Below are 57671 nucleotides of genomic sequence, written 5' to 3'. Positions count from 1 at the left end.
GCAACGGTCGCGATGCCGATGACCGTCACCATGGCAATGCGGATACCGCCGACGATATAGGGCATCGCCAGCGGCAGCTCGACTTCCCAGATCCGGCGCGCCGTGCCATAGCCCATGCCATCAGCAGCTTCGAGTATGTCACGCGGAATTGCCTGAAAGCCCATGCCGATATTGCGGATCAGGATCATTAGCGAGTAGGCGGCAAGACCGGTAATGGCGGGTGCTGCCCCAATCCCCATGATGGGGATGAGAAGCGCAAACAGCGCCAGGCTCGGCACGGCGAACAGGATACCGGTGAAGATGATGATAACCGCGAAGCTCCGCGGCCGCCTTGCCGCCCATATCCCGACGATCAGTGAGATCACCAGGGCGATGCCGACCGAGGAAAAAACGAGATACAGGTGCTCCAACAGCGCTTCGAATAGCCGGTCGAGGTGTTTAGGGACCCATTTCATCGTCGAGACCTCCGCGTCCGGGCGCTCGTTCGCCTGTCTACCATGATATCCCCAATCTGCGATCGGCGTCGTCGGCTCTCTGCGGCAGGACATCGTAGGCCGACGGAGCGACCGCCGAAAATCGCCTGAGGCCGAGCCGTTCCAAAGCCGCCGCTCCCTCAGGCGTTTCATGCAACGTCACGAGGCTCCGCTGTAACGCTGTGGCGATGTCCGCGGGCAACGTTTGCGCGGCAACCAACAGCGGCGCGGGAAGCGGATCAGTCGTCGCCAGAATACGAAGACCATCGATCGCGTCGCGTTCGTGCATCGACAACAATTGGAAGGCATAAGCGTCGATCGCGCCCGCATCGATCCTGCCATCCTTGAGGGCTGCGACGATGCCTGAGGGGTTGAGCAGTGGTCCAACCGTCGTGCCCTGCTTCATCGTGCCTGCAAATCGGCCTGCAAGGTAGGAGCGCGCAGCATGGTAGCCCGATTGGGAATCGCGGACGGTCCAGCCCCAACGTGCCGTAGCGAGATCCGCCACCGCGCTCACCGGCCCGGTGGAGGCGACGAGGATGTGGCTGGCATAGAGTGGTTGGTCCACAGACCATGCTTCGCTGGAGACGGGTGCAGCAAGGGCAGTCGGTCTCGCTGCCTCGGGCATGCGCGAAAACGGATAGCCGCACATGAACACCGCCCCCATGTCCGGCCTCGCCCATAATTCCGACAAGGGTGCTGGTGCGGCATGAGCGATGATCTCCAGCTCGACGCCGGAACGGACGCTGACCAGCGCGAACAGCGCGTCCCACAGGCCGCGAATGCGCGGGCTGAGATCATACATTCTCGAACAGGCGATTGGCTTGAACATGACCATGGCTATTTATGCGAACCGCAGGCGCTGGCCGATATCCATCTTCCTGGCTTTCGCCACCATGGCGGCGCCGAGCGCCACGTCGGTCGTGCTGAGGCCGCGATGCCAGAACAGGATCGTCTCCTCGTCGCTTTCGCGGCCGGGTTTCATGCCGCAGACGATCTGGCCGATTTCGGCATGCAGGTTCTCGGCCGTCACCTTGCCCTCGTCGACGTGACGGCGAAGCGCTCCGAAAGGCTTGCCGGGGCCGCATTGTCCCCAATCGTCGACGACGATCTTGTCCATGATATCGGTGAGATCGAATTCAAGCGCGCTCATCGTGCCATAGGGTACGACGAAGGCTCCCTTCTTCACCCATTCCGTCTTGAACAGCGGCGCCGGTTCCGGCAGGCGGCTGGCCTCGACCATGATATCGGCGCCCTTGAGGCAATCCTCCCAATTGTCGGTGACGACGATCTTCTTGCCGAGATCCGCCTCAAGACGCTTTGCGAAGGCAGCGCGACTTTCCGGGCGGCGCGAATGCACGCGGATTTCATCGAAGTCGAAGAGATGATCGAGAAGGCGGACATTCCAATAGGAGGTTCCGCGGGCACCGATATGGCCGAGAATCTTGCTATTCTTGCGGGCTAGGTGTTTTGCGCCAAGGGCAGTCACGGCGCCGGTGCGCATGTCGGTGATAGCAGTTGCGTCGATGATGGCCTTCGGCACGCCCGTGTTCGGGTCGAACAGGTTGAGGACCGCAAGCTCCGAGGGCAGATCGACCTTATAGTTATCGACGAAGTCGCCGACGACCTTGACGCCGGCATAGTTCAGCGCTTTGACATAGCCGCGAAGCACGTTGAAATGGCCCTTGTCGGAGCTCTCCGGCACAAGATGAACACGCGGCTCGATGACGGTTTCGCCCCTGCCCTGCGCATCCAGCGCTTTCGACACCGCATCGAGAATCTCGTCATTCGTCAGCGCCAGCGCCTTGGCATCGAGGGCGTTGAGATAATCGATCCAGATTTCCTGCATTTCCCGCTTCTCCACATTCCTGTCCGGCTGCTGAACGGACGGATTTTCGAACAAACACCGTAAGAAGATCGCCACACCAGATCGCGGCCGGATCGATACCCGGCCGCGGGCGTGACAATCATTTCGGCAGCAGGCCGTTTTCCTTGAGGAATTCGACCGCCACGTCCTTGGCTTCCTCGTGATCGGTCTCGACCTTGGCATTGAGGACGCGCATTTTCTCGTTATCGAGATGGGTGCCGACCGCTTCCAGCAGTTCGGCAACTTTCGGATTGGCCTTCAGCACGTCCTGGCGGACGACGGGGGCCACGTAGTAGGGCGGAAACAGACCCTTGTCGTCTGCCAGCGGCACGAGGTTCTTCGAGCCGATCTGCCAGTCGGTCGCGGCGCCATTGGCGACGTCAATGTCCTTTTGTTCCAGCGCATCATAACGAAGGCCAAGCTTGGCAAACTGCTTGAACTCCTTGAACTCGGCGTCATAGACACGCTTTAGGCCGGGCAGGCCATCGGCGCGGTCCGGAAATTCAGCGCCGCCGCCGAAGACCAGGGTCTTGGAAACCTTGGCGAGATCCGACAGGCTTTTCAGATTGTTGGCCTGCGCCGTTTCCTGCCGGACCACGATGACGTAGCCATTGTTGATGCCGCTCGGCTTCAGCCAGGTGAGGTTGAACTGCTTGGCGTAGAAGTCCTTGACCTGCGTGTAGACCTTCTCGGCGTCGGTCGACATCTCACCCTTGACGACAGAAGCGAGCGCCGTGCCGGTATATTCCGGATAGAGATCGATCTCGCCGGCCACCAATGCCTGGTGAGCAATCAGCGTGCCGCCGAGGTTGATCTTGCGCTCGACGGTGATGCCGGCATTTTCCAAAACGGCGGCGTACATTTCGGCGAGGATGAACTGCTCGGTGAAGTTCTTGCTGCCGACCTTGATGGTCTCTGCGGATGCAGGCTGAAACATGGCGGCTGCCATGATGCCGGCTGCAGAAATGCCTTTTGTCCAATTTTTCATAGTCATTCCCTCTTGTTGACTTTTCAATGAACGAACCGACGGCATTCCCCGGAATAACCGTCGGCATGACCGGTCGGCGCCCTGCCCTTCTTGCCGGGGCAGTGGCGAACCGGCTTATTGCGGGCCGAGCCCGATCAATGCGGCAATCGTCGCAAAATCCGGCCCTTGCGCGCGATCCTCTTCAAGCGGCGGGACGTGGCTGCGGACAAAGGCATAGGCTTCCGCCGATCCCTTGCCCAATTCGTCTGAGACGCCTCTGAGCTCGACGGCCTGTACCGAAGCAATCAGTTCGATGGCGGTGAGATAGCGCAGGCGCTCGACGATCGCCTGCGCCTTTGCCAAAACGCTCGGAGCCATCGATGCCTGGTCTTCGACGCCATCGGCAACAGGAATGGGCGAAAGCGAAACAGGCGTGGCCAGATGGCGGATTTCGGCTTCCATGGCCGAGACGGTTTTTTGCACCGTCGCAAAACCCGTACGGCTCTGACCCATCGGGGTCAGGAAACGTGGCAGGTCGGACATGCCAGGCGACATGATCTTCATGATCCGATAGGCAGTGCCTGCCGCACAATGCGCCATCGCCTGCCCCAGCCTTTCCCAGGCGAGCACAAAGGCGGTCATGTCAAAATTGCCGTGTGAAAGAATGACGCCCTCGGATGCGATCACGACAGGATTGTCACTGGAACTGACGAGCTCTATGTCAGTCGCCTGCCTTGCCTCATCGATCGCATGCCTCAACGCGCCCCAGACCTGCGGTGTGCAGCGGTAGCTCAATGGATCCTGCAGACGCCTTGCTGCATCGGCGGCAAGCAAGGAGCTGCCCGAAAGAAGCTCCATCAGCCGAGCTGCGACGCGGCGCTGCCCAAAGGCCGGTCTTGCAGCCAGAGCGCGGTCGTCGAAGGCACTGACATTAGCCCGGAACGCTTCGAAATTAACGGCAATCGCCTTCAGGGACCAATCGAAGAGCCGCTCGATATCCACGAGCGTCAAGCAGGCGAGGCCGATGGAGAGGCTGTTGGCAACAACAAGCGCATGGCCGTCCTTCGGCGCGAATTCGAGAGGCTTCAGGCCGGCCCTTTCAAGGGCGATGGCGGCCGGCAGCACTTCGCCGCCAAGCTCGATCTCACCGAAGCCCAGGAGGCCCCGGCTCATATGGGCAAGCGGCGCCAAATCCGCGGCACCGATCGAGCCCAGTGACGGGACGACAGGGTGAACACCGGCATTGATGGCGGCAATCAGACCGTGGAAGACTTTCAGCGAAACGCCGGAGCCGCCCGCCGCCATGCCGGCGGCCCTGACGGCCATCATCGCCCGCACGGATTCCCGGGCAAGCGGTTCTCCGACGCCGACGGAGCGGGCTTGCGGCACCCGCATCTGGAACGCTACCAGATCTTCCGTTGCAAGTCGTGTATCGACCCCCGCCCCAAGTCCCGTCGTCAGGCCATAGACCGGCAGATCACTTTCCGTATAGCGGTCGACCACGGCGCGCGCGGCCACAATCCGAGCATCGACCTCGGCGGATACCTCGATCCTTGCGTGCCGACGGGCAATTGCCGCGATGTCCTCGATCGTCGGCGGCGCCGCACTGAGGATGATCGATGGAGAATTGGTGGCGCTCACTGTTTCTCTCCGAGAATGGCGACGGGCCTGGAGGGACCCTTGGTGGACCGTGCTTCCAGCCGATATTGCGCGCCGGGGTAATATAACAGCGCACAGGTCACGACGGCCTCGCCTGACCAGGTTCTTCGAAAGACGCGCAGGCAAGGGTGATCATTCCTGAGGCCAAGATATTTGCGTATCGTCGTATCCGGCTTGACGGCCTGGACGATATGTTCGAACGCCGTTATCGGAGCCACCTTCGTCAGATATTCGTGCGGCGTCATGCTGCGGAAGTCGTTCGACAGATAGTCGGGCGCCACCAGCGGATTGACGTAGCGCTCCTCGACCTGAATCGGCTGGTCGTTTTCCATGTGCACGATCAGCGAATGCATCACTTCAGCGCCGAGGATGAGTTCAAGCGCATCGGCGACGTTGGCATCCGCCTTCATCAAGCCGGCCTTGACGACCGCTGCCTGATGCTTGTGGCCCCGTTCCAGTATTTCGTCGGCTATGTTGCGGATTTGAAGCAGATCGACGTCGAGGTGCTTGGGTGAAACGAAGGTTCCGATCCCGGCGGATCGCTTGAGAACACCCTCGAACATCAACTCCCGCAGCGCCCGGTTCGCCGTCATGCGGCTGACGCCGAATGCCGCCACCAATTCGCTTTCAGAGGATACCCGGTCTCCCGGCTGCAGCTTGCCCTCGGCGATCTCGGCCAGGATCTGCTCCTTGATCCTGATATAATGGCGCGCCTCGCCGGCGGCAGGCTTGAGCGCTTTCGTCATGACAACCTCGCCATGCCATTGTCGAGGATGGTCGCGCCGCGAGAAACAACGAGGCCTCGGAAGCGAATCTCGGCATCGTTGCGCCATATCTGCACGGTGATCGTTTCGCCGGGAAAGATCGGCGCGCTGAAACGCGCCGCGATGGCGCTCAAGCCGCTGGCCATGCTTGGATCGATGGCAGCGACAATGGCGTAGCCAGCATAACCGAAGCTGCAGAGCCCATGCAGGATAGGTCGGTCAAAGCCGCTTTTGCGGGCTGCCTGCGGGTCGACATGCAGCGGATTGAGATCGCCGTTCAGGCGATATAGCAGTGCGGCGTTGTCAGGGATGTAGACACTGAATTCAAGGTCCGGGCCTCTGTCCGGGACTTTCGACAAGGGTTCGGGTGCAGATCCCACTGAGCCGCATCCACCGTCGCCGCGGCACGCATTGGTCTGGACGATGGTCGCGACTGGCTCATCACTGTCCACGGTTGCAATCAGCCGTTCGAAGCTGACGAACATTCCTTTTTCCACGCCGCGGTCGACCACCGACAGGACGCGCGCGCGAGAGATGAGCGGCACATCGAGCGGGACCGGCCGGTGGATCGTCAGGCGATGTTCAGAATGCACCAGACGGGCCCAGTCGACGCCTGCCTGCTGCATCCATGGGCCTGGATGCGCCACGATATTGGCAAGGGTCGGCGCGGTCGCGAGATCGCGTTCATAGACGTACTTCAATGCCGCGTCGGGCGCGTCGGTGCCGTAGCCAACTGACAGGGCGTAAAGGATGGCATCCCTTGCGGTAACCACATGTGTCGCCTGCGGCACCGGAAAGTCGAGGATGGATTGAGCCGACAGCGTCACGATGCGGCTCCCCCTGAAGTCGCGGGTTTGCGAGCGCCACCAGACAGGCGGATGCCGCCGTCAACGGAAAGCAATTCGCCGGTGACGAAGTCGGCACCCTGAACAAGCCAGACGATGGCGCCGGCAACGTCTTCCGGTGTTGCGACCCGGCCGAGCGGCGCGGTTTCCGAAAATCGCTTGGCAATGGCTCCATAGGCATCCGGCCCGAGCGTGTCGCGCATCCAGCGCGTATCGATGATGCCGGGACAAACCGCGTTCACGCGGATATCGGGACCGCAGGTGCGCGCCAAGGCCAAAGTCAGCGCATTGAGCGCGCCCTTGGAAGCCGTATAGGCAAGCGAGCTGCCGCCGCCGGTAAAGGCAACGTTGGATGAGACATTGACGATCGCGCCGCCGCCGTTGTCCCGCATCGCAGGCACCGCCGCCCGGCACATCTGATAAGCGCCGATGACGTTGACGCCGAAAACGCTCTGAAAATCTTCGGCCGACAATGTCTCCAGATCGAAAGGATCGGATTTGACCGTCATTGCGGCATTGTTCACCAGGGCGTCGAGCCGCCCCCATCGATTGACGGTAATCGCCACCATCCGGCGGCAAGCCGCGTCATCGGCAACGTCGGCCTGGACGATCTCGACCTCCGCGCCCAGGCTGCGGCAGATATCGCCGGTCTCATCGGCCTCTTTCTTGCTGCGGCTGTAGTTGATGACCACCCGGGCGCCGCCCTCGGCGAATTGCTTCACGCATGCAGCCCCGACACCCGTTGCCGAGCCCGTGACGATGATGGTGGCTCCATCGATTTTCATCGGGCAAAGTCCTTCATGACATGGGTCGAAAACAGGCGCGCATCCATCTGCTTCAGTTGGTCCGACACCGCGATGCCCTTCGGCAGGCGGTCGAGAACATGAGCGGCAAGATCGATGCCGGGGGCAAACTCCGTCAGCGTCAAGCATCCGCCGATCACCCGAAAAACCGCCCGCTCGGTGACGACGAGCTGTGATTGTCCCTCCGGCGCAAAGGCCGGGTTCGAACTGATCTGGTCGACATCCTCGACGATCTTGCAAAGGCGGCCATCCTGGATGATGTCGAGCCTGCCGTCGGCAACCGCAATTTCAGCACCGCCAGCCGAAAATGCGCCGAGATAGACGACGTGCTTGGCCGTCTGCGAGATATTGGTGAACCCGCCGACCCCGACGATGGAATTATTGAAGCGGCTGACATTGACCGCCCCATGCCGATCCACCTCTGCCATGCCGAGGAAGGCGATATCCAGGCCGCCGCCGTCGTAAAAGTCAAACTGCGATGCCTGTGGGACGATGGCGGTCGGATTGACGGCAGCGCCGAAGGACAGCTCTTCGGCCGGCACGCCGCCGATGACGCCGGATTCGATCGTCACCGTATAATCGTCGAATCCCTCTTCGCTGGCGATACGGCCGATCCCGGCGGCAATGCCGATGCCGAGGTTGATCGTCGGGCGATTCAGCGGCGCCAGTTCCAGGAAGGCGCGTCGCTGAATAATCTTATCGACCGACAGCGGCGCCGGCAGCAAGCGGCTCGCCGCCACCCGGACGCGTCCGGTATAGGCGATATTGTCGGTCTCGGCGAAACTGATGCCGTGCTGGGCCGGATCATCGCAGACGACGACATAATCGACGAGCGCCGCCGGGATACGAACATCGTTCGGCTGCAGCGAGCCGCGTTCGGCAATCCGTTTGACCTGCACGACGACAATGCCACCGGAGTTTCGCCCCGCCTGCGCCATGGCGAGCACGTCGAGGGGGAAGGCCTCGTCCTCGAGGGTGATGTTCCCATCTTCGTCGGCCGTCGTTCCGCGCAAGAGCACACAGTCGAGCGGCATCGACGGATAAAGCAGCCATTCCTTGCCGCGCAACGACACACGCTCGACAAGCGGGCGCGGCGTCGTCGCATTCATGCGACCGCCGCCATGAAGCGGATCCATGAAAGAGCCGAGCCCGATATGGGTGACCACTCCAGGCTGACCGGCGGCAATCGCTCGATAGAGTTGCGCGATGACGCCCTGCGGCCAGCAATGCGCTTCGATCTTTTCCTCGATCGCAAGTTTTCCAAGGCGCGGCGTTCCGCGCCATCCCCCGGCAATCACGCAGGCGACCAGACCTTCATAACCGAAGTGCCCCATGCCGCGCGTCTGACGATCGCCCGTGCTGGCAGCAAACAGAAGCGTCAGGTTGCGGGGTTTTCCAGAGGCGAGGAAACGCTCCTCGACGGCGGCCGTGATGGCCTCGGGATGGCAGCATCCTCCAAAACCGGAAGCAGCGACAGTCATCCCGTCTTCGAGAAGATCCGCAGCTTGTTGTGAAGAGATGACCCGCATGACGATCTATGCTTCCGCCTTACCTGTATATACAGGCTAGTCGCTGATCGTTTGGAAGGCAACCGGAATCTTTGCAAGTATTTTGGGCATATCGCCTCGATCAGACGATATTCAGCAGCCCGATCAGGCAAAGCCCGAGAGCCCCGAGCGCCAACAGCGACAGCGCTGCGGCTGAAAGCACACGGCCGCCGGTATGGGCGAAGGATCTGACATCAACGGAGAGGCCCAACGCGGCCATGGCGGTGACGGTGAAGGCGGCGGAGACAGCCGCCATTCCGGGCAACAGCGGTGCCGGGATCGCGTCGAGGGAACGAAGCGTCGCCATGGCTGCAAAACCGAGGATGAACCATGGGAGAAGATGGCGGAGATTGACTGGCGAACCGCCAGGGCGGCGGCCATGAACTGCGCCGAGCACGAGGATGACGGGTCCGAGCATCATCACGCGGATCAGTTTGACGAGCGTGCCCACCTGGGTGCTGACCACTCCGGCAGAGGCCGTGGCCGCCAAGACCTGCGGGACGGCATAGGCTGTCAGTCCTGCGAAAACGCCGTATTGCATTGCGCTGAGACCAAAGAGCAGGTGAAGAAGCGGCAGCGTCAGCACAGCGCCGATACCAAGCACTGCGGTAAAGGCTATCGAGGCCGCGATATCGTCCGGTTTGGCGCCGATCACCGGCGCTGCGGCGGCAATCGCGGAATTGCCGCAGATCGAGTTGCCGCAAGCAACCAACGTCGCCAGGCTGGCCGACAGCCCGAAGAGCCGCCCGATAACAAAGCTGCCGACCAAAGACAGAGCAACCAGAACGGCAATTCCGCCGACAAGCGGCAGTCCAGCCTGCCTGATGGCAGCCGTGCTGAGCGAGGCGCCGAGCAACACGACCGCAATCTCCAGGAGCGTCTTGGCGGCAAATTGGATGCCGGGAATGAAGGTCGGCGACAGGCAGATCGATGAGCGCACGGCAATGCCGATCAGAATGGCTAGCACGAGGCTCTCGATCCAATGCGAGCCGAAAATCATCATCTGCAGTTGTTCAACGAGAGACGCCGAGAGCGTGACTGCTGCACACAGGACGAGTCCCGGCAGGACGGCAGGAAGCGACAGGGAACGTGAGGCGGAAACGATCATCGGCTAGACCTTGCGGAAGACTGCAATCTCCCACACTCAATTGTCGACTTCCATTGAATAGTTTAGTACATTTCATTCGGTAAAATCGAACGATCGAGTCAATGACGTTTGAACAGCTTTCCATTTTCGTAGCGGTTGCCGAACGCGAGCATCTGACCAAAGCCGCCTTTGCGATCGGGCTCACGCCATCGGCCGTCAGTTCGGCTATCCGCAATCTCGAGACCTCCTATGGTGTCGAGCTTTTCCATCGCGTCGGACGCCGCATAGAGCTGACATATGAAGGACGGGTGTTTCTGGGAGAGGCTAGAGCGACGCTGGCGCGCGCAAAGGCCGCAGCGCTCGTCCTGTCCGATCTCGGCGGCTTGCAAAAGGGTGAACTGGTCGTTTTTGCAAGCCAGACGATCGCAAGCTATTGGCTACCGGCGATGCTGATGCGTTTCAAGATCCGCTATCCGGGCATTGACCTGAAGCTGATGATTGGCAACACCACCACGGCGGCAAAAGCGGTTCTCGATGGATTGGCCGAAGTCGGCTTCGTCGAAGGGAGCGTTGATGAGCCGGCGCTGCACGTTCAGCCGCTTGCCGAGGACGAACTCCTTGTCGTCGTCGGTCCGCGCCATCCCTGGGCGCGTGGCAAACCAATTGCACCGGCAGATCTGGTTTCGGGCACAAAATGGGTCATGCGGGAAAAGGGGTCCGGAACCCGATCGGCTTTCGAGGCGGCTATTTCCAATCTCGGCATAGACCCCGCAGACCTGGCTGTCGCGCTACAACTGCCGTCGAACGAGGCAGTCATATCGGCAGCAAGAGAGGGCCTCTGCGCCACAGTCGTTTCGGGAGCCGTGGCAGCACCGCTCTTGACGCAAGGTCTGCTGGTAAAGGCGCGCTTCCCTCTGCCGTCCCGCCAATTTGCGATCCTGCGGCATAAACAAAGACACTCCAGTCGTGCCTCGCTGGCGCTGGAAACCATTTGCCGCGAGGACAAAGCTGCCGAAGTCCAGAATTGGGATGATTGGGCGCTCTAGCTGATCCAAGCCGCCGACGGTCTTTGTCGTTGCTGCTCAAAGGCGCGTCAGCGGTACTCTCCCACGCCCGCGGGAACGGCTTGGCCTGCTTCATGGCATTATGGTGGTCGCCACGCACGACGTCATGACATTTTCATCATGGGCATGGCTTCATGGATGCCCACTTGCTGCCATCGGTGCTCCTTGATCAGCGAGCGGGCTTATGGATGACATGCCAGCCAAATCCTGAAACAATGCTATCACGAGGCTCGCTAGATTGCGCGTCCGAAACTTGTCACCGCATCGTCTGATGCGTCCGACGTCACCGGCGCAACAGGTTTCGCGCGAAGCCGGCTTGCGTCGCGGGCGGGCGGAAGTCCGAACAGCCGCCCGTATTCCCGGCTGAATTGGGACGCGCTTTCATAGCCGACGGCGAAAGCGACACGGGCGGCGTCGCCCGGAGTCTCGAGCAACAGGCGGCGTGCCTCGTGGAGACGGAACCGCTTCTGATACTGGATGGGCGTCATGGTCGTTGCCGCCTTGAAATGGCGGTGGAACACCGAAGCACTCATTCCCGTCATCCGCGCCAGATCTTCGACCTTGAAAGATTCCGTGAAGTTTTCGCGAATCCAGGCGAGCGCCCGCCTGACCTGAGACTGGCGGCCGTCGATCTGTGCGATCTGCCGCAGCTTCGCTCCCTGCGGTCCCCGCAATAGGCGGAACAGGATTTCCCGCTCAATCATTGGTGCCATGACGGAAATTTCGTTTGGCCTATCGAGAAGTCGCATCATCCGTAGAAACGCTTCCTCGAGCTGAGGATCGGTCGGACTCACGCCGAGGCCACACAAGAATTCCGGATCGTGAACATCAGGCATCTCAATCAGAAGGTCGGCGATGTTACGGGCGTCAAAGCTGAACCCGACGCCGAGAAATGGCTTCTGGAGGCTCGCTTCGGATATTCTGCCAAAGACAGGAACCTCGACCGAGGCCACGAAGTAGCTGCCCGCTCCATAGTGCAATACGTTCTCGCCGCAAGTGATTGCCTTGGCGCCTTGTAACACCAAGCATATGACAAGCTCCGTCATGCCTGCCGTCGGCTCAGTCGTGCGTTCTGCTCTTAGCAAACCGACGCGTGGAATGGCGGTCGTCGTACGACCGCCACGCGAGTGCCTCTCGATCAGGGACCTTAGTTCTTCGCCCACATTGTCCATGCTGTTAAATTGCACCCTCCTCCAACGCGCGCAAGTCTTTCAGCAGGATTAGGCAAGAGTTCAATAGAATTTGGCACGCGGCCGGAAAGGCGCCTGCTCATATTGGACGGGCAACCAGAATGGAGAACCACCATGTTGAAGAATGCATTGATCACCGGCGCCAACAAGAGCATCGGCTTTGAAACCGCTCGACGGCTCGGGGGAATGGGTTATCGTGTTTGGCTTGGTGCCCGCGATGCGGGGCGCGGTGAGAGTGCGGCGGAAGCTTTGCGAGCTCAGGGTCACGATGTGCGCTTCCTTGAAATTGCCGTCGAGGACGACGCAAGTGTGAAGGCAGCCGCGGATCGTGTCAGACAGGAAGACGGCAAGCTCGACGCACTGGTCAACAATGCGGGCATACCCGGAGCATTCATCGACCCGGCGGATCAGACCGTAGACGACATCCGTCAGGTCTACGAGATCAACGTGTTCGGGCCGATTCGAATTACGCAAGCTTTCCTGCCTCTGCTCAAAGCAGCGGGTTCCGCCAATGTCGTCAACGTCAGCAGCGAGCTCGGTTCGCTTGGCGCCCTGACAGACCCGGAGAGCGAATTCTATGGTGTGAACAGCCTGGGCTACAACAGCTCGAAGACGGCCCTCAACGCAGTGACCGTATCGTTTTCCAAGGCCCTCGCGTCGTTCGGCATCAGGGTCAACAGCGCGGATCCCGGATACACGAAGACCGATTTTAACGGCAATACAGGCTATCGGACGGTCGAGCAGGCGGCTGAGATCATTGTCCAGCTTGCAGTCGCGAACGACGGCCAGACGGGTGCCTTCATCAATGACAAGGGCACGCTACCTTGGTGAGCCTGACTTAATGTTTAGGGCGGGCGGCGGTGCGCCCTTTTCCTAAAGACGGCCAATTTAATCGCTGGCTCCACGACTGTACGGCACGGCGCCCCGATCAGAGAGGTAAGCTGTCGGTCAAGGTGAACGAAGACGGTCGCTCGCCATACCCCTATGACAAATTCGGGTACAGGCGCTTCAAACTGACCATTGACATCGGCAGTGTTAAGGCAGAAGCCGCACTCGGCCGCGCATGCGCGGCCGTTTTGCGAGGATGCCAAAGATGACGACCAAGACTGGCGTAGCCGATGCCGGAAACCTGATCATAACAGGCGTCGTGCTGATGCTGATTGGCGATCTGCTTTTTGCGCTGAACGATGCAATGGGCAAATGGCTGGTCGCCAGCTTTGCCGTCGGCCAGGTGCTGGTGATCCGCTCGGTCGGCGCTTTCATCGTGCTCGGACCAATGATCCTCCGGCAAGGGCCGATGGCCTTGTTTCGCGTCGAGCAGAAAGGCCTGCAGTTCATCCGTGTTTTCATGGCGACCTGCGATGTCGCCCTATTCTATGCCGCCGTCGCCTATCTGCCGCTCGCAGACGTCATGACCTTCTATATGGCCGGACCGATCTATATCGCGGCGCTTTCGCATTTCTTTCTCGGGGAGAAGATCGGCTGGCGCCGCTGGCTTGCCGTTCTGATCGGCTTTGCCGGCGTCGTCATCGCGCTGCGTCCGTCCACGGCGATGCTGTCGCTTCCATCGCTCTTTGGCCTTGCGGGCAGCTTCGCCTTTGCACTGTCGCTGGTGATGAGCCGCTATCTGCGCTCGACCAGCGACACGACGCTGGTAACATGGCAGACGATCGCCGCGCTCATCACCGGCATCGTCTTGAGCATCGGTCATTGGCAGCCGGCAACGCTCATCGATTGGTCCGGCATGCTGCTGCTCGGCATCGTCGCCACCTGCGCACATCTGCTCATCACGCGCTCGCTGAAGCTCGCACCGGCATCGCTGCTCGCGCCGCTGCAATATACGCTGCTGCTCTGGGCGATCGTCCTCGGCTACCTCTTCTTCGACGATATTCCCGATGCACAGATCATCATCGGCGCCGTAATCATCGTCGTTGCAGGGCTCTTCATCTTCCACCGGAAGAATCTGAAAGAGACGGTTCCAGCTGCCGTCCCGCCCGACGGCCATTGAAAGCTAATTCCCATGGGTTTCCGGCTCCTCCCAACCGGAGACGCTCCGGCCGCCGAAATCGGCAGACTGGCGGAATTCTCCGGCGATGATTTCCTTGAGGTCGGGACCTGTCACATAGCGTTCCATCTGCCTGGACTGATCGTCCAGACGCTTGAGCGCCTGCAACTCCTCCTCGCGTCCCAGCCTGCCCTTCTGCACCGCTGATTTCATCACGGCGATCGTCTCGTCATAGACCTTGAGCGGGACCGGAAAAGGATGGCGATCCTTGCCGCCATGGGCGATCGAGAAGCGCGCCGGGTCGGAAAAGCGGCAGGGGGCGCCGTGAACGACTTCCGCCACCATGGCCAACGCCTTCACTGTGCGGGCGCCGACGCCTGGAACGAGCAGCAGCTCTTCGAAATCCGCCGGCCCGCGGTCGGCCGCGGCAGCCAGATTTCCATGCAGGCGCCGCATGTTGACGTCGCTCTCGCGGACATCATGATGGGCAGGCATGATCAGGTGCGGCAGCATCGGCTGTTCGGCAGGTTCGGGCGCCGGCTCTTCGGCACGCAGCAAGGCAGCGGCTTCGCGGATGATCCGGTCGGGCCCGAGGGTCGCGAGCAGATCAAGCTGACCACGCCGCGAGCGTTCGGCGCGCCGGTCGGCGAGGTTGACGATCTCGCCCTGGTTCCGTCCCTCGATGGCCGCATGCGGCGAATCCACGAAGCTCTCCAGCCCTTCGGACAGCCAGTGATAGCGCCGGGCCTGCCGCCTGTCGCCGTTCATGCCTTGCTGCACGACCACCCAATGGCCGTCATCGGCGACAATGAACCCGTGCAGATAAAGATCGAACCCATCCTGAAGGGCGGCGCTGTCGACCTTGGCGATGAGACGGCTCGTGGTCGCGAGCCCCTCGCCGTCGAGACCGACACGCTCGCCGATCGAGACGAGCTCCTGCGGGGTCTTGCGCGAATGCGCGCCGCGGCCGCCGCAGATATGCAGGCCGAGTTCGCCGGCCCGCGGCTTCAGCCCGCGCTTCAACGCGCCGAGAACGCTGGTGGTGATACCGGAGGAATGCCAATCCATGCCCATGACCGCGCCGAAGGACTGGAACCAGAATGGATGGGCGAGCCTGCGCAGGAATTCGTCGCGGCCATAATGATGGACGATCGCCTCGGTGATCAGCGTCCCGAGCCGCGTCATTCGGTCGCCGAGCCAATGCGGCACGCGTCCCCCGTGAAGAGGAAGATCGGCGCTGCCTGCTCGTTGTGACATTTTGCTGTGTCAATCCTGTGTGTCGGGCCGCCCATTGCGGCAGCCGCGTCTGCAATCGGGAACCCGGTTAAATTCCACGCGTTTGGTCTCAGTCGAGAGGCTGAGGCAAACATGACCGCATTTGAAACCATGTCCGATCAATCCTACCTGACCCGAACAAAAGCGCAACATCCGGGCGGCGAAAAACAGGAAAGCATGGCATGGCTCCTGCAAGGACATGCGGAAAGGGCCGCCTTCCTGATCAATGGTAACCGCTATTTCTCGGAAGTGGCGCGTGCGTTGCGGCAGGCGCGACGCACTGTGTGGATCATAGGGTGGGATTTCCATCCCGACATTCGGATCGCACCCGAAAAATCCGACGAAACCTTGGCTGACCTGCTGCATTCCGCAGTGGCGACGAATCCCGACCTCGAAATACGCATTCTCATTTGGGCGCTCGGGCCGATCTATTCGGACAAATCAATCCAGTTGCTTCGTAAGAAGGATTTTCCAAAAAATGCCAGGATTGATCTGCGCTTCGACTTTCCAGGCACCGTGCGCGGCTGCCATCATCAGAAGCTCGTCTGCATTGATGATGCTGTCGCCTTCATCGGCGGCATCGATTTGACGTCGCGGCGATGGGACACGAGGCGTCATCGCGTCATGGACAGGTGGCGGCGCGACCCCGGTGGCGAGCCCTACGATCCTCTGCATGACGTTCAGGCGATGCTCACTGGCGATGCCGCCCGGATGATCGGCGACGTCGCCAGGCGGCGCTGGGAAGACGCCACAGGCGAAAGCCACCTGCCGTTGACCGAAAGCGTTCCCTTCACCTGGCCCGCCAATCTCGCCGTTTCCATGCAGGAGATCCCAGTCACCTTGGCGCTGACGGAGCCGTCAACCGCTTTTCGCACCGGTATCAGCGACGGCATCGCCATGACATTGGACGTCATCGCCCGGGCGCGACGGCAGCTCTACATCGAGGCACAGTATCTCGCCTCCTTCCGCGTCGCCGACGCCATCGCCGCGCGGCTGCAGGAGGAGGACGGGCCCGAAGTCATCATCATCTGCACGCGGAGCTCTCACGGGTTGATCGAAAAGATCGTCATGGGCGGCAATCGCGACCGCGTCATCCGCCGCCTCAAACGCGCCGATCGCGCAGCCCGCCTGCGCGTCTACTATCCCGTCGTGCCCGGGCCAGTGCCGAAAAAGGACAAAGAGGCGGAGGTGCTCATCCACTCCAAGCTAATGATTGCCGATGATGAGCTGATCCGCATCGGCTCCTCCAATCTCAACAATCGCTCGGAAGGGCTGGATTGCGAATGCGACATGCTGTTCGAGGCCGGTAACGGCGAGCACCGCCGCGCGATCGCTGATCTGCGCAACCGGCTTCTGGCGGAATATCTCGGAACCACCCCGGAAAGGTTTGCCGCAGCCTTCATGCGAAGCGGCTCGGTGATCGAGGCGATCGACACGCTCAACAACGGGCCGCGGGGGTTGCGGGAATTCGCCGTCGAGCTGTCGGGCAGCATCTCACCGATTCCGGGCACCGGCCTCTTCGATCCGGCTCGGCCTTTCGCACCCCTAGACCGACTGGGCCTCGGCGCGCTGGTCCGCCTCCTCATCCGCCCCGCGTGATTTCCGCCGAAAGATCACCTCGCTGATAACGAGAAGCGTCGTGCCGAGCGCCAGCGGAATGAAGAAATAGGCGCAGCGGAATGCAATCAGCGCGCCGATCGAGGCCTCCTTCGGCACGACATAAGAAACGGTGGCCTCGAGCACGCCGAGACCGCCCGGAACATGCGTTGCAAGGATTGCCGAATTGGCAAGCACGTAAGCCGTTACCGACCTGAAGAAGGCCACATCGCCGAAGGTGGAAAGCATCTGGTGCAGACAGGCGGAGACGAACATGAAGTTGATCGTCCCAATTCCGACCTGCGCAACCGAGATCGAAAACCGCGGCAGCTGAAACGACCAGCGCCACAGCCTTAAGGTGCCGCGAATGAAAAACGCCAGGCCGGTATAGACGACCGGCACGACCAGTGCCAGGGAACCGAAAATACGGACGCTTGCAGGGTCGATGCGCAACAGGCGCCCGGCATCGCCAGGATTGATGATCATGGCAAGGCCGCCGAGCGTGATGAGCCCGAGCCCCACGGTGACACCGCAAAACAGGATGACTTTCGCCACGTCTTCCGCCGTCAGCCCCCAGCGCGAATAGTACCGATAGCGGAAGGCGCCGCTGCTTAACCCGGCAAACCCGATATTGTGGCCGAGCGAAAGGCTGACGAAAGAGGCGAGCAGGATGTTCCTGTAGGGCAAGGATTTGCCGAGCGAGCGGATCGCCAGGAGGTCGAAGCAACTGAGGCAGAGATAAGATGCCGCCGTAAACAGAAGTGCTGTGCAGAAGGTCGAGAATGGAATACTGCGAACCGATTGGACGATCTCATCCAGGCTGTACCGTTGAAAGATGCGATAGAGAAGGAAGACCGCAAGACACAGGGCGGCAACCAGCAGTCCATTCCAGATTATGCTTTTCCAGCTCATCGATTATCCATTCCGAAGCGCGATACGAGGATTGAAAGAGCTGAAGCGTCATTTGTGCGTCCGAAGATGCACGGCGCTCCAGGCTAGATTATCCGGAACGATCAAACGAGTTCTGTGTTCCCCCGAAGGACAAGTTCTATGTCCTGGGGGAACGAGCTTTCAGCGGGTCTATGCCGGATAAATCAATCAAACTCCTGACCTATAATGTGCACAGTTGTATCGGCGGCGACCGGAAGCTCGATCCCGGCCGCATCGCTTCTGTCATCGCCGAGGCTGAGGCTGATATCGTCGCTCTTCAGGAGGTCGACGTTCTCAGGCGCAGGACCGGCGGCGTCGACCAGGCCCATGCGATCGCCTCGCTTTTGAAGATGCAGGCTCATTTCCATCCGGCGCTGTCGATTGCCGAGGAGCAGTATGGCGATGCCATCATCACCTCGCTGCCGACAGGCGCGGTCAAGGCCGGACCATTGCCATCCATCGGGGAACAGCGCGGTGCCATTTCCGTCGAAATAATGGTCGGCGACAGAAAACTGCTGGTCGTCAACACCCATCTCGGCCTTCGTGGCCGCGAGCGCATCCGGCAGATGACGACGTTGCTGAATCCCGGCTGGCTGCACGGGACGGCGGATGAGCCTCTTCCGACCATCCTCTGCGGCGATTTCAATGCAATCCCGTCATCGGCGACTTACCGACTTGCCGCACGGTCATTGAAAGATGCCCAGGTCGCAGGCGGCGCCGCGCCGAGAGCGACCTTTCCGTCGCGCTACCCGCTGATGCGCCTCGACCACATCTTCGTCACTGACGATCTCATCGTCAAACAGGCGGCGGTCCTGGAAAACCGCCTCACAAGGATCGCCTCGGACCACCTGCCTCTGCTCGCGGAAATCGGCTTCGCCTGAACAGTCATCGAAGCCGACGACTTTCATCGGGCGAGCTTCCGGTTCATTGCCGCCGCCACCAACGGTAGCGCCGTCGTCGCCACGGCTCCCAAAGGCAAACGCATGATGCCCCTCGTGACGACGAAGGCCGCCGCCATTGCGCCTGCCAGCTTGAGCCAAGGCTGATTGCCGAGCTGCGCATGGGCGCTCGCATCGGCCCATCGGACGTTCTCCGTCACGACGGTCGCGGCCTGATGTTGGATCACGTGAAGGCGAGCGCGGAGGTTTTCGAGTTCTTCTCTCAGTTCTTGCAGACGGCCTTCCAGGACATGACCCTCGTAGATCGGGAGGGGCTCCTCGACGGTGTCTCCAACGGAAGCATAACCACCGCCGAGCGTCGCAATATATGCCCGATATTCGGCCTCGCTGGCGAAACCCTCAGGTCTGATAAGATCAGGGTTGATGCTCGCCTCTTCGAAGGAGGCCGGCGCGGTTTCCACGCCGTCGCGCATATCCTTGTTTGTGCCGGTGTCCCCAAGTTCGTCCTTGAACATGATGCGTCTCCAGTTGTTCCTGGCGATAGAACGCTCGACGGCTCAGAAGGATGCATCGGCCTCCGCTGCTGCCTTCATCTTCTCGACGCGCTGAAACGCTCCGGCCGAAAGTCCGCCAACAGCGGATGGCGGCGTCCGTTGACGATCTCGTCCGCCAGCAGTTCGCCGGCAATCAGGCCGAGGGTGGCGCCGCTATGGCTGAAGGCGACGAAATAACCCGAGATCGATGGCAGTTCGCCGAAGACGGGCTCGCCGTCGCCCGGGATGGGCTTCGGGCCGACCCCATAATCTTCGACCTCCAGCACCGGATTGCCTTCGAGAACGTTTGAAGCCTCGCGCAGCAATCCTTCCAGCGTCGATTGCCTGACATCATAACTGCCGTCGGGCTTCACGCTCACCTCTTCCTCGGACCAGGCGGAATCGACCGCGAAGCTGCCGTTGGGCGTCGGCCGGATGGCGACGCGAGGAGTGTTGAGCACAGCCTTCAGCGGATGGCGGATCGGCTTGGTCCGGACGAGAAGGGCGACAGGCGTTGCATCGCCAATATGCTGACCGGCCTCGGCCACGATTGCCGGTACCTCGCCGCCGGCAGCAAGCAGCACGGCATCTGCATCCCGGCGCATGCCGCCTGCTGTGATAACGCCACGGGCACGCCCGCTTTCGACATCGACCGTCGCGCGACCCGCGTCCGTGATGATCTCGCCGCCCAGCGTGCGGAATTCCTGCGCGAGCACGCCGATCAAGGACGGAAGATCGACCCAGCCCTCCCCGGGATTGAAGATCGCGCCTTGGCGCGTCACAGTACTGGCATCGACACCCGGCGTCACCCCGGCAATATTTTGCGGGGCGAGCCATTGCGCGTGATAGCCGAGATCGCGCTCATAGTCGAAGATTTCGGCAATCTCGTTGCCGGCATCGTCCGCATCCCAGGTCAGGCCGCCGTCGAAGCGCAGCCACGGCGCGTCGGAGTTCCGGACGGCCAGCGTGCGGTAGCGATCTATGCCGGCCAACCGCAGCCGGTGATAGGCATCGGTGCGTTTGCGCGCCGAGTTGAGCCAGGCGAGCGAACGGCCGGAGGCACCGTTGGCAAGCGGGCCGTCATTGATGAGCACGGTACGGACCCCGAGCCGTGCCAGATGCACAGCGGTTGAGACGCCAAAGATGCCGCCGCCGATGACGACGACGTTCGAAGGTTTGGAGGAAGCATTCATGTCGATAACCTTGTTGTCTGCTCTTGCTGGATCGGTTGAAATCCGGCACGCCCGGCGTGAGGACGACCGGGGCGCCATTCGTTGCCTCAGGCGCTTCAGAGAACTTCGGCAAGGAAGCGCTTCAGCCGCTCGCTTCGGGGATTGTCGAAGATCTGCTGCGGGCAGCCCGCCTCGACGATGCGGCCCTCATCCATGAAGACGACCTGATCGGCCACCCTGCGCGCAAATCCCATCTCATGCGTCACCACGGCCATCGTCATGCCCTGGCGGCCGAGGGCGGCCATCAGGTCGAGCACGCCCTTCACCAGTTCGGGATCGAGCGCACTCGTCACTTCGTCGAACAGCATGACCTCCGGATCCATGGCCAGCGCGCGGGCGATGGCGACGCGCTGCTGCTGCCCACCAGACAGACCTGCGGGCCGATGATCCCGACGCTCTGCGAGACCGACATCGGCCAGACGCACCTCTGCGATGCGCCGCGCCTCCTGCCTCGGCATCTTCTTGATCTTGGTCAGCGAAAGCATGACGTTCTCGAGTGCCGTGTGGTCGGGAAACAGGTTGAAGTGCTGGAACACCATGCCCACACGCCGGCGCAGCCTCTCCGGCTTCATCGCCAGGATGCTCTCGCCGTCGAGCAGGATGTCGCCGCCCTTGGGCTCGACAAGCCTGTTCATGCAGCGCAGCAGCGTCGATTTACCCGAGCCGGAAGGGCCGATAATGCAGGTGACGGTACCGGCGGCGATGTCGAGATCGACACCCTTCAGCACGTCGAGATCGCCATAGGCCATGGTGAGGTCGCGGATGTTCAGCGCGCCGCCTTTGAAGCGCGGCGTACTTTCCTCGACCGTGCCCGTGGGATGGGGGCCGGCAGCGGCCTGCAACTCGCTCACCTCGACCAGTCCGCTCGCAGCACCCGAACCGCGGCCTTGTTTTCCGAGCCGCAGTCTCGCATCGATATAGTTGACGAAGTGGGTCAGCGGCACGGTGATGACGAGATAGAAGACGCCCGCCAGCAGCAGCGGTGACAGATTGCCGGTGACGACGGCCTGATCCTGGCCGACCCGGAAGATCTCCCGCTCGGAAGCGAGCAATCCGAGGAAATAGACAAGGCTGGAATCCTTGACGTTTCCGATGAATTGATTGACCAGCGCCGGCAGAACCCGCCTGATGCCTTGTGGGATGACGATCAGGCGCATGCCCTGCCCATGGCTCATGCTGAGCGCCCGGCAGGCCTCCATCTGACCGCGCTCGACGCTTTGAATGCCGGACCGGAAGATTTCGCCCATATAGGCTCCGGCAATCAGACTGAGCGCCAGGATGCCGAGCGGAAATGGCGACGGACCGAAGATCTCGCGCCCGATCCGGGCAAAACCCTGGCCGATGATCAGAATCGTGACGATCGCCGGCAGCCCACGGAAGATATCGGTGTAGATGCGCGCCGGCAGCCGCAGCCAGCGGGATTGCGAGATGCCCATCACCGCGAGCGCCATACCGATGATGACGCCGAGCACGGTCGAGGCGGCGGCGAGGATCAGCGTGTTTTTCAGGCCGACGCTGATCATGCTCGGCAGAACTTCCGCCATGGCGTCCCAGTCGAGGAAGCTGCGGCGCAGATTTTCAAGCCAGTTCATTCCGATCCCCATGAATTTTGGCCAGGCAGACACCGCCGTCCGGCTGCCGAGCAGCAATGCCTTGGTAAGCCGCCCGCCATGAGCAGGCGGCTTACGGCGTCACTTCTTGGGAAGATACTGTTCCGGCATCGGTGAGCCGGGGAACCACTTTTCGTAAAGGGTCTTCCAGGTGCCATCCTGCATAGCGTCGTGAAGCGCGCCGTTCAGCGCCGTGCGGAAGGCATCATTTCCTTTTCGGATGACGAAGCCAGCAGGCGCATCAAAGGACGGTATATTCACGGCAACCTTCAGCGCGGGATAGCGCTCGCCATATTGCTTGGCGGCCTCGTAGTCGAGAAAATGCGCGTCGACCGTTCCGTTGTTGAGGGCGGCCACGGCGGAATTGTTGTCGGGAAATTTCACCAGATCGGTTCCCCCGAAATTCTTGGCTGCATAGACCTCCTGCAAGGTCCCCTGCACGACGCCGAGACGCTTACCCTTGAGGCCATCGGCATCCTTGATACCGGCGTCCGGGGTCAGGACGGAGAGATAACCGGCAAGATAGCCGTCGGAAAAGTCGATGGTCTTCTTGCGGGCCTCAGTGGTTCCGATCGCAGCAACGGCAACGTCGAACCTTTCGTTTGCCACCGACGGCAGGAGTGCTGAAAATTCCTGGCCCGTGAACGTCACCTTTTCTTTTTGAAAGCCGAGGCGGGAGACGACATTGAGAAACAGCTCGATATCGAAACCTGTGAACTGGCCGTCCGCCGTCGCAAACGTATAGGGCTTGGAATCGCCCATCGTGCCGACGCTGATAGTTCCGGGCTCGATCAGGTTATAGGGATTGTCGGCTGCGGCCGCAGAGCCTGCCGCCATCGCCAGAAGGCATGTCAAGAGGCCGGCCCGCACCGGGGCCATAATGGTCGGAAGTGAGTTGAAAAGCTTCATCGTCGTTCTCCGCTCTGAAGGGAATGCTCTTGTCGGCACTGTATGGTCACCCTGCCTTTGTATTCCTGGCTGGGAGTGTTGAATAAGATACCGGTCTCCAGCAAAAAGAGACCGGTCTCACAACATATTTGATACTCGTCAATTGACCGGCCGTCAACAACTCTTGTAGTCCTCGGTCCATGGAAGATTCCGCTCATCCGAAACGTGCAGTCACGGTCGCCGACGTCGCGAAGGCCGCAAAGGTCTCGAAGGCGACGGCCGCCCGCGTGCTCGGCGGCTACGGCGTGGTCAGTGCCAAGATCACAGATCAGGTCATTGCGGCGGCGGCCGCCCTCGAATACCGCCCGAACGAACTCGCCCGAAGCATGAGCACCGGAAGATCCGGCATCATCGGGGTCGTGGTCGGCGATATCGAAAACGCTTTCTTCAGCCTGGCTGTGCGCGGCATCAGCGATGCGGCCCGTCTTGCGGGCTTCAACGTCATCATCGCGAATTCGGGTGAAGAGTTCGATGCGGAAAAATCAGCCGTCGACCTCCTTATCGGCAAACGCGTCGATGGCCTGATCGTCACGCCGGCCCGCTGCGACAGTATCGATCATCTCCAGCACGTCCGCCGTGCCGGGGTTCCGCTCGTCCTGTTCGACCGGGCCATCCCTGAACTCGATGTCGACGCCGTGACCGGCGACGACCGGGATGCGGCCATCACCGCGACCCGGCACCTGATGGAGCAAGGACATCGCCGCCTCGCCTACGTCTCTGCCATGGATGCCGAGGGCGGCGGGTTCACCGATATCGGGCGAATCTCGAATTCCGCCGTGCGCGAACGCGTCGAAGGTTTTGTCAGCGTCCTGACAGAGGCGGGTTTGCCGAACCCTCTTCATTATATCAGGCTCGGCGCCACGGACCAGCAACAGACGGACGGCGTGATCAAACGCCTGCTCTCCGACAGTGCTCCGCCGACGGCACTGCTGGCTTCAGACAGCCTCGTGGGCTTGCGGATCTTCAAATCGCTGCAATCGCTCGGCCTGTCGATCCCCAAGGACGTCTCGATGATTTCGTTTCTCGACGCCGACTGGACCAGCGTCACCGTTCCGCCGATCACCATCGTCGACCAGCGCGTCTACGAGATGGGCAAGCTCGCCGGCGAGCGGCTCATCGCCCGTATCGAACGCACCCCTCTTGCCGTCGAACGCCTGCGCGTCAGCACGAGCCTCGTCTTGCGCGGCTCCGTCGCGACGATCGGCCGGTGAGATCCAGGCTAATCGTAGAGCTCGCCATGACCAATCTGCTCCCTGGCGGGTGCATCGCTGATTGAGGGGTCGTCGGCCGGATCGGGATCTCTCTTGTTGGCATCGCTCAGAAACTGCGCGGCCTTAAGCAGTGCCGCGGTGATTTCTTCGGTGCCCCATCCCGCTTCATTGGCAGCTGCGATCACCCGTTCCAAAGCGTCGCGTGCGGCAGCGGTCGCCTCTTCGAAGCGCTGCGCGGGGAATTCGGTCTTCGGTGGTGGAAAGGTCATCGGCGTTCCCTCCATGTGTCTGGCAGTTAGAGGTGAACGCAGACCGCGGGAAATGGATGCACGACTATGGTGATTTAACCCGCGGAAGCTGGTTCGTATCCAACCGAAAAGGGTCGATGATGTCTTTCCCGCGTCAGATGACGGTCTGCAATAGAAACGGAGAGCGCTCCACTGGACGCTGGGCAAGAATCCTCAGCATTGCGGGGCCCTGGATGCCACTAGTGGTACGCGAACGACCGTCGTGATAGACCACGGTCATGACCTGGTTGAGAATATCGTACCTGATCTGTGCGATCGTTCGGGTGTGAACCGGAAAAATGAATTCGTCGGGGCCAATTTCCGGCCCGGTGGTTTTCAAGGTCATCGCGATGCCTCAGCAACAATAGAAATTTCGGCCCGACCGATGGCTGAGCCCAACGGCGCCTATCAAGCACATATTGCTGCGACGGTCGCGTGACATCGGCGTGACACGCAGAATCGAGATATTCAAATCCAGGCCGCGGGTCTCGTAGCCGTCGGTCGGAAGGCTGGCGATTAGCCGTCAGTGCAACGTTCTGCAGATTGCGTGCACGTGGGCACCTTTTAGCGAATATTCGACGGAGCGGACAAGCGAGCGGACGGCCTCGTCCACGTTGAAAACAACGTCTCCGAGTCGCTCAATCTCATAGTCGAGTTCGTACACTTCTACCTCGTCAAACTCTTCACTCTGCAGCATCCGCCGCATTGCCTCAATCAGACGCTCCGTCTGCCCAACGATATCAAGTGCACTTCTCACGATAATATCGAACATGTAATCCCTCGCTGATGATGGAGCGTCGGGCATATTGATGATTCTCGCAATCCTGAAATCTTGTTAGAGCCGGTCGCGGACCGAGTCATAGAGGTCGCGCAATTCGTCCAGTGCAGACCGATAAAGATAGCGCCGCGGCGGCTCCGCACGACGTCCGGCGAGGATAAGCGCAAACGCGCCGCATACAGCCGCCACCGCGACCAATGTCGAGACTGGATGACGCTTCACCGCCGCCTGCGTCTGGCGCATTGCGTCGTCGGCATTCCCCTTGGCCGATCGGGCGGCGGTTGCCACTCGCTGCTGGAGCGCGTCGATTTGTTTTCGCAACGCGCTCAGGTCTTCGTGCAGATCGGACGCTGCCTGCCGTGGAACGCCGACGGAGGCGGTATTTGTATCAATGATGGCCTTCGGCACCGGCTCGCCAATTTTGGCTCCCGTGGTGTCGAGTGTTTTCGTTTCTGCGCTCTTGCGGGGCGGCATGATCATTCTCCTTCCTAATCTCTCAAGTGGAAACTGCTCGTTTAGTCGTCGTCGAGCGAGAAAACCGGGCGGTAATGGCGCTGCGCGATAAGCAAGCTCCTGTCGGGTCGGATGACGTAGATTTCCTCAACCTCGCGTCCCCATTGATCGGTGAAGGTGTGCGGGAAGGACGAGCCTGCGGGCGACTTTGTCAGCTTGGTGCGGGGCTGGCCACCATAAGTGATGCTGCCAGGAATAGGAGCGAGGCCTGACGACGAATAACCGCCTGCACTGGTCGTACAGCTTGTCAACACAAGCGCGAAAACCAGCGCAAATCCTATCCTTAGCTGCATCGGAACCTTCACTGCTTCCTGTCCCTCGGGTGTTGCTCGCCTTTCGCCAAGGTAACCAGGGTTGAGGGACATTGTTCCAGAATTTGCCGGAGACATGAGACAGGCGAGCCCCGATTGAACCGGAACAACCACGTCATCGCGTAGCTTGGTAGAACGGAGATACGCTGTTGCAGGGTCCTGACTGGCACAGAGCAATCTACAATTCGTAAGGGCGCCAAGGCGCTGGGACTTGTCAGCGGGGTCAGATCAAGAATTGTATCGATGAAAGAATAGGGTTTGAACAAGGGACCCGCAGGAAGAACATCCGCACGCAGCATGAGCGTCCCGGCGGTGCTGGCGCCAGGACCGAGTCGGCAGTGGCGTCAGCCGCAGCCGCTAAAGCTCATCGCTGCGACGCTTCACAGCGTGCTTCAGCGCAATCAGATGTTTGCGCCGCTCAAGCATATAATCGGCATAGCCGACACAGATAAACAACAATGTCGGGCCGGCGAAGACAACGATGAGAGCCAATGCAACAATAATGAATGCGGTCGTCATGGTCTGTGTTCCATCATGTTGGTCATGTGATGCGGAAGGACCTCATGCCTTCGGCTGATCAAATTCCGCCGCTACGCCTGCCCCTCACTTTCGCTGCGGGTCGTGGCTGTGGTGGCGATCATGCTCACCCCCACCGCCGGAGACCTTGCTTTGCGTGCGCCTGTCCGGCTCCGCCGGCGGCTTCGGAATTTCGAGCGGAGCCTTGGCGTTCTCATGCGACGCGCCGGGGCCGCCCTGACGGATGGTCGACGGGCTCTTCTTCGATGTAGACATCGGTGCCTCCTACCGGTCTTGCTGGTAACCCTGATGGGTCGTGTTGATCTTGGTGTTTCCTTGCTGGCCCTTCTTGTCGGGATTCTCGCCGCCGCTTGCCGTCACGGCATCCTCTGCGTTGGTCTTTACCGGCTTGCCTGCACCCTTACTGCTGGCATTTTCGGCTGGAACAGGGGGTAACCTGCTGCTCATCGCGCCTCTCCTCAGTCTGGATCTCGATTGGAGCTGTGATCCGAATATTGTTCGGTTTGAATTGACTTGCCGTCGAGGCCGCGCTCCTTGGAGTGCTGCGTCTTGTCACGGTTCGAAAGGACCGCATTTTCGGGAACCTGCTCGTCGTTGAGGTCCGTCATCGCGCCGCTGCCATCGCGCTTTCCTTTCGCGCCGGCGCCAATATGTTTCCGGTCGGCATGTGCCATGGTCTTTCTCCCTTCGGTTATCAGGTCAAACAATCCAAAGCCGCGGAGGTTCCGCCTGAAAGAGAAATCCGCGACAGCGGAAGCGAAAAGGGCGGGCTTTCCTACGATTTGTCCAGACGCCGGTGCAGTTCGTCCTTGTGAATGAAACGATCGGTTTTGCCCGGATCGGGATGCGAAACCTCCACATCGAGATCATCAGGAAAACGCGAGCGCCTGTTTGGCGTTCATGATCCCCAGCGCGACTCGCTCTTCTTCGGTATCCACGGCGACTTCGACCAGCTGTTTCTTAGAAATCATCTCGACGATCCTTATCCTTGCCTATTCAGAATCCGCCCGCCTTCCAGTCGTTCCCTCCCCAATCGATTTTGTGGCCTTTCTTCTCGCATCGCCGCCGTTACGCGCTCGAGTAGCGGGCTCGACGTCATATCCTCGAGCAACACCGACAGCTTCGGCCTCCAGTTCGGATAGCTGTCGCTCGTGCCTGGGATATTGGTCGGCTTTTTCTCATCGGTGAGATCAGCAAGGCGGACGGCAACGAGAAGCGACGGAGTCCTGGCAATGAAGCGATAGGCGCTGACGGTCAGTTCCCGCAGCGTTTCGCGACTTGCCCGCGCGGTAAGCCCGGCGGGCAGGTCGAGGTCGGCCGTCTTGAGCGCCGCTTTTAGGCTGCTCCGCTCGCGCTTACGGTGTTCGAGATGTCTTTCGGTAAGATCTGGCGGCACGATGCCGTGGTCGCACCGGGCCTGAATGTCGGCGCCGCGCCACCAGCCGGCAAGGGTCTGGTGGTCGTGCGTCGAAATGCAGGCCAAAGCCAGAACGGGATAGACGTCCGCCGGCTTGAAGCCCTTCTCGTCCTGTTCATAGGAAAGGATGCGGTAGGAGAGAATGTGGGCCGCCGCCAGATCGTCCTGCAATCCCTTGGGGATCAGTCCCAGGTCTTCACCGATAACCAGGCACCGATGCTCGGCGGACACTTCTGCGAGGATCTGCAGAAGCGCCTCCTCAGGATAGCGGACATAGGCGCCACCGTCCGGCCTGCTGCCCAATGGCACCAGGAAGAGGCGGCGAAGTGCTGCGGCGTGGTCGATGCGGATGGCGCCCGCATATCGCATGGCAGCGCTCACCATGCGGCGGAAAGGCGACATTTCTCCTGCCGCGATCGCGGAAGGCAAGTATCCGGCAAGGTGCCAGTCCTGCCCGTCGACGGCGAATGGATCGGGTGGACTGCCGATGGTGGCCTTCGAGATATAGGTATCCGGCTCGCTCCATGTCGCCGAGCCGTCGACCGCCTCCCCGACGGCTAGATCGAGATAGAGCCCGATCCGCAGGCCGGCCTTCCGCGCCCGGTCCGCCGCCTGCGTCAGCTGCCGGTGGGCGAGCCATTGCAGCCACATGTGGAAACGGACATCGTCCGCGTGTCCACGCTCGAATTCGGCGACGGCGGCGCTATCGAAGCGCTGGAAATCGGCCGGCCAACGGTGCCAGCCGGCGCCTGCCCCGCGCTCGACCATGGAAAATGAGAGGCATTCGAAAAGTGCGTGCAGCCGCAGGCTGTTTCCGCCTTGCGCGGCGAAGGCATCGAAATCGGCCGGATCATAGGCGCCGTCGATCACGCTGCGCTGTCGCCAGGCCGGCCAGAGATCGCGTAGGGCCCTCAGCTTTATCTGTGCGACGCCAATGTAGTCGACGAGATCGGTCTGGCGAAGGTTGGTCCATTGCTGTTCGAGTTCGGGGCTGGAGGCAAAACCCGGCACCCGGTCGATCGCGATATAGAGCGGGTTGAGATGCTGGCGGCTCGAGGGCTCATAGGGGCTGCAACGGTCGGGATCGGCGAGAAACGGCGCGTGAAGCGGGGTGAGGCCGATGAAGTCGGCGCCCAGCGATCCCGCGAGATCCGCCATATCCGACAAATCTTCGAAATCTCCTATGCCCCAGTTGCGCGCCGAACGGAGTTCGTAAAGCTGCAGGCTCACGCCCCAAACCCGCGTGCCGGAAAGGAAATCCGGCAGAAATGACCTGGCGATCTTCTTAGCCGCCGGCTTGAGCTCCCGCCGCGGCGCGCCGTTCCCGGGATCGGCCGCTGCCGGCAAGTCGATCTTCAGTGCCTGGAGGATCTTGCGTTTGGTCTCGCCTGATATCGCCACCTCCCGATTGTCGGGACTGGGCCTGGTCAGGCTGATGCCGTGCCGGCGGGCGAGCTTCTCGAGCTCAGCAGATTTCATCGTTCGATCGCCTTCCTATCAGCGCGCCATCAAGCCTCGCCGATGCTCCAGATCACCGTCCAGGGCGCGAGATTGCCACCGTCGCTGGCGCCAAGACGGAAGATCGTCTCGCCGTCATCTCGTTGCGAGACTAGCGGCGCCGCCTCGGCGCCGAGGTTGGCGTGCAGATGAAGACGCCGGTTTTGCGCCAGGGTCCAATCCACCGCGAGCGCAGTTCCCGCCGAGCGATAGACCGCGTTCCCGGCGCCAGCGCCTTTCAGCAAAGGCACGATCCTGCGGTGCCGGAGGTCGAGAAGCGCCCTGTAAAAATCAAGGACCTCGGAAGAGGCGAGTTTCGACCAGTCCAGCTTGGCGGCGGCGAAGGTCGATGGCGCCGTCGGGTCGAGAAGGTCGTCGGCGTCGAAGCCCGGGAGACGGGAAAGCTCCTCGCGACGGCCTTTCCTGACCTTCTCGTTCAAATCCTCGTCGAAATCGCAGAAGAAGGGGAAAGGCTCTCTGGCACCCCATTCCTCCCCCATGAACAGCATCGGGATCTCCGGCGCCAGCAGATAGATGGCGGCGACAGTCTTGACAACATCAGCAGGGCTCGAAGCCAGAACCCGATCCCCCAGCGCCCTGTTGCCGATCTGGTCATGGTTCTGAATGAAGGAAATGAAAGCGGTGGGCGGGAGATGGCCGCTCGGCCTGCCGCGGCTTGCGCCGCGGTAGGGCATGTGTTCCCCCTGAAAGACGAAGCCTTCCGCCAGCGCCCGGCCGAGCTTGCCGGCGTCACCTGCGTAATCGGCATAATAGCCGAAGGTTTCGCCGGTGGCCGTGATATGCAGAACATGGTGCACGTCGTCGTTCCACTGAGCGGTGAACAGCTTCACTTCCCCGTTTTCGTCACGCGTCAACAGGTCGCTGTCGTTCTCCTCGTTTTCGACGATCAGATGAACATGCCGGTCGCCGGCCGCGGCTCTGACGCGGCGGGCAAGCGCGTGAAGCAGATGCTCGGCGCTGTCATCCTTGATGGCGTGAACGGCATCGAAGCGGAAACCGTCGAGCCTGAACTCAGTGATCCAGTAGATGGCATTCTGGATGATGAACTCGCGGATCATCTCCGATCCGTCGCCATCGTAGTTGATGCCGTTGCCCCAGGGCGTCTTGTGATGGTCGGTAAAGAGCGGCGCATAGGCGGGGATATAGTTCCCATCAGGCCCGAAGTGATTGTAGACCACGTCCAGGAAAACCGAGATGCCGCGCTGGTGCGCAGCGTCCACCAGCGCCATGAAATCTTCCGGCCGGCCATAGCTGCTGTCTGGAGCATAGGGAAGCACGCCATCATAACCCCAGCTGTAACGGCCGGAAAATTCACTCAGCGGCATGATCTGCAGCGCCGTAACGCCCAGCGCCTGCAGATGGTCGAGCCGCTCGATCGCGGCCTTGAAAGTACCCTCCGGCGTGAAGCAGCCGATATGCATCTCGTAGATCACCATCTCTTCCCAAGGCCGTCCGGTCCAATCGCCTCTCTTCCAGCGATAGAGGGAAAGGTCGACTGCTTCGCTCGGCCCGTGCACATCCTGCGGCTGAAACCGCGAGGCGGGATCGGGAATTTCAAGACCGTCCGGCAGGACGAAGCGGTAACGCGTGCCGGGACGAGCGTCGGCGACCGTATAATGATGCCAGCCGCCTTCGGCCGCCTGCATCGGCCGCGGATCAGCGCCTTCGAGATTCAGCGACACGCTTTCATGCAGGGGAGCCCAGAGGCGAAACAGAATGCCCTCTTCGGTGAATGCGGGGCCGAACGTCATTTTGGTCAAAGGAAGCCTTCGATGAAATGGGGATAGGATCTAGGTAACTTTTGTCAGGGCAAAAAGTTTCGCAGGCACGGAGAGCGCAAGAGCGGCCACCGTCGCGAGGTGCCCCGCCGGCACATACCCGAAGAGTATGATTCCATCCTATCCGGAGTAGGATTTTATCCTATCACGTGCTATAAACCTGCAACAAATAGGAGTGTAGTCGATGCGTTCGACGCAACAAATGAGCATCACGTTGCCCGTGGAAATGGCGAAGCGCGTTAAACAGCGGGTGTCTAACGGTGATTACGCCTCGGAGAGCGAAGTCATACGCGAGGGACTTCGGGCTTTGCAGGAACGCGAGAATGCCGTCGAGCATTGGCTGCAAACAGAAGTTGCGGCCACCTATGATGCCTACAAGGCCGATCCCACCAAGGCCAAGCCCCTCGATGAGGTCTGGAAGCGCCTCGAAGCGCGCATGGAGGAAATCGATCGGGAAGAAGATTGATGAAGCGCTATAGTATCCGCCTCACTGATGAGGCGGAATTGGATTTGGCGGTATCTACAATTTCGTCCGCAAGACATCCGCATCTTCTATCGTCGCCCGCGATTACGTGGCCCGCATCAAGACCTTTGTAAGTGGATTCGAAACGCACCCTGAGCGCGGCAGCGTCCGCGATCATGTCCGACCCGGGTCACGCATTGTCGGTTTCGAGCGCCGTGTAAGCGTGGCGTTCGTGGTTGAGCCCACCGAGGTTGTTGTTCTCCGCATCCTCTATGCCGGGCAGCGGTTTGAAAGCGACGAGAGTTAGAGCCGGCCCAGAACGCAATACGCCCGGTACATCCCCACTTCGATCAAGCCGCCGCGACTTTGCCCGAGAGCGCCTGATCCATCGCTGTCTGAAGCTGTTCCTGCGTGAATGGCTTCTTCATCCGCAGCATCCGGCCGAGACCATGGTCTTCGGAAAACTCGGCATAGCCCGAGGCCAGGATGATGGGCAGGCCTGGAAAGGAGGAGCGAAGGTGACGCGCAAGCTCGGCGCCCGTCATGCCCGGCATGGCATGATCGGTGATGACGAGATCGCAACCCTGCCCGTCGGCAAAGAATTCCAAAGCCTGGGAGGCGGAAGACGCTTCCTGCGGCAGGTGCCCGAGATCCTCCAGCATCGCCACGGTTCCGGTCCTGACAAGCGCATCGTCGTCGACGACCAGAATGGCAAGCGGCCGCGACGCCGGTTTCAAAGCCTCCATTGCCGGAGGCTCGACGGCCGGCTGCACCTTGACGAAGGTTTCGGCAACGGGCAGCCATAGGGAAACGGTCGTGCCCTTGCCCCTGACGCTCGATATCTGGATAGAGCCGCCGGATTGCGCCGCCAGGCCATGCACCATCGACAGGCCGAGGCCGGTGCCCTTGCCGACCCCTTTGGTGGTGAAAAACGGTTCGGCGGCACGCGAGACCGTTGCCTCGTCCATCCCCTCGCCATCGTCCGACACCGATATCCTGATGTAATTTCCGCCCGCGAGCCCGGCCGGCCGGGCGTCTTCGGCTACCGCCGCGGCAACCGTCACGGCTCCGCCGCTTTCGAGCGCATCCCTCGCATTGACGAACAGGTTGAGCAGCGCCAGTTCCAACTGGTTGCTGTCGACCAGAAGGGGTGCCAGATCCGCCGGGATGCTTTTGCGGATTTCGATGCGCGGCCCCACCGCCTTGGCGAGAAGATCCTCGACGTTTTCGAACAGCCTGAAGAAGTCGACCGCCTGCGGCTTGAGCTCCTGGCGGCGTGCGAAGGCAAGCAGGCGCTGGGTGAGCGCGGTGCCGCGCTCGGCCGCCTGGATCGCATTCGTCACCAGGCGTTCACTGCGTTCATCGGCAGGAAGCCGCTTCTTCAGAAGGTTGAGGCTGCCGAGAACTGCCATCAAGAGGTTATTGAAGTCGTGGGCCACGCCACCCGTCAGATGGCCGATCGTGTCGAGCTTCTGCGCCTCGAACAGCTGCGCAAGCGCCTCTTCGCGCTCCCGCGTCCGTTGATCGATCCGGTGCTCGAGTTCCTCATTGAGCTCACGCAACTGCGCTGCCGAGGCCTCGAGCTCAGCGGTGCGCTGGTGAACGCGGGCCTCCAGCTCGGCGTTCAGGCGTTCGAGTTCCCTCGTCTTCCTGTAAAGATCGGCAAAGACCCGCACCTTGGCTCTCAGCACCTCGGGGACGATCGGGACGGAAACGTAGTCCACCGCGCCCACCGCATAGCCGCGCAGCCGGTCGGGTTCCGCCAGCATGACGGCGGAGACGAAGATGATCGGCGTGTTCTGATAGCGCGGATGCTGCCGGATCATGCTGACGAGTTCGAACCCGTCCTGTTCGGGCATGCAGACATCGACGAGGATCACCGCGATTTCGGTGCGCAACAGATGTTCGAAAGCTTCGCGAGCGGATTGCGCCTTGATGAGGTTTTCCTCGAGCTCTTCGAGGATGACCTCGTAACTCAGGAGCTTTGCCGGCTGGTCGTCGACGAGGAGGATGTTGACGGGGTTCATGGCCAGATCCTCAGCGATGCAGCCACATGCGAAGAGCCGACAGAAGCTGTTCGGTATTGACCGGCTTCGCCAGATAGTCGGACGCGCCCGCTTCCAGGCATTTCTCGCGGTCGCCCTTCATTGCCTTCGCCGTTAGCGCCACGATCGGCAACCGCCGGAACCGGGGCTCCGAACGGATGACCTGCATCGTCTCGTAGCCGTCCATTCCAGGCATCATGATGTCCATCAGCACGATCGCCACAGAGGGTTCGTTGTTGATGACGTCGATGGCTTCACTGCCGGTCGTCGCGGTCAGGACTTTCATTCCCCGGCGTTCGAGAACGCTGCTCAGCGCGAAGATGTTTCGGGCGTCGTCGTCGACGAGCAGCACGGTCTCGCCGACCAGATCCTCGTCCGAGCTGTGCAGTTCCTGCAGCGTCGCCTGCTTTGCGGCCGGCAGGTCGGCGACCACCCGGTGCAGGAACAGAGCCGTCTCATCCAGGAGACGTTCGGGCGACTCCACCCCCTTCACCACGACGCTGCGCGCCATGCTGTGCAGCGCCGCGTCTTCCTCGGCGGAAAGCTCCCGGCCGGTGAACACGACCACCGGCACCTCGCCGATCTCGGCGTCGTCGCGTATCTGCTCCAGCACGTCGAAGCCGGACATGTCGGGAAGGGAAAGGTCGAGCACCACGCAGTCGGCGGAATTCTGCCGAAGGGCGGCGAGAGCCTCGGATCCGGAGCCGACGCTGGTGATATCGATGTCGTCATATCCGAGAAGGGCGGTGACACTCAGACGCTCGGCTTCGTTGTCTTCCACGAGCAGCAGATGCTTGCGGCGCGGTTGTGCATAGGCCTTCAATCGCGACAGCGCCTTGCCGAGGCCTTCCGGCGTCGTCGGCTTGCTCATGAAGGCGAAGGCGCCGCGGGTCAGCCCGTGCTGACGATCCTCGTCGAGGCTGATGATCTGGACCGGAATATGCCGCGTCTGCGGATTCTGCTTGAGCTGGCTCAGCACCGTCCAGCCGAGCATGTCAGGCAGAAAGATGTCGAGCGAGATCGCTGCCGGCCTGTAGTCCTGCGCGAGTGCGAGCGCATCGCTGCCGCGCATCGCCACCAGAACCTTGAATCCATTGTCGCGGGCAAGATCCACCAGGACGCGGGCGTAATGCGCATCGTCCTCGACGACGAGCAGCACCGAGTCGCCGGCCGCTATCTGATGGCGATCGTCTTCGACATGTTCAGCCGGCTTTTCGGCGCGGCGGTTTGCTGCCGCCTCGGCGAATTCCACGACATTTGCCGGCGGAACGGCCTTCGGCGCAACCGCGCCGGCGCCGACATAGGTGAGCGGCAGGTAGAGAACGAAGGTGCTGCCGACACCAGGGGTGCTGCGCAACTGGATCTCGCCACCGAGCAGGTTTGCCAGTTCGCGGCTGATCGCCAGGCCAAGGCCGGTGCCGCCATATTTGCGGCTTGTGGAGGCATCCGCCTGCTGGAACGCCTCGAAAATGATGCGCTGTTTTTCAGGTGGTATGCCGATGCCGGTATCGACGACTTCGAAGGCGATGACCGAAGGCGCGTGTTTGAGCGAGGGATGGTCGGACGACCAGCCGCTCGTTGCCGATGCGACGCGAAGCGTCACACCGCCCTGTGCGGTGAATTTGAAGGCGTTCGACAGCAGGTTCTTGAGGATCTGCTGCAGGCGCTTCGAATCCGTGATGATGCTCTTCGTGATATCGGCGCCGACCTCGACTGCGAACGACAGGTTGCGATTTTCGGCTTCATGCCGGAACGGCCGGGCCATGACTTCGAGCAGGTTGCTGACGGAGATCTCCTCGGCATCGACCGAGACCGTTCCGGACTCGATCTTCGACAGGTCGAGGATGTCGCTGATCAGGTTCAGCAGATCGGTGCCTGCCCCGTGGATCGTCTTTGCAAACTCGACCTGCTTGCCCGAGAGGTTGCCATCCGGGTTTTCCCCCAGCTGCTGGCCGAGAATGAGGATTGAATTCAAAGGCGTGCGCAGCTCGTGCGACATGTTGGCGAGGAATTCGGATTTGTACTTCGATGTCAGCGCCAGCTCGGTTGCCTTTTCTTCCAGCGCGCGCCGGGCCTGCTCGATCTCCTGGTTCTTCGCCTCGACTTCGACGTTGCGCTCCTCCAGCTGCTGCGCCTTCTGCCCGAGCTGCTCGTTGGTCTGCTGCAGCTCGCGCTGCTGCGTCTGAAGCTCGGCGGCGAGTTGCTGGGACTGTTTGAGCAGGCCTTCGGTCTGCATGGTCGCTTCGATCGAGTTGAGGACGATGCCAATCGATGTCGTCAACTGGTCGAGAAAGGACAGCTGCAATTCGGTGAATTCGCCTACGGAGGCAAGCTCGATCACCGCCTTCACCTGCCCTTCGAAATGCACCGGCAGCACGATGGCGCTTCTCGGCAGGGTCGTGAACACGCCGGAACTGATCGGAACGACGTTGTCGGGAAGGTCGGTGACCAGGATGCGGCGGGCGTCGCTGGCGCACTGGCCGACAAGTCCCTGGCCGAATTCGAGCCGGGCCGGATGCGCCGCCTCGCCGCCTTTCGCGTAGACCGAGAGCAGCGACAGGACCGGCTGCCGCTCGTCGGCATCCACCTGGTAGATGACCCCTTGATGGGCGCCAACCAGCGGCGCCAGCTCCGACAGCAGCATCTTGCCGACCAGCGTCAGATCGCGCTGCCCCTGCAGCATGTTGGTGAAGCGCGCAAGGTTGGTCTTCAGCCAGTCCTGCTCGGTGTTGCGCTCGGTGGTGAGCCTGAGGTTGTCGATCATCGTGTTGATGTTGTCCTTGAGCTCGGCCACTTCGCCGCGCGCGTCGACCTTGATCGAGCGCGTCAGGTCGCCCTTGGTGACGGCGGTCGCCACCTCGGCGATGGCGCGCACCTGCGTCGTCAGGTTGGCCGCAAGCAGGTTGACGTTGCCAGTCAAATCCTTCCAGGTTCCCGCGGTGCCTGGAACATTCGCCTGACCGCCGAGGCGGCCTTCCACGCCCACCTCACGCGCAACCGTGGTCACCTGGTCGGCAAAGGTCGCGAGCGTGTTGGTCATGTTGTTGATGGTTTCGGCAAGGGCGGCCACCTCACCCTTCGATGCGACGGTGAGATTCTGCTTGAGGTCGCCGTTCGCCACCGCCGTCACCACCTTGACGATGCCGCGGACCTGCTCGGTCAGGTTGGCGGCCATGACGTTGACGGTGTCGGTCAGGTCCTTCCATGTGCCGGCAACACCAGGCACCTGCGCCTGGCCGCCGAGCTTGCCTTCGGTGCCGACTTCGCGGGCGACGCGCGTCACTTCGCCGGCAAAGGCGTTGAGCTGGTCCACCATCGTGTTGATGGTGTTCTTCAGTTCGAGGATTTCCCCCTTCACGTCGACGGTGATCTTGCGCGACAGGTCGCCGCGCGCCACGGCCGTCGTGACTTCGGCGATGTTTCGAACCTGGGTCGTCAGATTGGCGGCGAGCAGGTTGACGTTATCTGTAAGGTCCTTCCAGGTGCCGGCGACACCGGGAACGACGGCCTGGCCGCCGAGCCTGCCATCGGTCCCGACTTCGCGGGCGACACGCGTCACTTCGCCGGCAAAGGAGCGAAGCTGATCGACCATGGTATTCAGCGTATCCTTCAAGAGCAGGATTTCCCCGCGCACGTCGACCGTGATCTTGCGCGACAGGTCACCGTTGGCGATCGCGGTGGCCACCTCGGCGATGTTGCGCACCTGCGCCGTCAGGTTGCCGGCCATGGAGTTGACGCTGTCGGTCAGGTCCTTCCAGGTGCCGGCGACACCAGGCACCTGCGCCTGGCCGCCGAGCTTGCCTTCGGTGCCGACTTCGCGGGCGACGCGCGTCACTTCACCGGCAAAGGCGTTGAGCTGGTCCACCATCGTATTGATGGTGTTCTTCAGTTCGAGGATTTCCCCCTTCACGTCGACGGTGATCTTGCGCGACAGGTCGCCGCGCGCCACGGCCGTGGTGACTTCGGCGATGTTTCTGACCTGACCGGTGAGGTTGGAGGCCATGGAATTGACGTTTTCAGTGAGGTCCTTCCAGGTGCCTGCAACACCCGGCACCTGCGCCTGGCCGCCGAGCTTGCCCTCGGTGCCGACTTCGCGCGCGACGCGCGTGACTTCGGAAGCGAAGCGGTTCAGCTGATCGACCATGGTGTTCAGCGTTTCCTTGAGCTCAAGGATTTCCCCCGAGACCGAAACCGTGATTTTCTTCGACAGGTCGCCATTGGCGATCGCGGTCGAAACTTCGGCGATGTTGCGCACCTGCGCCGTCAGGTTGCCCGCCATGGAATTGACGCTGTCGGTCAGGTCCTTCCAGGTGCCAGCGACGCCGAGCACGTTCGCCTGGCCGCCGAGCCGCCCTTCGGTGCCGACCTCGCGCGCCACGCGCGTCACCTCGCCGGCAAAGCCGTTCAACTGATCGACCATCGTGTTGATGGTCTCTTTCAGTTCGAGGATTTCCCCCGACACGGTGACGGTGATCTTCTTGGAAAGGTCTCCTTGGGCGACGGCGGTCGCGACTTCGGCGATGTTGCGCACCTGCCCGGTCAGGTTGGAGGCCATGGAGTTGACGCTGTCGGTCAGGTCCTTCCAGGTGCCGGCAACGCCGCGCACATTAGCTTGGCCGCCGAGCCGGCCCTCCGTTCCGACTTCGCGGGCAACACGGGTCACTTCCGAAGCAAACGCGTTTAACTGGTCCACCATCGTGTTGATGGTTTCTTTCAGTTCGAGGATTTCGCCCTTCACGTCGACGGTGATCTTCTTCGACAGGTCGCCATTGGCAATGGCGGTCGAGACGTCCGCGATATTGCGGACCTGCGCCGTCAGGTTGCCGGCCATCGAATTGACGTTTTCGGTCAGATCCTTCCAGGTGCCGGCGACGCCGCGCACATTGGCCTGGCCGCCGAGCCGTCCTTCGGTGCCCACTTCGCGGGCCACGCGCGTCACTTCTGAAGCGAAGGCGTTCAGCTGATCGACCATCGTGTTGATCGTCTCCTTCAGCTCGAGGATTTCACCCGACACTGTCACCGTGATCTTCTTCGACAGGTCGCCATTGGCGATCGCAGTCGAGACCTCGGCAATGTTGCGCACCTGCGCGGTCAGGTTCGAGGCCATGGAATTGACGTTATCAGTGAGGTCCTTCCAGGTGCCGGCGACGCCTGGCACCTGCGCCTGGCCACCGAGCCGACCTTCGGTGCCGACTTCACGCGCCACGCGCGTCACCTCGCCGGCAAAGCCGTTCAGCTGGTCGACCATCGTGTTGATGGTCTCCTTCAGCTCGAGGATTTCGCCCGAGACGTCGACGGTGATCTTGCGCGACAGGTCGCCGCGCGCCACGGCCGTGGTCACCTGGGCAATGTTGCGGACCTGCGCCGTCAGGTTGCCGCACATGGCGTTGACGCTGTCGGTCAGGTCCTTCCAGGTGCCGGCAACGCCAGGCACCAGCGCCTGTCCGCCGAGTTTGCCTTCGGTGCCGACCTCGCGGGCAACACGCGTCACTTCCGAGGCGAAGGACCTCAGCTGGTCGACCATGGTGTTGATCGCCTCCTTGAGCTGCAGGATTTCGCCGCGTACATCGACGGTGATCTTCTTGGAAAGGTCGCCGTTCGCAACGGCAATCGTGACGTCGGCGATGTTGCGCACCTGCGCCGTCAGGTTCGATGCCATCGAGTTCACGCTTTCGGTGAGGTCCTTCCAGACGCCCGTCACTTCCGGAACCTGCGCCTGTCCGCCGAGTTTTCCGTCCGTGCCAACCTCGCGGGCGACGCGTGTCACTTCCGATGTGAAGACGCTCAGCTGCTTGATCATCGTATTGACGATATCGGCCGAGCGCAGGAACTCGCCTTTGAGCGGCCGCCCGTCGACATCCAGCGGCACGGTCTGCAAGAGATCTCCCTTGGCGACCGCTGTGATTGTGCGCGTGACGGCGGTCGTCGGCCATAGGAGATCGTCGATCAGACCGTTGATCGATCCTTCCATTTCGGACCAGGAGCCGTCCGACAGGCCGAAGCGTACGCGTGTGCTCGTTCGCCCGTCCCGGCCGACCACCTGCCCGACATGCTCGAGCTGCTGGGCCATGCGCTGATTGGCGGCGATGATGTCGTTGAGGGCATCGGCGACCTTGCCGGTGAGACCCGTCAGGTCGGACCGCATTCGCACGGAAAAGTCGCCGCGCCTGACCGCGACGAGGACTTCCAGAAGCGCGCTGGCGTCGTCGAACGCCATCGTTTTTGGGTCGTGCCCATTGAGGCTGTCTACCGCAACGCTGTCGCGCGCGAATTCGCTGGTTTGGTTGCTCACGAAAATCCCCCTCTTCGACGATCGGTAATTTAGCGCTCAACTCAGAAAATGGTATGGGCCGTCCGGCGTCCATCCTAACATGATTCACCGCCCAAAATGAGCCTGATAGTTGCAGATATCGGAAATGCTCGCCGGAAACCGTCTCGGCGGACTTTGCGGTTTTTCTTGCGCGGGAACACTTTGCTGCCGCTGTCGTTTCCGTCCTGACAATGGAGAGCGACATGTCGAACGTCTCACGGACAGGCAAGGAAGAGATCAACAACGCGACCAGCCCGACCACTTTCGGAAAGTCGGTCGAGAGCCAGGCGCAAATCGAGGACGCGGCCGCGCAAGCGTCGCCCGACACTGACGGCGAGATGCTCAACATCTATCGGCTGGAGCCCATCGCCGAACCCGACGATCCAAGATGGGACAATGCTCCTAACCACGGCGTCATCGTCGTTGCGGCCAGGACGCCCGGCGATGCCAGGATCGTTGCCGCGGCGCGCGAACTCGATTTCATGGAAGTCGACGCGGCGCCCGCCGAGGACGTGACGACAGCCAATGCCAGCGCCTTCCGCGACGATAAGCTTTACACCGTGATCGAAATCGATCGGAACAGACGCGATATAAAGCGCGGTATCCTCGACGGTACGGTCTCGGTCGACACGATCCGACCGGTCGAACCGGACTAGAAATCCTTTCTTCACCTGGGGAGTTCTCATGAATACCGCCAATCTGCAGCTCAAGGGCCTGATCATGGCGATGGCCTCGATATGTGAGGCGATCGTCGATAAGCAACTGCTTACGCGCGGGGAGATCGACGCTGCGCTCTCGAAGGCTCAAAAGGCGATCGAGGAGGATGACGACCACGAGCTGTCAGGCGCCAATCTGGCGGCGATCCTGTTTCCGATCCGCGTGCTGCAGCTTGCCGGCGAATCCAATCGGAAGGGCGAAGAGGCAACGTTTTCAGACTATGCCAAACGTGTGGGGAAGCTCAGCTGAGCATGTTCGAAGGCTTTTCTCTCGATACCGTTGACGCCGGGCCGGGATCGCTTCGCGTCCGTCACGGCGGAACGGGACCGGCCGTTTTGCTTCTCCACGGCCATCCCAGGACACATATGACTTGGGGCAAGGTGGGCGATCTGCTGTCGCCCCACTTCACGATCGTCTGCCCCGACCTTCCCGGTTTCGGCCGCTCCTACCAGCCGCTCGATGCTCCCGACAGCCGCAGCTCTTCGAAGCGCGCAAAAGCGGAAGCCCTCGTTGAACTGATGCTGAGGCTGGGGCACGAGAACTTCGCGGTGGCCGGCCACGACCGCGGAAGCTTGACTGCCTTCCGCATGGCGATGGATCATCCCGACCGTGTGCAGAGACTCATCATCGCCGACGGCATTCCCGTGATCGAACATCTCGAACGCGCCGACTGGAAATTTGCGAGAGACTGGTACCACTGGTTCTTCTTCGCTCAACCGGAAAAGCCGGAACGGGCGATCTCGGCCGATCCTTTGGCATGGTACGACAAACTCTCGCCGGCGCTGATGGGAAAGCAGGCCTATGACGATCTTGTCGACATCATCCACGATCCAGCCGTGATCCACGGGATGATCGAGGATTACCGCGCCGGCCTCCGCATCGACCATCTGCACGACAGCGAGGACCGCGACGCCGGTCGGAAAGTAACCTGCCCCATGCTATGCCTCTGGTCACTACGGGACGACATGGAACAGATCTATGGCGATCCCGTCGCCATCTGGCGGAACTGGGCGGATGACGTGCACGGCTTCGGCATAGACAGCGGCCATCACGTGGCAGAGGAGAATTCTGAAGCGCTCTCGCAGGCGATCCGGGAGTTTCTCGAACGCCGATAGAGCCGGAGATCGAGACGCGCTTCGGTAGTGCGCCATCCGGCGAGAATGTTCAGCGCTGTCGGTTTTTGCTATAAGTTGATCCATTCGGTCTTGTTTCTCGGCGGCTCCTGCGGCTATACCCCGGCCGTACACACTCACGCACCGGGAATTTCTTCGTGACCAGCCTCAAATCGCTTCTGGCCGCCTGCGGCCTCTCCGCCATCATCGGCCTTGCCGCAAATCCGTCTTTGGCCGGTTCGACGACCTACCCGCTGATCCTGGAAAACTGCGGCGCGCAGGTGACTTTCCGGAAGGCGCCCGAACGGGCGATCGGCCTCGGCCAAAACAGCGCTGAAATCCTGCTGCTGCTCGGCCTCGAGGACAAGATGGCCGGCACGGCCTTCTGGCCGAGCAAGGTCCTGCCGCAGCTTGCAGAAGCCAATGCCAAGGTCAAGCTTCTGACCGTCGAGATGCCGACCTTCGAATCGATCCTCGCCGAAAATCCCGATTTCGTGGCGGTGGCTCTGCCGAGCCTGGTCGGGCCGAACAGCAAGGTCGCCAAGCGCGAGGATTTCGACAAGGTGGGCGTCGCGACCTATCTCTCGCCCAGCACCTGCCTCAGCACCAAGGACGTCAAGGACCAGTACGGCAGCCGCGCCGAGCTGTGGAACATGGATCTTCTCTACAAGGAGATCGACGAACTCTCGCAGATCTTCGACGTCGCCGATCGCGGTCAGGCGCTGATCGCCGACTTCAAGGCGCGCGAAGCCAAACTTCGCGGGAGCGTTTCGAAGGACGGCAAGAACCTTTCCTACGTCTTCTGGTTCTCCAGCCCCAGCCCGTCGGCCGACGCCTATCTCGGCGGCAAGAACAGCGCGTCCGGCTTCATCGCCGACCTGCTCGGCGGACACAACGCGATATCAGCGGAAGCGGAATGGCCGACGCTCGGCTGGGAAGGCATCATCGCCTCCAGTCCCGACGTCATCGTCGTCGCCAGTCTCGACCGCAACCGTTGGGAGCTCGATAAGCCGGAGGCCAAGATCAATTTCCTGAACACCGATCCGGCCGTCAGCCAGATCGCTGCCGTCAAGAACAAGGCGATCGTGATCATGGACGGCCAGGCCATGAACCCGACCGTCCGCACGGTCTACGGCGCTGAGCAGGTGGCCGGCCAGCTGAAGGCTCTCGGTCTGTTGAAGTGACGGAAGCGGGCCGTATCTTCCGGCAGCTGGGAGCCATCCTCGCACTGCTCCTCGCCTCTTTCTGCCTCATCGCTATCGCCATCGGCGTCAGCGTCGGGATCGGCGACCTGCCGATCCCGCTTGCAACCACGTTTTCGGCCGTCACCAACCGGCTGGGATGGACCGCGGTCGAACTGAACCGCATCCATGAGACCGTCATCTGGGATTATCGGCTCAGCCGGGCGCTCGTGGCCGCCTTCTGCGGCGCGGGTCTGGCGCTGTCGGGCGCCATCATGCAGTCGCTGCTGCGCAACCCGCTTGCCGAACCCTATGTGCTCGGCATCTCCGCCGGCGCCTCTACCGGCGCCGTCGCGATTGTCATCCTGGGGATCGGCTCGGGCGCGGTGTCGCTCTCGGCCGGCGCATTTGCCGGCGCTTTCGCAGCCTTCTTCTTCGTGGCGCTGCTCTCGAACGGCACGCGCGGCGGCGCGGATCGCACCATCCTTGCCGGCGTCGCCGCATCGCAGCTCTTCAACGCCTCGACCTCCTACATCGTCACCACCTCGGCCAATGCGCAGCAGGCCCGCGACGTCATGTTCTGGCTGCTCGGCAGTTTCGGCGGCGTGCGCTGGCCGGAATTCGCGCTGGTCTCGGTCGTCGTCGGGTTCGGCCTCGCCGCCTGTCTGTTCTACGCCCGCGTGCTCGACGCCTTCGCTTTCGGCGACGAAGCGGCATCCTCGCTCGGCGTCAATGTCGGGCGCGCCCGCATGGCACTTTTCGCGCTGACCGCGATGATGACGGCGACGATCGTCAGCATGGTGGGCTCGATCGGCTTCGTCGGCCTCGTCGTGCCGCATGTCGCCCGCTTCATCGTCGGGCCGCTCCACATTCGTCTCCTGCCGGCCTGCGCCATCGCGGGGGCGATCTTCATGGTGTTCGCCGACATCGCCGCACGTGCCCTCATTCCCGGCCAGATCCTGCCGATCGGCGTCGTCACGGCCTTGGTCGGCGTTCCCTTCTTCTCGATTATCCTCTACCGGTTCCAGCGCGCGTCATGAGCATCAAGGCCGACAACCTCACCTGGAAAATTGGCAGGAAGACGATCCTGGAGGGTGTCTCCCTGGAGGCGCCACCCGGCAGGATGCTCGGCCTGCTCGGGCCGAACGGCTCGGGCAAAACCTCGTTGCTGCGGCTTCTCGCCGGCCTAAAACGGCCGCATTCCGGCCGCGTCACGCTCGACCGCAGCGACATCGGCACGATCAGCCGCCGCTCGATCGCCCGGCGGATCGCCTTCGTCGAGCAGCACGCCACGACGAATGCCAATCTGCGGGTCGTCGACGTCGTCAAGCTCGGCCGTTTCCCGCACCGGTCTATGTTTTCAGGCTGGACGAGGGCCGACGAAGAGGCGGTTGAAGAGGCGCTGACGCGCGCCGGCATGGCGGAGAAGCGCGACGATCGCTGGCTGAACCTGTCGGGCGGCGAAAAGCAGCGGACGCATATCGCAAGGGCGCTTGCCCAGTCGCCGCAGGAGCTGATCCTCGACGAGCCGACAAATCATCTCGATATCCAGCATCAGATCGGGCTGATGCGGCTCGTCTCCGGCCTGCCGATCACCAGCATCGTCGCCCTGCACGATCTCAACCATGCCGCCATGTTCTGCGATGAGCTGATCATCCTGCAGCATGGCAGGATTGTCGCCTCCGGCGCGCCGCAGGACGTGTTGAGCGAGGAGCTTCTAAAGGATGTCTTTTCCGTCGAAGCCCGGATCGAAGCCTCACCCTATCACTCGCGCCCGCATATCCATTATCTCAGGTGAGAGCGGCTCTCACGTCACGATCTGCAGCGGCAAAGCGGTCGTCTTTTTCAGTGTCTTGAGGACGATACTTGACTTCACCGATGCCAGATTGTCAGTGACCCGGATCATTCTTTCCAGAAATTGGCTGAGATGTTCGAGGTCGCGCGTCATGACCTTCATCAGAAAGTCGGCGTCACCGGTCTGCGAATAGCACTCCAGGATTTCCGGCGCGGTCTCGATGAAACGATGAAGCTGCTCGTTTCCGCCTTCCGTATGCGCTCTCAAGCTGACGAGCGTATGGGCAACGACGGTGAAACCCAGTTTCACGGGATTGAGGATGGCGACGACACTCTGGATATATTGCTCGTTGCGCAGCCTTTCCAAACGGCGTGCGCACTGGGTCGCGGAGAGATTGACCTTCAGAGAGAGTTCGTTCTGCGTCAGCTCGCTGTTTTGCTGGAGAGCGGCGAGCAATTTGATATCGAATGGGTCAAGCATGGCCACCCTCCTCGGACGGTGAATTTCTGCACATCATAGCCATATCGCGCTGATTGTCTGCATAGATGCGTCGTTACAGGGAGATAATCGCAGAAATTCGTCGCGAAAGTTCCGCTAGTCTGCGAGCCAGAATTACGGAAACGAGGTGGACTTGTGTTTGACGAACTGAACAGTCGGCCAGCCGACAGCCTGCTTGCTCTCATCAAGGCCTTCCAGGCCGACGATCGCCCTGGGAAAATCGACCTGGGGGTTGGGGTTTATCGTGACTCCATGGGACGCACGCCGGTGATGCGTGCCGTAAAGGCAGCGGAGCAGTTTCTCCTGGAGACCCAGGACAGCAAGAAATATCTTGGCCCGGAAGGTGACCTGCAATTCGTGCGCCTCCTGCAGCCCATCATCTTCGGAAAATCGCCGACGTTTGCTCAACGCCTTGTCGGCATTCAGACACCCGGTGGAAGCGGCGCCCTGCGTCTCGGTGCTGAGCTCATCCAAGCGGCAAATCCATCGGCCAGGCTTCTGCTCGGGACGCCAAGCTGGCCAAATCATGCGCCGATCTTCAGCTCGGCGCGCTTGCCGGTAAAGGAGTACGCTTTCGTTGACCTGATGTCGCAGCAGGTGAAATTCGAAAGCGTGGTCGCCTGCTTGTCTTCCGCTCGGGAAGGCGACGTCGTGCTGCTTCACGGTTGCTGCCACAACCCGACCGGCATCGATTTCACCATGGAACAGTGGCGGCAGATTACCGAGATTCTCGTTGCGCATCGGCTGGTGCCGTTCATCGATCTCGCCTATCAGGGCCTCGGCGACGGCCTCGAACAGGACGCCGCGCCGACGCGCATGATCCTCGAGGCGGTTGATGAGGCGCTGATCGCCTATTCCTGCGACAAGAATTTCGGTCTTTATCGCGAGCGTGTCGGCGCGCTCTATGTCATGACCCGCAATGAGGATGCCCTCAGGAAGGCCGAAAGTAACATTGCGGCACTTGCTCGAGTCAACTGGTCCATGCCGCCCGATCATGGAGCCGCGGTCGTCAGGTCCATCCTCGAAAGCGAAGAGATGTCGGCCATGTGGCGCGCTGAGCTCGAAGAGATGTGCCTGCGCGTCAACGGCAATCGTGCAGCGCTGGCCGCCGCGGCTCTCGATCTGACCTTCATCCGCCGGCAACGCGGCCTGTTTTCCAATCTTTCCATGTCCAAAGAAACGGCTGCGGCCCTCCGGGCCAGGCACGGCATCTACATGGCGGATTCCGGGCGTATGAATCTCGCGGGCATGCAACCGGCAGACGCCGACGCCATCGTCGCGGCGCTCCGGGCCGAAGGCTGCCTGAAATGAGCAGGAAAGAAACGACCGGTCAGGCGATGACCCGTTCACTCGTCGCCCATGGGATCGACACCGTATTCGGCATCCCCGGCGCCCACATGTATGATTTTAACGATGCCCTCTACGGTGCCGGTGACAGAATTCGGTTCATTCACACCAGACACGAACAGGGCGCCGGTTACATGGCCTATGGCTATGCCAAATCCACCGGCCAGATCGGCGCCTATACCGTCGTTCCAGGCCCAGGCGTCCTCAATTCCGGCGCGGCGCTCTGCACCGCTTACGGCGCCAATGCCCCGGTGCTGTGCATCACCGGCAACATCATGTCCCACCTGATCGGTCAAGGCAGAGGACAGTTGCACGAACTGCCGGATCAGCTCGCGACGATGCGCGGGATTACGAAAACGGCGGAGCGGATCAATCACCAGTCCGAAACCGGTCCTGTCACGGCCGAGGTCGTCGCCAAAATGCTCTCCGGCCGCCAGGGTCCAGGAGCGGTCGAAGCGCCATGGGACGTGTTCGGGCAATTCGGCCCAGAAACCGATCTGCCGGTTGGCACGAGAGCACCTCATCCGGCCGTCAACCCTGATCAGGTCGCTGCCGCGGCGTCACTGATATCAGGTGCCAGCAACCCGATGATCATGGTTGGTGGCGGCGCGGTGGATGCTGGAGCGGAAATCGCTGCTCTTGCGGAATTGCTGCAGTCGCCGGTCACGTCCCATCGCTCCGGCAAGGGCATCGTCGCCGACGACCATCCCAACTACCTGAATTTCGTCGCCGCCTACGAATATTGGAAGAATACTGATGTTCTGATCGGGATCGGCAGCCGGCTGGAATTGCAGTTCATGCGATGGAAGTGGCTTCCCAAGGATCTCAAGGTGATCCGCATCGATATCGATCCAACCGAGATGGTCCGTCTCAAGCCCGATGTCGGCATCGTCTCGGATGCCAAGGAGGGAACGCAGGCTCTGCTCGATGCGCTGGCAGGTTCCAGCCGCAAGGATCGCACGCGCGAATTTGCCGAGCTCAACGAAAAGGCAAGGTCTCGCTTCTCGGCAGTGCAGCCGCAACTCGTCTATCTCGATGCCATTCGCGAAGCCCTGCCAAGGGACGGCTTCTTCGTCGAGGAAATCTGCCAGATGGGCTTTACCGCCCGATTTGCATTCCCGGTCTATGCCCCTCGTCAGTACGTCACATGCGGCTATCAGGACAATCTGGGTTTCGGCTTCAACACGGCCTTGGGCGTGAAAGTCGCCAATCCCGACAAGGCCGTTATTTCTGTTTCCGGCGATGGCGGCTTCATGTTCGGGGTTCAGGAACTCGCTACCGCCGTCCAGCATAAGATCAATGTCATCGCCATCGTCTTCAACAATTCGGCCTATGGCAACGTACTGCGTGACCAGAAGCAGGCGTATAAAGGCCGCTATCTTGGCTCGGAGCTGACCAATCCAGATTTTGTCGCGCTTGGCGAGAGCTTCGGCATTCGAGCATTCAAGGTGACGAGCCCTGGCGAATTGAAAGACGCGATCGAGAAAGCCCTATCTCTCGACGAACCTGTTCTCATCGAGGTTCCCATCGAGAAGGGATCCGAGGCGAGCCCTTGGCCTTTCATTCATCCGGCTCCGCACACCGAATGAAACCGATCAAAATGACGGTCCCTTGAGAAAGATCGTCGCCAGCGGCGGCAGCGTCAGCGACAGGGAGACGGGCCTGCCGTGTGCGGGAATGGGCTCGCTCGACACGGCGCCATTGACAAGGCCCGAGCCGCCATATTCCCGCGCATCCGTGGTAATCCGCTCGATCCACACCCCGTCCTGCGGCACGCCGATCCTGTAGCCGTAACGCGGCACCGGCGTGAAGTTCGACATGACCAGCACCGGTGAAGCGCCATCGGGCGCATAACGGAGCATGCCGAGGACGGAATTGACGGCGTCGTCGGCTGCCGCCCATTCGAAACCCTCGGGATGAAAGTCGCCGAACTGCAATGCCGGCTCGTCCGCGTAAAGGCCGTTCAGATCCTTCACCAGCCGCTGAATTCCTGCATGCTGAGGCCGGTCCAGCACATCCCAGGTCACCGACCCGTCATGGTTCCACTCGCCAGGCTGAGCGACTTCGCTCCCCATGAACAAGAGCTTCTTGCCGGGATGGCCCCACATGAAGGCGAGATAGCTGCGCAGATTGGCGAATTTCTGCCATTCGTCGCCCGGCATCTTCGTCAGCAGCGAGCCCTTTCCGTAGACGACTTCGTCATGTGAAATCGGCAGAATGAAGCGTTCGGAATAGGCGTAGATCATGCCGAAGGTCATCGTGCCATGGGCGTAACTCCGGTAAATCGGATCCTTCTCGATGTAACTCAGGCTGTCATGCATCCAGCCCATGTTCCATTTGATGTCGAAGCCCAGCCCCCCTTGCTCCGGCGGCTTCGTCACCCCCGGCCAGGCCGTCGATTCCTCGGCGATCGTCACCGCGTGCGGGCAGCGCTCGTGAATGATGCTGTTCAGGTGCTTGAAGAATTCGACAGCTTCCAGATTCTCCCGGCCGCCATATCGGTTGGGAATCCATTCGCCCTCGTTGCGGCTGTAGTCGCGGTAAAGCATCGAGGCAACGGCATCGACCCGCAAACCGTCGATATGGTAGCGCTCCAGCCATTCCAGCGCGCTGGCGATCAGGAAACCCTTCACCTCGTTGCGGCCGAGATTGTAGATCAGCGTGTTCCAGTCGCGGTGAAAGCCTTCGCGCGGATCTTCGTGCTCGTAAAGCGCGCTGCCGTCGAAGCGGGCAAGCCCCCATACGTCGGTGGGAAAGTGGGCGGGCACCCAGTCGAGAATGACGCCGAGCCCGGCGCCATGGCACCGGTCGACGAAATAGGCGAAATCCTCAGGCGTCCCATATCGGCCGGTTGGAGCGAAAAGGCCGAGCGGCTGATAGCCCCAGGAGCCGCCGAACGGATGCTCCATGATCGGAAGCAGCTCGATATGGGTAAAGCCCATGTCGCTGACATAGGGAACCAGCCGCTGGCTGAGTTCGACCCAGTCGAGCGACCTGTTGCCGTCCTTTTGATCGCGAAACCAGGAGCCGACGTGCACCTCATAGACGGAGAACGCGCCCTCCAGCCTGTCTTGCCGGGACCGGCCCTTCATCCAGCCGTCATCGGTCCATCGAAACGGCGTTGACGATGCGACGATGGAGGCTGTGGACGGAGCGGCCTCGCTCGCCCTCGCCACCGGATCGGCCTTCTGCGGCAGGCAGGTCCCCTGCGCATCGACGATCTCGAACTTGTATCTTTCGCCCGGGGCGAGGCGTGGCATGAACAGTTCCCAGACGCCCGCCGACGGTCTCAGCCGCATCGGGTTTCGCCGTCCGTCCCAGGCGTTGAAGTCGCCGACAACCGAGACGCGGCGCGCATTTGGCGCCCACACGGCGAAACGAACGCCCGGTACACCGTCGATCGACATCGCCACCGCGCCGAGCGTCCGGCTCAGACTATAGTGAGTGCCCTCCGATATCAGATGGAGGTCGAGCTCTCCGAGCAGCAGACCGAAACTGTAGGGGTCCTCGGTGATCTGGACTGCATCCGGCCATGTGATCCGCAGCCGGTATCCCGTCCTCGAGGCGGCGGCCGCGGCAAACAGGCCTGACGGGTGGGCGATGCTGAACGGCGTCACCACCCGGCCGCTCGTCGCATCAATGAGATCAACCGCTTCGGCGCCAGGCAGGTATACCCGCACGATCGTCATGCCGCCGCTTTCGTGAGGACCGAGGATCGAAAAGGGATCGCCGTGGCGGCCCTCGATCAAGGCCCATAGCGCATCCTGTCCGATGCCCGCCAGGAGTTCCGAGCGCTCAACATTCATGCCTTGACCCCCGCCAGACGCGATACGATTTCGGTAAAGCCGGATAGCGGGATCGGAAGCCATTTCGGCCTGTTGCGGGCCTCATAGGCGATCTCATAGGCGGCCTTTTCGAGAAGAAAGGCATCGAGAACCCTCCGTCTTTGATCGGGTGGCATGTCAAGCTCCTTCGATACGGAGACCGCCTGCGAATAGGCATCGAGAAAGGCCTCCTCAGCATGGCGCCCGAAGCGGGCGATCGCCTCGCGCCGGACTTCGTTCTCATGTTCGATGACCGCGTCGTTATCGAGCTGGGCGGTGGCTACGAGGTAGTTCAGCGATCTCAAAAGCCCGGCGACATCACGCAGCGGGTTTGTCTTGGCCCGGCGCTCGGTCAGGTTTTTCGCGGGCTCGCCCTCGAAGTCGATGATGACGGCATCGCCTTCGCTGACGAGGATCTGGCCAAGATGAAAATCGCCATGCGTGCGCGTCATCAGCATATCACGGGTGCTTTCCGCCAGCGTCGCGGCGAGTTCGACGAGTTCGGAGCGGCGCTCGAGAAGCGGTGCCGCAAGCAGGTCGATGGCGGGATCGGCATTCTCTGCGCGTTCGTCGAGCTTCGACAGGGCATAGGCGACCTCGCCGGCAACCGCCTTCTTTATCGCTTCGACCTCACTGTCGCCAGCGACCACCGGGCTGAAGGCCTCGTCCCCGGTATCCCCGGCGAGCACGACATGCAGTTCGCCGAGCCTGAGGCCGACCATCGCGACGAAGCTGATCAACGGCCGAAAGACGTCATCGCCCGGTTGGACAGCCGGGTCGTTCAGCACGAGTTCGTCTGCCCCACGGCGCAGATTGTTCAACATCCAGTTCCAGGCGTCGCCCTGATTGCGGATCGCGCCCTGGACGATGATCAAGGTCGAACGGCGTCCGCTGGAATCCGTATGCGCGACCTCGCCGAGCAGGGGCGCCGTGTGGTCATAGCCGGCGCGCGTCAGATAGCGCGTCATCTCGACCTCCGGATGAATACCGGGAAAGATGTGCCTGATCAGCTTGATCATCGCGAGGTCGCCGACAATCAGCGAGCTGTTGGACTGCTCGGCCGAGAGCCAATGGACCGGAAGGTCGTCGGTGACTTCGAGGCGGTCGAGCCGCTCGGTGCCGAGAAATTCGAGGGTGCCGGTGCGGCCGGTGATGCGCGAGCGGTCTCCAAGCCCACGCAGGATGCCACGCGCCATTGCCTCCACGGCAAATCCGTCCGTCAGGAAACCGACGCGCCTGCCCTGGCGAATCCGTCCGAGTGCCAGCTGCTGGGTCAGCGCGGACGGTTGCGCATCGTCCCAGGCAACCGCCAGCGGCAGCTGGTAGGATTCGCTGTGGTTCGGCAGCACGGCTTCCAATTCGCCGAGAACGATGCCGTCGGCAAACGGGATCGGCGTTGCGGAGATCAGACGTGCCGCCTGAAGCGCCTGGTCTTTCGCCCCGAACCACCGCCGCTTCGCGAGATAGGCCGGCAGGATTTCGGTGCTGAGGGTGCGCGCAAGCTTGGGTTCATCGACAAGATCGAGCAGGCCGCGGCGGATGACCATCGTCACCAGATCGGGAAGCTGCTCCGGCGGCGCGGTGCGCCATGCCGGTGGGTCGGCATCGGCCTCCAGCTGGAACCAGAAGAAACCGTAGGGCGGCAATGTTAGCAGATAGGTCAGCTGGCCGATCGGCGGAAAGGGCGACATGCCGGTCAATTCGATCGGTACGCGGCCCTCGAAAGCCGAGAGGTCGAGCTCGACCGCCTGGGGCAGCCGCGAGAGGTTTGCGACGCACATCAGCGTCTCGCCCTCATACTCCCTGAGATAAGCGAGAATCTTTCGGTTCTCAGGCGAGAGGAACCGCAATGAGCCGCGCCCGAAGGCCGGATGCCTGCCGCGCAGCGCCAGCATCTTGCGCGTCCAGTTGAGCAGCGAATGCGCATCCGTGCTCTGCGCCTCGACGTTGACCGCCTCGAAACCGTAAAGGGGATCTGCGACCGGCGGCAGGACGAGACGCGCCGGGTCTACCCTGGAGAAGCCGCCGTTACGGTCCGGCGACCATTGCATCGGCGTCCGCACCCCGTCCCGGTCGCCGAGATAGATATTGTCACCCATGCCGATCTCGTCCCCGTAATAGATGACAGGCGTTCCCGGCATCGACAGAAGAAGCGCGTTCATCAGCTCGATCCGCCGGCGGTCGCGCTCCATCAACGGCGCTAAGCGCCGCCTTATGCCGAGATTGATGCGGGCACGTTTGTCGGATGCATAGGTCTCCCAGAGATAATCCCGCTCGGCGTCGGTCACCATTTCGAGCGTCAGCTCGTCATGGTTGCGAAGGAAGATCGCCCATTGGCAGTTGTCGGGAATTTCAGGCGTCTGGCGCAGGATGTCGGTGATCGGAAACCGGTCCTCCTTGGCGATGGCCATATACATGCGCGGCATCAGCGGGAAGTGGAAGGCCATGTGGCATTCGTCACCCTCTCCGAAATATTCGCGCGTGTCCTCCGGCCATTGATTGGCCTCGGCAAGCAGCATCACGCCGGGGTGGGTGGCATCGAGCGCGGCGCGTATGCGTTTGAGGATCGCGTGGGTTTCCGGCAGGTTTTCGTTGATCGTCCCCTCGCGCTCGACGAGGTAGGGGATCGCGTCGAGACGAAATCCGTCGATGCCGGTTTCCAGCCAGAAGCGCATCACCCTCAGCAATTCCTCCATGACAAGGGGGCTATCGAAATTGAGGTCGGGCTGATGGGAATAGAAACGGTGCCAGTAATAGGCGCCGGCGACCGCGTCCCATGTCCAGTTGGATTTTTCCGTATCGATGAAAATGATCCGCGTTTCCGGAAATTTCTGATCGGTATCGGACCAGACGTAGAAGTCGCGCTCTGGCGATCCCGCCGGCGCCTGGCGCGCGCGCTGGAACCAGGGATGCTGATCGGAGGTGTGATTAATGACGAGTTCGATGATGACGCGGATATTGCGCTGGTGGGCGGCGTCGACGAAAGCCTGGAAGTCCTCCACCGTTCCGTAATCGGAGCTGACACTGCCATAGTCGGCGATGTCGTAGCCGTCGTCTCGGCGCGGAGAGGGAAAGAAGGGCAAAAGCCAGATGGCATTGACGCCGAGGGCTGCGATGTGATCGAGCTTCTGGTGCAGGCCGGCGAAGTCGCCGACCCCGTCGCCATTGGCGTCGTAGAACGACTTGATGTGCAGCTGGTAGATGATAGCGTCTTTGTACCAGAGCGGCTGGTTCATACCATCAGGATTCAAGGTGTCCATTCATGCCTCCGCTGCGCGAACGCGCCAGATCGCAAAGGGCAGGATCTGAGGGTTGAAGCTCACTCTCTGCCACTTGCCATTCCATCTGAACCGATGCCCAGCGACCAAGTCTTCGGCGTCGAGCGCTCCACCGTCTCCGAGCGACCACTTCCAGAGCGGCAGCTCGACGTCGCTCTGCTGGAAATTGTGGGGGTCGAGACTGATGGCGATCAACAAAACATTGTCGCGGGCGCGGCTCGCCTTCTCGAAGAACAAAATGTTGTCATTCGAGGCGTTTAGCAGCGTCAGCCCGAGATGCGAATGCAGGGCAAGATTTTCGTTCCGGATGCGGTTGAGCATCCTGATCTCAGCGATGATATTGCCCGGGCGGTCGTAGTCCCAGGCGCGGATTTCGTATTTCTCGCTGTCGGCATATTCCTTGCGCTTGGCATCGGGACGCCCCTCGCAAAGTTCGAAACCGTTATAAACGCCCCACAATCCCGACAGGGTGGCGGCAAGTGCTGCGCGGATCAGGAAGGCCGGGCGCGGCGCGTTCTGCAGGAAATCCGGATTGATATCATGCGTGTTGACGAAGAAATGCGGGCGGAAGAATTCCTTCGGCGCCGTCTCCGTCAGCTCCCGCATATATTGCTCAAGTTCCCACTTGGCATTGCGCCAGGTGAAATAGGTGTAGGACTGGGAGAAGCCGATCTTCGCCAAGCGGTACATCACCTTCGGCTTGGTGAAGGCTTCCGATAGGAAGATCACATCGGGATGACGGGCCCTGATATCGCCGATCAGCCATTCCCAGAACGGAAAGGGCTTTGTGTGCGGATTGTCGACGCGAAACAGCTTGACGCCCTGGTCTACCCAAAGCTGGACGATATCCCTGAGCTCCAGCCATAGTGAAGGCAGCGCATCTTTTGTGTAGAAATCGACGTTGACTATGTCCTCGTATTTCTTCGGCGGGTTTTCGGCGTATTTGATCGTGCCGTCGGGACGCCAGTCGAACCAGCCGGGATGCTCCTTCAGCCAGGGGTGATCCGGCGACGCCTGGATCGCCAGGTCGAGAGCGATCTCCAGACCGTGCCGGCTTGCCTCCTCCACCAGCCGGCGGAAATCCTCGAACTCGCCGAGCTCGGGGTGGATGGCATCATGGCCGCCCTCCTCGGAACCGATGGCATAGGGGCTCCCGGGGTCATCTGGCCCTGCTTTCAGGCTGTTGTTGCGGCCTTTCCGGTTGGTCGAACCGATCGGATGAATGGGCGGGAAATAGAGCACGTCGAAGCCCATGTCACGGATGGCGGGCAATCTCGGGATGACGTCGTCGAAGGTGCCGTGTCGGTTCGGATCGCCGCTCTGCGATCGCGGGAAGATCTGGTACCAGCTGGCAAAGGCAGCCTCCTTGCGTTCGGCATCGACGGCGCTTGCCGTCGAGCGAAGCCGAAACGGCCGCCTGTCCGCCTTGTTCATCAATTCAGATGTTCCGGCATCGAGAAGGATCGCCGTTCGCTCGGCATCTGAGGCGCTCTCGAGATTGGCGAGCAGCGCCTTTAATTCGGCGCGGAGCGTGTCACCTGCATGCATCTCGGCCGAACGGACGAGCTTTATCCCCTCCTGGAGTTCAAGCTTCAGATCCAGCCTGGCATCGTTCTTCTTCGTCAGTTCGTAGCGAAAAATCGCAAACGGGTTCTTCCATGCCTCGACGGCAAATTCATAGCGCCCGACCCGTTCTAATAGGAATTCGGTGCGCCAGCGGTCATTCTCGACCAATTGCATCTCCGTCTCGTTCCAGTCCGCCGCATCGAGCGGCCGCCAGAGCAGGACCGCGGCGATCGGGTCGTGGCCGTCGGCGAATATATCCGCCTCCACTGTGACGATGTCGCCGACCACCCGCTTGACGGGAAAGCGCCCGTCATCGACCCGCGGCGTGATGTTTTCGATGGCGAGCCGCGGCGACGCCGTCGCCTGCTCAGCGTCGAGGATCAGCTGGGATGTGATCGGCGCCGGCGCCTTGCCTTCGACCACCAGGGTCTCCCCTGCCCGTAGCCGCAGAGCCGTGCCGTCGGCTGCGGCGGGCAGAAAACCGGAGGCCGCTTCGCGCAGTGCGGTCACTGGAGCGGGCGCACTTTTCCGAAGATCCCTGTTGAGCAGGATGAACCGCACATTCTCGGTGCTACGAAGGTCTTCCGCCTCAGACTGCAGCAGCGCTGAGACTGGTCCGTTGGCGTTGCGGATGAGCCGAAGCGATGCGGTCGGCGCATGGGGTTTATTGCCGATCTCGGTGTTTGCAAGGCGAATTTCGGAGGAGATATCGAAAGCAAGGTCATGCCGCAGTCCCCGCAAACCCGTTCCATTCCCATGGGTCGGATCGAGCGGCGCGGCTGCGCCATATTCGAAGCCCATCGGAACCATCAGGCCGCCGCCGAGCGAGGCAGCTAGGCGCAGCGCCCTTATGGCGCGCCGTTCAACGATTTCGCGGCTCTCGGTTCCGTGCGCGATCCGCCTGGCGAATGGCGGCTCCGGAAAAGCGATCTGCCAGCCTAGCTGCTTCTGGACGCGGTGTTCTTCGATGAACCATCTCTCGTCAAAATCCCACCAGGCCATCGATGAAAAACATCCATCAAAGCCTGTATTCTTGACCGCGCTCCTCGCCCCAAAATCAGTGCCGGGCGTCCAGGCGAAGAATTGCGCGTCCGCCTTCTGGCGCACCGCCGCAATCAGCGATTTGAAAACCGCCGGCGCAATGCGATCGATCCCGAGCACCCGATAGCCGGAGAGGCCGAGACCGGCAAGTTCTTGCAACCGTTCTGTCCACTCTTCTAACAGTCGGGATCGAGACTCCGCTTCCATCGCGATCATCGGCTCTTCCGGATCCAATGGTGAGCGTCTCGGATCGACGGGGCGAAAGCCCGCCTCGGAATTCCGGGCCTTGCCGTCGAGCATCAGGTCCATCATCAAGGCGATGCCGCTCTTGCGGGCGGCCTCCGCCAAGCGTCCCACCCCATCCTCGATTGCGCTTCCGAGCGACAGTTGAGGATCAAGGCGATTCAGATCCTGGGAGGCAAAGATGCTGCGCTCCCCGCCCCTATCGAATAGAGGTGCCGTCAGCACACGGTCGAAACCGGTATCCGCCGCGTGGTCAAATACCTCGCGCCACGCGTCGATACCCTGAAGAAGGAGTGGATTGACATAATAGATCCGGGGTGGGGCGCTCAACACACCCTGGTTTGGAGAGAATGACATCGGCCGCCGCTCGAGTTTGGTTTGAAGGCAAACTTCTGTTGCCCGACGTTGTTCCACCGAAAGTTTCAATTCAGGTTGCGCCAGACATCGCCGACCGTACCGGCGCGGGACCGATGGAACGCGCTCGATACGCGCGTCAAAAGCCTTGAACTGCGCAGACGGACCTTGAAGGTTCGCGACATAATTGAATAGTCTTGCGCTTTCTGGGACGATGACCCATTTGGTTGCCGACGGAAGCCCCCTCGCCGCC

At 61.4% G+C, this 57671-nt stretch carries 49 protein-coding genes and 1 pseudogene (1 of these 50 cut by a window edge); 16 read left to right on the top strand and 34 right to left on the bottom strand.

The window, feature by feature from the left end; all coding sequences use genetic code 11:
- The 10 genes from HFO71_RS22290 to HFO71_RS22245 form a co-directional block, all read right to left on the bottom strand.
- Positions 1 to 455: the 5' portion of an ABC transporter permease gene (locus HFO71_RS22290; protein ID WP_003550062.1), read on the bottom strand. 178 nt of this gene lie to the left of the window's left edge; only the first 455 of its 633 coding nucleotides appear in the window; its start codon is at positions 453 to 455; its stop codon lies beyond the left edge, outside the window.
- 37 nt (positions 456 to 492) lie between these two features.
- Positions 493 to 1311, bottom strand: coding sequence for a phosphate/phosphite/phosphonate ABC transporter substrate-binding protein (locus HFO71_RS22285; protein WP_077976932.1), 819 nt, complete (start codon positions 1309 to 1311; stop codon positions 493 to 495).
- A gap of 6 nt (positions 1312 to 1317) precedes the next feature.
- A complete protein-coding gene (locus tag HFO71_RS22280) occupies positions 1318 to 2322 on the bottom strand; it encodes an ornithine cyclodeaminase family protein (RefSeq protein ID WP_077976931.1) in 1005 nt (334 codons plus the stop codon).
- A 118-nt stretch (positions 2323 to 2440) separates the two neighbouring features.
- Positions 2441 to 3328: a glycine betaine ABC transporter substrate-binding protein gene (locus HFO71_RS22275; protein ID WP_168285873.1), complete on the bottom strand. Its 888-nt coding sequence runs from the start codon at positions 3326 to 3328 to the stop codon at positions 2441 to 2443.
- Between the two features lie 114 nt (positions 3329 to 3442).
- Complete coding sequence (locus tag HFO71_RS22270; RefSeq protein ID WP_077976930.1) at positions 3443 to 4948, bottom strand: HAL/PAL/TAL family ammonia-lyase; 1506 nt, start codon at positions 4946 to 4948, stop codon at positions 3443 to 3445.
- Positions 4945 to 5712 (bottom strand): histidine utilization repressor, encoded by a 768-nt coding sequence (gene hutC / locus HFO71_RS22265; protein ID WP_077976929.1) that lies wholly within the window; start codon positions 5710 to 5712, stop codon positions 4945 to 4947. The genes HFO71_RS22270 and hutC overlap by 4 nt, the downstream gene beginning before the upstream one ends.
- Positions 5709 to 6557, bottom strand: a complete 849-nt coding sequence (locus tag HFO71_RS22260; RefSeq protein WP_077976928.1) for a MaoC family dehydratase — start codon at positions 6555 to 6557, stop codon at positions 5709 to 5711. Before HFO71_RS22260 ends, hutC begins: the two co-directional genes overlap by 4 nt.
- Positions 6554 to 7360: an SDR family NAD(P)-dependent oxidoreductase gene (locus tag HFO71_RS22255; RefSeq protein WP_077976927.1), complete on the bottom strand. Its 807-nt coding sequence runs from the start codon at positions 7358 to 7360 to the stop codon at positions 6554 to 6556. Before HFO71_RS22255 ends, HFO71_RS22260 begins: the two co-directional genes overlap by 4 nt.
- Positions 7357 to 8907, bottom strand: a complete 1551-nt coding sequence (locus tag HFO71_RS22250) for an acyl CoA:acetate/3-ketoacid CoA transferase (RefSeq protein ID WP_077976926.1) — start codon at positions 8905 to 8907, stop codon at positions 7357 to 7359. The genes HFO71_RS22255 and HFO71_RS22250 overlap by 4 nt, the downstream gene beginning before the upstream one ends.
- 100 nt (positions 8908 to 9007) lie before the next feature.
- Positions 9008 to 10033: a YeiH family protein gene (locus HFO71_RS22245; protein WP_168285874.1), complete on the bottom strand. Its 1026-nt coding sequence runs from the start codon at positions 10031 to 10033 to the stop codon at positions 9008 to 9010.
- A 101-nt stretch (positions 10034 to 10134) separates the two neighbouring features.
- Between HFO71_RS22245 and HFO71_RS22240 the strand changes: the two genes are divergently transcribed.
- Positions 10135 to 11058, top strand: a complete 924-nt coding sequence (locus HFO71_RS22240) for a LysR family transcriptional regulator (RefSeq protein WP_077976924.1) — start codon at positions 10135 to 10137, stop codon at positions 11056 to 11058.
- A 120-nt stretch (positions 11059 to 11178) separates the two neighbouring features.
- A pseudogene (locus HFO71_RS36465) lies at positions 11179 to 11264 on the top strand (type II toxin-antitoxin system VapC family toxin); the annotation flags it as partial.
- A 45-nt stretch (positions 11265 to 11309) separates the two neighbouring features.
- On the opposite strand, the gene HFO71_RS22235 reads toward HFO71_RS36465, so the two are convergent.
- The gene (locus HFO71_RS22235; RefSeq protein WP_376774217.1) at positions 11310 to 12122 is read right to left on the bottom strand and encodes an AraC family transcriptional regulator; all 813 of its coding nucleotides are present in this window, start codon (positions 12120 to 12122) and stop codon (positions 11310 to 11312) included.
- A gap of 258 nt (positions 12123 to 12380) precedes the next feature.
- Between HFO71_RS22235 and HFO71_RS22230 the strand changes: the two genes are divergently transcribed.
- Positions 12381 to 13097, top strand: coding sequence for an SDR family oxidoreductase (locus tag HFO71_RS22230; protein ID WP_077976922.1), 717 nt, complete (start codon positions 12381 to 12383; stop codon positions 13095 to 13097).
- A gap of 262 nt (positions 13098 to 13359) precedes the next feature.
- The gene (locus HFO71_RS22225; RefSeq protein WP_077977058.1) at positions 13360 to 14274 is read left to right on the top strand and encodes a DMT family transporter; all 915 of its coding nucleotides are present in this window, start codon (positions 13360 to 13362) and stop codon (positions 14272 to 14274) included.
- Positions 14275 to 14277: 3 nt separating this feature from the next.
- Here the strand turns inward: HFO71_RS22225 and HFO71_RS22220 are convergent, their stop codons facing one another.
- Positions 14278 to 15528: a DUF763 domain-containing protein gene (locus tag HFO71_RS22220; RefSeq protein ID WP_077976921.1), complete on the bottom strand. Its 1251-nt coding sequence runs from the start codon at positions 15526 to 15528 to the stop codon at positions 14278 to 14280.
- Between the two features lie 111 nt (positions 15529 to 15639).
- Here HFO71_RS22220 and HFO71_RS22215 point away from each other — a divergent pair, with 111 nt between their 5' ends.
- Positions 15640 to 17145: a phospholipase D-like domain-containing protein gene (locus tag HFO71_RS22215; RefSeq protein ID WP_077976920.1), complete on the top strand. Its 1506-nt coding sequence runs from the start codon at positions 15640 to 15642 to the stop codon at positions 17143 to 17145.
- Here the strand turns inward: HFO71_RS22215 and HFO71_RS22210 are convergent.
- Positions 17092 to 18054 (bottom strand): lysylphosphatidylglycerol synthase domain-containing protein, encoded by a 963-nt coding sequence (locus HFO71_RS22210; RefSeq protein WP_077976919.1) that lies wholly within the window; start codon positions 18052 to 18054, stop codon positions 17092 to 17094. The genes HFO71_RS22215 and HFO71_RS22210 overlap by 54 nt on opposite strands.
- A 170-nt stretch (positions 18055 to 18224) precedes the next feature.
- On the opposite strand from HFO71_RS22210, the gene HFO71_RS22205 reads away from it, so the two are divergent.
- Positions 18225 to 18953 (top strand): endonuclease/exonuclease/phosphatase family protein, encoded by a 729-nt coding sequence (locus HFO71_RS22205; protein WP_077976918.1) that lies wholly within the window; start codon positions 18225 to 18227, stop codon positions 18951 to 18953.
- A 23-nt stretch (positions 18954 to 18976) separates the two neighbouring features.
- Here HFO71_RS22205 and HFO71_RS22200 read toward each other — a convergent pair whose 3' ends face one another.
- The 4 genes from HFO71_RS22200 to HFO71_RS22185 all read right to left on the bottom strand — a co-directional run bounded on the left by HFO71_RS22200 (position 18977) and on the right by HFO71_RS22185 (position 23255).
- Positions 18977 to 19486 carry a hypothetical protein gene (locus tag HFO71_RS22200; protein WP_131641272.1) on the bottom strand — a complete coding sequence of 170 codons (510 nt, stop codon included), beginning with the start codon at positions 19484 to 19486 and terminating at the stop codon, positions 18977 to 18979.
- Positions 19487 to 19560: 74 nt separating this feature from the next.
- On the bottom strand, positions 19561 to 20697 hold the full coding sequence (locus HFO71_RS22195) for an NAD(P)/FAD-dependent oxidoreductase (RefSeq protein WP_077976916.1): 1137 nt from the start codon (positions 20695 to 20697) through the stop codon (positions 19561 to 19563).
- 95 nt (positions 20698 to 20792) lie between these two features.
- Entirely contained in the window at positions 20793 to 22328 is a 1536-nt protein-coding gene (locus HFO71_RS36210; RefSeq protein ID WP_077977057.1) for an amino acid ABC transporter permease/ATP-binding protein, read from the bottom strand.
- 99 nt (positions 22329 to 22427) lie between these two features.
- The gene (locus tag HFO71_RS22185; RefSeq protein ID WP_077976915.1) at positions 22428 to 23255 is read right to left on the bottom strand and encodes an ABC transporter substrate-binding protein; all 828 of its coding nucleotides are present in this window, start codon (positions 23253 to 23255) and stop codon (positions 22428 to 22430) included.
- Between the two features lie 179 nt (positions 23256 to 23434).
- Between HFO71_RS22185 and HFO71_RS22180 the strand changes: the two genes are divergently transcribed.
- On the top strand, positions 23435 to 24505 hold the full coding sequence (locus HFO71_RS22180; protein WP_131641274.1) for a LacI family DNA-binding transcriptional regulator: 1071 nt from the start codon (positions 23435 to 23437) through the stop codon (positions 24503 to 24505).
- Positions 24506 to 24513: 8 nt separating this feature from the next.
- Here the strand turns inward: HFO71_RS22180 and HFO71_RS22175 are convergent, their stop codons facing one another.
- From HFO71_RS22175 to treZ, 11 genes are all read right to left on the bottom strand, one after another.
- The gene (locus HFO71_RS22175; protein ID WP_077976913.1) at positions 24514 to 24774 is read right to left on the bottom strand and encodes a hypothetical protein; all 261 of its coding nucleotides are present in this window, start codon (positions 24772 to 24774) and stop codon (positions 24514 to 24516) included.
- Positions 24775 to 24907: 133 nt separating this feature from the next.
- A complete protein-coding gene (locus tag HFO71_RS22170) occupies positions 24908 to 25138 on the bottom strand; it encodes a hypothetical protein (RefSeq protein WP_025397207.1) in 231 nt (76 codons plus the stop codon).
- 177 nt (positions 25139 to 25315) lie between these two features.
- Complete coding sequence (locus HFO71_RS22165) at positions 25316 to 25564, bottom strand: hypothetical protein (RefSeq protein WP_077976912.1); 249 nt, start codon at positions 25562 to 25564, stop codon at positions 25316 to 25318.
- A 63-nt stretch (positions 25565 to 25627) separates the two neighbouring features.
- A complete protein-coding gene (locus HFO71_RS22160) occupies positions 25628 to 26044 on the bottom strand; it encodes a hypothetical protein (RefSeq protein WP_077977056.1) in 417 nt (138 codons plus the stop codon).
- Positions 26045 to 26085: 41 nt separating this feature from the next.
- On the bottom strand, positions 26086 to 26376 hold the full coding sequence (locus HFO71_RS22155; RefSeq protein ID WP_077976911.1) for a hypothetical protein: 291 nt from the start codon (positions 26374 to 26376) through the stop codon (positions 26086 to 26088).
- A 375-nt stretch (positions 26377 to 26751) separates the two neighbouring features.
- Complete coding sequence (locus HFO71_RS22150) at positions 26752 to 26913, bottom strand: hypothetical protein (RefSeq protein WP_221988419.1); 162 nt, start codon at positions 26911 to 26913, stop codon at positions 26752 to 26754.
- Positions 26914 to 26997: 84 nt separating this feature from the next.
- Positions 26998 to 27186 carry a hypothetical protein gene (locus HFO71_RS22145; RefSeq protein ID WP_077976910.1) on the bottom strand — a complete coding sequence of 63 codons (189 nt, stop codon included), beginning with the start codon at positions 27184 to 27186 and terminating at the stop codon, positions 26998 to 27000.
- Positions 27187 to 27195: 9 nt separating this feature from the next.
- On the bottom strand, positions 27196 to 27378 hold the full coding sequence (locus tag HFO71_RS22140; protein ID WP_077976909.1) for a hypothetical protein: 183 nt from the start codon (positions 27376 to 27378) through the stop codon (positions 27196 to 27198).
- Between the two features lie 11 nt (positions 27379 to 27389).
- Positions 27390 to 27605, bottom strand: a complete 216-nt coding sequence (locus HFO71_RS22135; protein WP_077976908.1) for a hypothetical protein — start codon at positions 27603 to 27605, stop codon at positions 27390 to 27392.
- Between the two features lie 308 nt (positions 27606 to 27913).
- Positions 27914 to 29827 carry a 4-alpha-glucanotransferase gene (gene malQ / locus HFO71_RS22125; RefSeq protein ID WP_077976907.1) on the bottom strand — a complete coding sequence of 638 codons (1914 nt, stop codon included), beginning with the start codon at positions 29825 to 29827 and terminating at the stop codon, positions 27914 to 27916.
- A gap of 29 nt (positions 29828 to 29856) precedes the next feature.
- A complete protein-coding gene (gene treZ, locus HFO71_RS22120; protein ID WP_131641276.1) occupies positions 29857 to 31626 on the bottom strand; it encodes a malto-oligosyltrehalose trehalohydrolase in 1770 nt (589 codons plus the stop codon).
- A 202-nt stretch (positions 31627 to 31828) separates the two neighbouring features.
- On the opposite strand from treZ, the gene HFO71_RS22115 reads away from it, so the two are divergent.
- Positions 31829 to 32110 carry a type II toxin-antitoxin system ParD family antitoxin gene (locus HFO71_RS22115; protein ID WP_131641277.1) on the top strand — a complete coding sequence of 94 codons (282 nt, stop codon included), beginning with the start codon at positions 31829 to 31831 and terminating at the stop codon, positions 32108 to 32110.
- A gap of 347 nt (positions 32111 to 32457) precedes the next feature.
- Here the strand turns inward: HFO71_RS22115 and HFO71_RS22110 are convergent, their stop codons facing one another.
- Both HFO71_RS22110 and HFO71_RS22105 read right to left on the bottom strand, forming a co-directional pair.
- The gene (locus tag HFO71_RS22110; protein WP_077976904.1) at positions 32458 to 34134 is read right to left on the bottom strand and encodes a response regulator; all 1677 of its coding nucleotides are present in this window, start codon (positions 34132 to 34134) and stop codon (positions 32458 to 32460) included.
- 10 nt (positions 34135 to 34144) lie between these two features.
- The gene (locus HFO71_RS22105; RefSeq protein WP_168285878.1) at positions 34145 to 40444 is read right to left on the bottom strand and encodes a HAMP domain-containing protein; all 6300 of its coding nucleotides are present in this window, start codon (positions 40442 to 40444) and stop codon (positions 34145 to 34147) included.
- Positions 40445 to 40653: 209 nt separating this feature from the next.
- Between HFO71_RS22105 and HFO71_RS22100 the strand changes: the two genes are divergently transcribed.
- The 6 genes from HFO71_RS22100 (at position 40654) to HFO71_RS22075 (ending at position 45270) form a co-directional block, all read left to right on the top strand.
- The gene (locus tag HFO71_RS22100) at positions 40654 to 41118 is read left to right on the top strand and encodes a hypothetical protein (RefSeq protein WP_077977055.1); all 465 of its coding nucleotides are present in this window, start codon (positions 40654 to 40656) and stop codon (positions 41116 to 41118) included.
- Between the two features lie 28 nt (positions 41119 to 41146).
- Positions 41147 to 41428 (top strand): hypothetical protein, encoded by a 282-nt coding sequence (locus HFO71_RS22095; RefSeq protein WP_025397196.1) that lies wholly within the window; start codon positions 41147 to 41149, stop codon positions 41426 to 41428.
- Positions 41429 to 41430: 2 nt separating this feature from the next.
- Positions 41431 to 42294, top strand: coding sequence for an alpha/beta fold hydrolase (locus HFO71_RS22090; protein WP_221984966.1), 864 nt, complete (start codon positions 41431 to 41433; stop codon positions 42292 to 42294).
- 155 nt (positions 42295 to 42449) lie between these two features.
- Positions 42450 to 43475, top strand: a complete 1026-nt coding sequence (locus HFO71_RS22085; protein WP_025397194.1) for an ABC transporter substrate-binding protein — start codon at positions 42450 to 42452, stop codon at positions 43473 to 43475.
- Positions 43472 to 44512: a FecCD family ABC transporter permease gene (locus HFO71_RS22080; RefSeq protein WP_025397193.1), complete on the top strand. Its 1041-nt coding sequence runs from the start codon at positions 43472 to 43474 to the stop codon at positions 44510 to 44512. The genes HFO71_RS22085 and HFO71_RS22080 overlap by 4 nt, the downstream gene beginning before the upstream one ends.
- Positions 44509 to 45270, top strand: a complete 762-nt coding sequence (locus tag HFO71_RS22075; protein ID WP_131641280.1) for an ABC transporter ATP-binding protein — start codon at positions 44509 to 44511, stop codon at positions 45268 to 45270. The genes HFO71_RS22080 and HFO71_RS22075 overlap by 4 nt, the downstream gene beginning before the upstream one ends.
- A 9-nt stretch (positions 45271 to 45279) precedes the next feature.
- Here the strand turns inward: HFO71_RS22075 and HFO71_RS22070 are convergent, their stop codons facing one another.
- Entirely contained in the window at positions 45280 to 45747 is a 468-nt protein-coding gene (locus HFO71_RS22070) for an Lrp/AsnC family transcriptional regulator (RefSeq protein WP_025397191.1), read from the bottom strand.
- Positions 45748 to 45900: 153 nt separating this feature from the next.
- Between HFO71_RS22070 and HFO71_RS22065 the strand changes: the two genes are divergently transcribed.
- On the top strand, positions 45901 to 47076 hold the full coding sequence (locus HFO71_RS22065) for an amino acid aminotransferase (RefSeq protein ID WP_131641281.1): 1176 nt from the start codon (positions 45901 to 45903) through the stop codon (positions 47074 to 47076).
- Positions 47073 to 48701 carry a thiamine pyrophosphate-dependent enzyme gene (locus HFO71_RS22060; RefSeq protein ID WP_077976898.1) on the top strand — a complete coding sequence of 543 codons (1629 nt, stop codon included), beginning with the start codon at positions 47073 to 47075 and terminating at the stop codon, positions 48699 to 48701. The genes HFO71_RS22065 and HFO71_RS22060 overlap by 4 nt, the downstream gene beginning before the upstream one ends.
- A 6-nt stretch (positions 48702 to 48707) precedes the next feature.
- Here HFO71_RS22060 and glgB read toward each other — a convergent pair whose 3' ends face one another.
- From glgB to HFO71_RS22045, 3 genes are read right to left on the bottom strand one after another with little or no spacing between them, the layout of a single operon-like run.
- A complete protein-coding gene (gene glgB / locus HFO71_RS22055) occupies positions 48708 to 50918 on the bottom strand; it encodes a 1,4-alpha-glucan branching protein GlgB (protein ID WP_132612041.1) in 2211 nt (736 codons plus the stop codon).
- Positions 50915 to 54196 carry a maltose alpha-D-glucosyltransferase gene (treS, locus tag HFO71_RS22050; protein ID WP_077976896.1) on the bottom strand — a complete coding sequence of 1094 codons (3282 nt, stop codon included), beginning with the start codon at positions 54194 to 54196 and terminating at the stop codon, positions 50915 to 50917. The genes glgB and treS overlap by 4 nt, the downstream gene beginning before the upstream one ends.
- Positions 54197 to 57421 (bottom strand): alpha-1,4-glucan--maltose-1-phosphate maltosyltransferase, encoded by a 3225-nt coding sequence (locus HFO71_RS22045; RefSeq protein ID WP_077976895.1) that lies wholly within the window; start codon positions 57419 to 57421, stop codon positions 54197 to 54199.
- Between the last annotated feature and the right edge of the window lie 250 nt (positions 57422 to 57671).

It is taken from the genome of Rhizobium laguerreae, from assembly GCF_019778565.1.
Classification (GTDB): Bacteria; Pseudomonadota; Alphaproteobacteria; order Rhizobiales; family Rhizobiaceae; genus Rhizobium; species Rhizobium laguerreae.
This window is presented reverse-complemented; position numbering and strand designations above follow the sequence as displayed.

Coding starts and splice junctions, on each gene's coding strand:
- HFO71_RS22060 (WP_077976898.1), top strand. CDS start 47,073: ATGAGCAGGAAAGAAACGACCGGTCAGGCGATGACCCGTTCACTCGTC.
- HFO71_RS22155 (WP_077976911.1), bottom strand. CDS start 26,376: ATGCAGCTAAGGATAGGATTTGCGCTGGTTTTCGCGCTTGTGTTGACA.
- HFO71_RS22100 (WP_077977055.1), top strand. CDS start 40,654: ATGGAGAGCGACATGTCGAACGTCTCACGGACAGGCAAGGAAGAGATC.
- HFO71_RS22165 (WP_077976912.1), bottom strand. CDS start 25,564: ATGTTCGATATTATCGTGAGAAGTGCACTTGATATCGTTGGGCAGACG.
- HFO71_RS22180 (WP_131641274.1), top strand. CDS start 23,435: ATGGAAGATTCCGCTCATCCGAAACGTGCAGTCACGGTCGCCGACGTC.
- HFO71_RS22070 (WP_025397191.1), bottom strand. CDS start 45,747: ATGCTTGACCCATTCGATATCAAATTGCTCGCCGCTCTCCAGCAAAAC.
- hutC (WP_077976929.1), bottom strand. CDS start 5,712: ATGACGAAAGCGCTCAAGCCTGCCGCCGGCGAGGCGCGCCATTATATC.
- HFO71_RS22135 (WP_077976908.1), bottom strand. CDS start 27,605: ATGGCACATGCCGACCGGAAACATATTGGCGCCGGCGCGAAAGGAAAG.
- HFO71_RS22205 (WP_077976918.1), top strand. CDS start 18,225: ATGCCGGATAAATCAATCAAACTCCTGACCTATAATGTGCACAGTTGT.
- HFO71_RS22115 (WP_131641277.1), top strand. CDS start 31,829: ATGCGTTCGACGCAACAAATGAGCATCACGTTGCCCGTGGAAATGGCG.
- HFO71_RS22240 (WP_077976924.1), top strand. CDS start 10,135: ATGACGTTTGAACAGCTTTCCATTTTCGTAGCGGTTGCCGAACGCGAG.
- HFO71_RS22210 (WP_077976919.1), bottom strand. CDS start 18,054: ATGAGCTGGAAAAGCATAATCTGGAATGGACTGCTGGTTGCCGCCCTG.
- HFO71_RS22245 (WP_168285874.1), bottom strand. CDS start 10,033: ATGATCGTTTCCGCCTCACGTTCCCTGTCGCTTCCTGCCGTCCTGCCG.
- HFO71_RS22170 (WP_025397207.1), bottom strand. CDS start 25,138: ATGACCTTGAAAACCACCGGGCCGGAAATTGGCCCCGACGAATTCATT.
- HFO71_RS22140 (WP_077976909.1), bottom strand. CDS start 27,378: ATGAGCAGCAGGTTACCCCCTGTTCCAGCCGAAAATGCCAGCAGTAAG.
- HFO71_RS36210 (WP_077977057.1), bottom strand. CDS start 22,328: ATGAACTGGCTTGAAAATCTGCGCCGCAGCTTCCTCGACTGGGACGCC.
- HFO71_RS22090 (WP_221984966.1), top strand. CDS start 41,431: ATGTTCGAAGGCTTTTCTCTCGATACCGTTGACGCCGGGCCGGGATCG.
- HFO71_RS22145 (WP_077976910.1), bottom strand. CDS start 27,186: ATGTCTACATCGAAGAAGAGCCCGTCGACCATCCGTCAGGGCGGCCCC.
- HFO71_RS22160 (WP_077977056.1), bottom strand. CDS start 26,044: ATGCCGCCCCGCAAGAGCGCAGAAACGAAAACACTCGACACCACGGGA.
- HFO71_RS22185 (WP_077976915.1), bottom strand. CDS start 23,255: ATGAAGCTTTTCAACTCACTTCCGACCATTATGGCCCCGGTGCGGGCC.
- HFO71_RS22075 (WP_131641280.1), top strand. CDS start 44,509: ATGAGCATCAAGGCCGACAACCTCACCTGGAAAATTGGCAGGAAGACG.
- treS (WP_077976896.1), bottom strand. CDS start 54,196: ATGGACACCTTGAATCCTGATGGTATGAACCAGCCGCTCTGGTACAAA.
- HFO71_RS22215 (WP_077976920.1), top strand. CDS start 15,640: ATGACCGCATTTGAAACCATGTCCGATCAATCCTACCTGACCCGAACA.
- HFO71_RS22095 (WP_025397196.1), top strand. CDS start 41,147: ATGAATACCGCCAATCTGCAGCTCAAGGGCCTGATCATGGCGATGGCC.
- HFO71_RS22150 (WP_221988419.1), bottom strand. CDS start 26,913: ATGACGACCGCATTCATTATTGTTGCATTGGCTCTCATCGTTGTCTTC.
- HFO71_RS22200 (WP_131641272.1), bottom strand. CDS start 19,486: ATGTTCAAGGACGAACTTGGGGACACCGGCACAAACAAGGATATGCGC.
- HFO71_RS22235 (WP_376774217.1), bottom strand. CDS start 12,122: ATGACGGAGCTTGTCATATGCTTGGTGTTACAAGGCGCCAAGGCAATC.
- HFO71_RS22195 (WP_077976916.1), bottom strand. CDS start 20,697: ATGAATGCTTCCTCCAAACCTTCGAACGTCGTCGTCATCGGCGGCGGC.
- HFO71_RS22230 (WP_077976922.1), top strand. CDS start 12,381: ATGTTGAAGAATGCATTGATCACCGGCGCCAACAAGAGCATCGGCTTT.
- HFO71_RS22255 (WP_077976927.1), bottom strand. CDS start 7,360: ATGAAAATCGATGGAGCCACCATCATCGTCACGGGCTCGGCAACGGGT.
- HFO71_RS22280 (WP_077976931.1), bottom strand. CDS start 2,322: ATGCAGGAAATCTGGATCGATTATCTCAACGCCCTCGATGCCAAGGCG.
- HFO71_RS22220 (WP_077976921.1), bottom strand. CDS start 15,528: ATGTCACAACGAGCAGGCAGCGCCGATCTTCCTCTTCACGGGGGACGC.
- HFO71_RS22045 (WP_077976895.1), bottom strand. CDS start 57,421: ATGTCATTCTCTCCAAACCAGGGTGTGTTGAGCGCCCCACCCCGGATC.
- HFO71_RS22225 (WP_077977058.1), top strand. CDS start 13,360: ATGACGACCAAGACTGGCGTAGCCGATGCCGGAAACCTGATCATAACA.
- HFO71_RS22175 (WP_077976913.1), bottom strand. CDS start 24,774: ATGACCTTTCCACCACCGAAGACCGAATTCCCCGCGCAGCGCTTCGAA.
- HFO71_RS22250 (WP_077976926.1), bottom strand. CDS start 8,907: ATGCGGGTCATCTCTTCACAACAAGCTGCGGATCTTCTCGAAGACGGG.
- malQ (WP_077976907.1), bottom strand. CDS start 29,827: ATGAAATCTGCTGAGCTCGAGAAGCTCGCCCGCCGGCACGGCATCAGC.
- HFO71_RS22285 (WP_077976932.1), bottom strand. CDS start 1,311: ATGGTCATGTTCAAGCCAATCGCCTGTTCGAGAATGTATGATCTCAGC.
- glgB (WP_132612041.1), bottom strand. CDS start 50,918: ATGAATGTTGAGCGCTCGGAACTCCTGGCGGGCATCGGACAGGATGCG.
- HFO71_RS22275 (WP_168285873.1), bottom strand. CDS start 3,328: ATGAAAAATTGGACAAAAGGCATTTCTGCAGCCGGCATCATGGCAGCC.
- HFO71_RS22110 (WP_077976904.1), bottom strand. CDS start 34,134: ATGAACCCCGTCAACATCCTCCTCGTCGACGACCAGCCGGCAAAGCTC.